The organism is Nocardioides abyssi, assembly GCF_030412915.1.
Taxonomy (GTDB): domain Bacteria; phylum Actinomycetota; class Actinomycetes; order Propionibacteriales; family Nocardioidaceae; genus Nocardioides; species Nocardioides abyssi.
In genome coordinates this window covers 568,116-624,393 of the sequence record NZ_JAUHJR010000002.1, presented here as the reverse complement: position 1 = coordinate 624,393, position 56,278 = coordinate 568,116, and the positions used below count along the sequence as shown (strand labels likewise).

56 protein-coding genes and 3 tRNA genes (2 of these 59 only partly in view) are annotated in these 56,278 nt (G+C 74.0%); 25 read left to right on the top strand and 34 right to left on the bottom strand.

What is annotated here, in order from left to right; translation table 11 throughout:
• The 6 genes from QWY29_RS08095 to QWY29_RS08070 all read right to left on the bottom strand — a co-directional run.
• Positions 1-643 carry the 5' portion of an ABC transporter permease gene (locus QWY29_RS08095; protein ID WP_300960205.1) on the bottom strand. 416 nt of this gene lie to the left of the window's left edge, so only the first 643 of its 1,059 coding nucleotides appear in the window; the start codon lies at positions 641-643; the stop codon falls past the left edge of the window.
• Positions 640-1,872: a quaternary amine ABC transporter ATP-binding protein gene (locus QWY29_RS08090; protein ID WP_300960204.1), complete on the bottom strand. Its 1,233-nt coding sequence runs from the start codon at positions 1,870-1,872 to the stop codon at positions 640-642. Before QWY29_RS08090 ends, QWY29_RS08095 begins: the two co-directional genes overlap by 4 nt.
• Positions 1,873-2,142: 270 nt before the next feature.
• Positions 2,143-3,693: an alpha/beta hydrolase family protein gene (locus QWY29_RS08085; protein ID WP_300960203.1), complete on the bottom strand. Its 1,551-nt coding sequence runs from the start codon at positions 3,691-3,693 to the stop codon at positions 2,143-2,145.
• Between the two features lie 34 nt (positions 3,694-3,727).
• Complete coding sequence (locus tag QWY29_RS08080; RefSeq protein WP_300960202.1) at positions 3,728-4,246, bottom strand: cupin domain-containing protein; 519 nt, start codon at positions 4,244-4,246, stop codon at positions 3,728-3,730.
• Positions 4,247-4,319: 73 nt separating this feature from the next.
• A complete protein-coding gene (locus QWY29_RS08075) occupies positions 4,320-4,997 on the bottom strand; it encodes a LamG-like jellyroll fold domain-containing protein (protein WP_300960201.1) in 678 nt (225 codons plus the stop codon).
• 239 nt (positions 4,998-5,236) lie between these two features.
• Positions 5,237-5,309: transfer RNA gene (locus QWY29_RS08070), tRNA-Arg, on the bottom strand.
• A gap of 332 nt (positions 5,310-5,641) precedes the next feature.
• On the opposite strand from QWY29_RS08070, the gene QWY29_RS08065 reads away from it, so the two are divergent.
• Both QWY29_RS08065 and QWY29_RS08060 read left to right on the top strand, forming a co-directional pair.
• Positions 5,642-7,450: a phosphoenolpyruvate carboxykinase (GTP) gene (locus QWY29_RS08065; protein WP_300960200.1), complete on the top strand. Its 1,809-nt coding sequence runs from the start codon at positions 5,642-5,644 to the stop codon at positions 7,448-7,450.
• 144 nt (positions 7,451-7,594) lie between these two features.
• Positions 7,595-8,584: a phospholipase D-like domain-containing protein gene (locus QWY29_RS08060; RefSeq protein ID WP_300960199.1), complete on the top strand. Its 990-nt coding sequence runs from the start codon at positions 7,595-7,597 to the stop codon at positions 8,582-8,584.
• Between the two features lie 152 nt (positions 8,585-8,736).
• Here QWY29_RS08060 and QWY29_RS08055 read toward each other — a convergent pair whose 3' ends face one another.
• The 3 genes from QWY29_RS08055 to QWY29_RS08045 form a co-directional block, all read right to left on the bottom strand.
• Positions 8,737-8,871: a hypothetical protein gene (locus QWY29_RS08055; RefSeq protein ID WP_300960198.1), complete on the bottom strand. Its 135-nt coding sequence runs from the start codon at positions 8,869-8,871 to the stop codon at positions 8,737-8,739.
• 243 nt (positions 8,872-9,114) lie between these two features.
• Positions 9,115-9,208, bottom strand: a tRNA-Ser gene (locus QWY29_RS08050).
• A gap of 82 nt (positions 9,209-9,290) precedes the next feature.
• Positions 9,291-9,755 carry a hypothetical protein gene (locus tag QWY29_RS08045; RefSeq protein WP_300960197.1) on the bottom strand — a complete coding sequence of 155 codons (465 nt, stop codon included), beginning with the start codon at positions 9,753-9,755 and terminating at the stop codon, positions 9,291-9,293.
• Positions 9,756-9,859: 104 nt separating this feature from the next.
• Between QWY29_RS08045 and QWY29_RS08040 the strand changes: the two genes are divergently transcribed.
• Positions 9,860-9,947: transfer RNA gene (locus QWY29_RS08040), tRNA-Ser, on the top strand.
• 111 nt (positions 9,948-10,058) lie between these two features.
• A complete protein-coding gene (locus QWY29_RS08035; protein ID WP_300960196.1) occupies positions 10,059-10,289 on the top strand; it encodes a biotin/lipoyl-binding carrier protein in 231 nt (76 codons plus the stop codon).
• Here the strand turns inward: QWY29_RS08035 and QWY29_RS08030 are convergent.
• Together QWY29_RS08030 and QWY29_RS08025 are read right to left on the bottom strand one after the other, a co-directional pair.
• The gene (locus tag QWY29_RS08030; protein ID WP_300960195.1) at positions 10,286-11,335 is read right to left on the bottom strand and encodes a hypothetical protein; all 1,050 of its coding nucleotides are present in this window, start codon (positions 11,333-11,335) and stop codon (positions 10,286-10,288) included. The genes QWY29_RS08035 and QWY29_RS08030 overlap by 4 nt on opposite strands.
• Positions 11,336-11,346: 11 nt before the next feature.
• Complete coding sequence (locus tag QWY29_RS08025; RefSeq protein WP_300960194.1) at positions 11,347-12,114, bottom strand: carbon-nitrogen hydrolase family protein; 768 nt, start codon at positions 12,112-12,114, stop codon at positions 11,347-11,349.
• 58 nt (positions 12,115-12,172) lie between these two features.
• On the opposite strand from QWY29_RS08025, the gene mobA reads away from it, so the two are divergent.
• The 4 genes from mobA to QWY29_RS08005 are packed head-to-tail and all read left to right on the top strand — an operon-like array spanning position 12,173 to position 14,749.
• On the top strand, positions 12,173-12,727 hold the full coding sequence (gene mobA, locus QWY29_RS08020) for a molybdenum cofactor guanylyltransferase (RefSeq protein WP_300960193.1): 555 nt from the start codon (positions 12,173-12,175) through the stop codon (positions 12,725-12,727).
• Between the two features lie 55 nt (positions 12,728-12,782).
• On the top strand, positions 12,783-13,103 hold the full coding sequence (locus tag QWY29_RS08015; RefSeq protein ID WP_300960192.1) for a DUF6457 domain-containing protein: 321 nt from the start codon (positions 12,783-12,785) through the stop codon (positions 13,101-13,103).
• Between the two features lie 31 nt (positions 13,104-13,134).
• Complete coding sequence (locus QWY29_RS08010; protein ID WP_300960191.1) at positions 13,135-14,112, top strand: NAD(P)H-quinone oxidoreductase; 978 nt, start codon at positions 13,135-13,137, stop codon at positions 14,110-14,112.
• A gap of 31 nt (positions 14,113-14,143) precedes the next feature.
• Entirely contained in the window at positions 14,144-14,749 is a 606-nt protein-coding gene (locus QWY29_RS08005; RefSeq protein WP_300960190.1) for a bacterial proteasome activator family protein, read from the top strand.
• Between the two features lie 159 nt (positions 14,750-14,908).
• On the opposite strand, the gene QWY29_RS08000 is transcribed toward QWY29_RS08005, so the two are convergent.
• Genes QWY29_RS08000 through serS form a run of 5 tightly spaced genes read right to left on the bottom strand, consistent with a single transcriptional unit; the run spans position 14,909 to position 18,946 of the window.
• A complete protein-coding gene (locus QWY29_RS08000) occupies positions 14,909-15,523 on the bottom strand; it encodes a hypothetical protein (protein ID WP_300960189.1) in 615 nt (204 codons plus the stop codon).
• Positions 15,524-15,565: 42 nt separating this feature from the next.
• On the bottom strand, positions 15,566-16,360 hold the full coding sequence (locus QWY29_RS07995; protein WP_300960188.1) for an HAD family hydrolase: 795 nt from the start codon (positions 16,358-16,360) through the stop codon (positions 15,566-15,568).
• Positions 16,357-16,842: a GNAT family N-acetyltransferase gene (locus QWY29_RS07990; protein WP_300960187.1), complete on the bottom strand. Its 486-nt coding sequence runs from the start codon at positions 16,840-16,842 to the stop codon at positions 16,357-16,359. Before QWY29_RS07990 ends, QWY29_RS07995 begins: the two co-directional genes overlap by 4 nt.
• Positions 16,839-17,672 (bottom strand): HAD family hydrolase, encoded by an 834-nt coding sequence (locus QWY29_RS07985; protein ID WP_300960186.1) that lies wholly within the window; start codon positions 17,670-17,672, stop codon positions 16,839-16,841. The genes QWY29_RS07990 and QWY29_RS07985 overlap by 4 nt, the downstream gene beginning before the upstream one ends.
• Complete coding sequence (serS, locus tag QWY29_RS07980) at positions 17,669-18,946, bottom strand: serine--tRNA ligase (protein WP_300960185.1); 1,278 nt, start codon at positions 18,944-18,946, stop codon at positions 17,669-17,671. Before serS ends, QWY29_RS07985 begins: the two co-directional genes overlap by 4 nt.
• A 79-nt stretch (positions 18,947-19,025) precedes the next feature.
• On the opposite strand from serS, the gene QWY29_RS07975 reads away from it, so the two are divergent.
• Positions 19,026-20,603 (top strand): bifunctional phosphatase PAP2/diacylglycerol kinase family protein, encoded by a 1,578-nt coding sequence (locus QWY29_RS07975; RefSeq protein ID WP_300960184.1) that lies wholly within the window; start codon positions 19,026-19,028, stop codon positions 20,601-20,603.
• Between the two features lie 176 nt (positions 20,604-20,779).
• Here the strand turns inward: QWY29_RS07975 and QWY29_RS07970 are convergent, their stop codons facing one another.
• Positions 20,780-21,187, bottom strand: coding sequence for a DUF4446 family protein (locus QWY29_RS07970; RefSeq protein ID WP_300960183.1), 408 nt, complete (start codon positions 21,185-21,187; stop codon positions 20,780-20,782).
• A gap of 24 nt (positions 21,188-21,211) precedes the next feature.
• Here QWY29_RS07970 and QWY29_RS07965 point away from each other — a divergent pair, with 24 nt between their 5' ends.
• From QWY29_RS07965 to QWY29_RS07945, 5 genes are all read left to right on the top strand, one after another.
• Positions 21,212-22,066 carry a prephenate dehydratase gene (locus QWY29_RS07965; protein WP_300960182.1) on the top strand — a complete coding sequence of 285 codons (855 nt, stop codon included), beginning with the start codon at positions 21,212-21,214 and terminating at the stop codon, positions 22,064-22,066.
• An 80-nt stretch (positions 22,067-22,146) separates the two neighbouring features.
• Positions 22,147-22,749 (top strand): TMEM165/GDT1 family protein, encoded by a 603-nt coding sequence (locus tag QWY29_RS07960; RefSeq protein WP_300960181.1) that lies wholly within the window; start codon positions 22,147-22,149, stop codon positions 22,747-22,749.
• A gap of 19 nt (positions 22,750-22,768) precedes the next feature.
• Positions 22,769-24,040: an arginine deiminase gene (locus QWY29_RS07955; protein WP_300960180.1), complete on the top strand. Its 1,272-nt coding sequence runs from the start codon at positions 22,769-22,771 to the stop codon at positions 24,038-24,040.
• A 202-nt stretch (positions 24,041-24,242) separates the two neighbouring features.
• Positions 24,243-24,605: a Crp/Fnr family transcriptional regulator gene (locus tag QWY29_RS07950; protein WP_300960179.1), complete on the top strand. Its 363-nt coding sequence runs from the start codon at positions 24,243-24,245 to the stop codon at positions 24,603-24,605.
• Between the two features lie 2 nt (positions 24,606-24,607).
• On the top strand, positions 24,608-25,684 hold the full coding sequence (locus tag QWY29_RS07945; RefSeq protein WP_300960178.1) for an adenylate/guanylate cyclase domain-containing protein: 1,077 nt from the start codon (positions 24,608-24,610) through the stop codon (positions 25,682-25,684).
• A gap of 39 nt (positions 25,685-25,723) precedes the next feature.
• On the opposite strand, the gene QWY29_RS07940 is transcribed toward QWY29_RS07945, so the two are convergent.
• From QWY29_RS07940 to QWY29_RS07925, 4 genes are all read right to left on the bottom strand, one after another.
• A complete protein-coding gene (locus QWY29_RS07940) occupies positions 25,724-26,662 on the bottom strand; it encodes a DUF5926 family protein (RefSeq protein ID WP_300960177.1) in 939 nt (312 codons plus the stop codon).
• A gap of 10 nt (positions 26,663-26,672) precedes the next feature.
• A complete protein-coding gene (locus QWY29_RS07935; RefSeq protein ID WP_300960176.1) occupies positions 26,673-27,476 on the bottom strand; it encodes a glycerophosphodiester phosphodiesterase family protein in 804 nt (267 codons plus the stop codon).
• 22 nt (positions 27,477-27,498) lie between these two features.
• Positions 27,499-28,683 (bottom strand): ATP-binding protein, encoded by a 1,185-nt coding sequence (locus QWY29_RS07930; RefSeq protein ID WP_300960175.1) that lies wholly within the window; start codon positions 28,681-28,683, stop codon positions 27,499-27,501.
• Positions 28,684-28,883: 200 nt separating this feature from the next.
• Positions 28,884-29,132: a hypothetical protein gene (locus QWY29_RS07925; protein WP_300960174.1), complete on the bottom strand. Its 249-nt coding sequence runs from the start codon at positions 29,130-29,132 to the stop codon at positions 28,884-28,886.
• A gap of 65 nt (positions 29,133-29,197) precedes the next feature.
• Between QWY29_RS07925 and QWY29_RS07920 the strand changes: the two genes are divergently transcribed.
• From QWY29_RS07920 to QWY29_RS07910, 3 genes are all read left to right on the top strand, one after another.
• Positions 29,198-29,614 carry a DUF4385 family protein gene (locus QWY29_RS07920; RefSeq protein ID WP_300960173.1) on the top strand — a complete coding sequence of 139 codons (417 nt, stop codon included), beginning with the start codon at positions 29,198-29,200 and terminating at the stop codon, positions 29,612-29,614.
• A gap of 54 nt (positions 29,615-29,668) precedes the next feature.
• Complete coding sequence (locus tag QWY29_RS07915) at positions 29,669-30,535, top strand: Fpg/Nei family DNA glycosylase (RefSeq protein WP_300960172.1); 867 nt, start codon at positions 29,669-29,671, stop codon at positions 30,533-30,535.
• Positions 30,536-30,719: 184 nt separating this feature from the next.
• A complete protein-coding gene (locus QWY29_RS07910) occupies positions 30,720-31,055 on the top strand; it encodes a rhodanese-like domain-containing protein (RefSeq protein ID WP_300960171.1) in 336 nt (111 codons plus the stop codon).
• Between the two features lie 31 nt (positions 31,056-31,086).
• Here the strand turns inward: QWY29_RS07910 and QWY29_RS07905 are convergent, their stop codons facing one another.
• Positions 31,087-31,623, bottom strand: coding sequence for a hypothetical protein (locus QWY29_RS07905; protein ID WP_300960170.1), 537 nt, complete (start codon positions 31,621-31,623; stop codon positions 31,087-31,089).
• Between the two features lie 86 nt (positions 31,624-31,709).
• On the bottom strand, positions 31,710-32,432 hold the full coding sequence (gene aat, locus QWY29_RS07900; RefSeq protein ID WP_336621833.1) for a leucyl/phenylalanyl-tRNA--protein transferase: 723 nt from the start codon (positions 32,430-32,432) through the stop codon (positions 31,710-31,712).
• Between the two features lie 36 nt (positions 32,433-32,468).
• Between aat and QWY29_RS07895 the strand changes: the two genes are divergently transcribed.
• A complete protein-coding gene (locus QWY29_RS07895) occupies positions 32,469-33,173 on the top strand; it encodes an EcsC family protein (protein ID WP_300960169.1) in 705 nt (234 codons plus the stop codon).
• Here the strand turns inward: QWY29_RS07895 and QWY29_RS07890 are convergent.
• The 6 genes from QWY29_RS07890 to QWY29_RS07865 are packed head-to-tail and all read right to left on the bottom strand — an operon-like array spanning position 33,134 to position 41,044.
• On the bottom strand, positions 33,134-34,348 hold the full coding sequence (locus tag QWY29_RS07890) for a hypothetical protein (protein WP_300960168.1): 1,215 nt from the start codon (positions 34,346-34,348) through the stop codon (positions 33,134-33,136). The genes QWY29_RS07895 and QWY29_RS07890 overlap by 40 nt on opposite strands.
• Positions 34,345-35,481, bottom strand: coding sequence for a hypothetical protein (locus tag QWY29_RS07885; protein WP_300960167.1), 1,137 nt, complete (start codon positions 35,479-35,481; stop codon positions 34,345-34,347). Before QWY29_RS07885 ends, QWY29_RS07890 begins: the two co-directional genes overlap by 4 nt.
• Complete coding sequence (locus QWY29_RS07880) at positions 35,478-36,581, bottom strand: hypothetical protein (protein ID WP_300960166.1); 1,104 nt, start codon at positions 36,579-36,581, stop codon at positions 35,478-35,480. Before QWY29_RS07880 ends, QWY29_RS07885 begins: the two co-directional genes overlap by 4 nt.
• Entirely contained in the window at positions 36,578-37,549 is a 972-nt protein-coding gene (locus tag QWY29_RS07875; RefSeq protein ID WP_300960165.1) for a hydroxymethylglutaryl-CoA lyase, read from the bottom strand. The genes QWY29_RS07880 and QWY29_RS07875 overlap by 4 nt, the downstream gene beginning before the upstream one ends.
• Complete coding sequence (locus QWY29_RS07870; protein ID WP_300960164.1) at positions 37,546-39,468, bottom strand: ATP-binding protein; 1,923 nt, start codon at positions 39,466-39,468, stop codon at positions 37,546-37,548. Before QWY29_RS07870 ends, QWY29_RS07875 begins: the two co-directional genes overlap by 4 nt.
• Before the next feature lie 4 nt (positions 39,469-39,472).
• Complete coding sequence (locus tag QWY29_RS07865; protein WP_300960163.1) at positions 39,473-41,044, bottom strand: carboxyl transferase domain-containing protein; 1,572 nt, start codon at positions 41,042-41,044, stop codon at positions 39,473-39,475.
• 123 nt (positions 41,045-41,167) lie between these two features.
• On the opposite strand from QWY29_RS07865, the gene QWY29_RS07860 reads away from it, so the two are divergent.
• The 3 genes from QWY29_RS07860 to QWY29_RS07850 all read left to right on the top strand — a co-directional run bounded on the left by QWY29_RS07860 (position 41,168) and on the right by QWY29_RS07850 (position 44,324).
• Positions 41,168-42,454 (top strand): O-acetylhomoserine aminocarboxypropyltransferase/cysteine synthase family protein, encoded by a 1,287-nt coding sequence (locus QWY29_RS07860; RefSeq protein WP_300960162.1) that lies wholly within the window; start codon positions 41,168-41,170, stop codon positions 42,452-42,454.
• A 19-nt stretch (positions 42,455-42,473) separates the two neighbouring features.
• Complete coding sequence (gene metX, locus QWY29_RS07855; protein ID WP_300960161.1) at positions 42,474-43,586, top strand: homoserine O-acetyltransferase MetX; 1,113 nt, start codon at positions 42,474-42,476, stop codon at positions 43,584-43,586.
• Between the two features lie 186 nt (positions 43,587-43,772).
• Entirely contained in the window at positions 43,773-44,324 is a 552-nt protein-coding gene (locus tag QWY29_RS07850; RefSeq protein ID WP_300960160.1) for an SACE_7040 family transcriptional regulator, read from the top strand.
• Here the strand turns inward: QWY29_RS07850 and QWY29_RS07845 are convergent.
• A complete protein-coding gene (locus QWY29_RS07845; protein WP_300960159.1) occupies positions 44,314-45,024 on the bottom strand; it encodes a DUF6989 domain-containing protein in 711 nt (236 codons plus the stop codon). The two genes, QWY29_RS07850 and QWY29_RS07845, sit on opposite strands and share 11 nt — an antisense overlap.
• A 65-nt stretch (positions 45,025-45,089) precedes the next feature.
• Here QWY29_RS07845 and QWY29_RS07840 point away from each other — a divergent pair, with 65 nt between their 5' ends.
• Positions 45,090-45,821, top strand: a complete 732-nt coding sequence (locus QWY29_RS07840) for a hypothetical protein (RefSeq protein ID WP_300960158.1) — start codon at positions 45,090-45,092, stop codon at positions 45,819-45,821.
• 35 nt (positions 45,822-45,856) lie between these two features.
• Here QWY29_RS07840 and QWY29_RS07835 read toward each other — a convergent pair whose 3' ends face one another.
• Together QWY29_RS07835 and QWY29_RS07830 are read right to left on the bottom strand one after the other, a co-directional pair.
• Positions 45,857-46,564, bottom strand: coding sequence for an SWIM zinc finger family protein (locus QWY29_RS07835; protein ID WP_300960157.1), 708 nt, complete (start codon positions 46,562-46,564; stop codon positions 45,857-45,859).
• A complete protein-coding gene (locus QWY29_RS07830; protein WP_300960156.1) occupies positions 46,561-49,353 on the bottom strand; it encodes a DEAD/DEAH box helicase in 2,793 nt (930 codons plus the stop codon). Before QWY29_RS07830 ends, QWY29_RS07835 begins: the two co-directional genes overlap by 4 nt.
• A 48-nt stretch (positions 49,354-49,401) precedes the next feature.
• Here QWY29_RS07830 and QWY29_RS07825 point away from each other — a divergent pair, with 48 nt between their 5' ends.
• Positions 49,402-49,899, top strand: a complete 498-nt coding sequence (locus QWY29_RS07825) for a glutathione peroxidase (RefSeq protein ID WP_300960155.1) — start codon at positions 49,402-49,404, stop codon at positions 49,897-49,899.
• A gap of 86 nt (positions 49,900-49,985) precedes the next feature.
• Positions 49,986-51,491 (top strand): DHA2 family efflux MFS transporter permease subunit, encoded by a 1,506-nt coding sequence (locus tag QWY29_RS07820; protein ID WP_300960154.1) that lies wholly within the window; start codon positions 49,986-49,988, stop codon positions 51,489-51,491.
• Between the two features lie 109 nt (positions 51,492-51,600).
• Here QWY29_RS07820 and QWY29_RS07815 read toward each other — a convergent pair whose 3' ends face one another.
• Complete coding sequence (locus QWY29_RS07815) at positions 51,601-53,718, bottom strand: RecQ family ATP-dependent DNA helicase (protein WP_300960153.1); 2,118 nt, start codon at positions 53,716-53,718, stop codon at positions 51,601-51,603.
• Between the two features lie 230 nt (positions 53,719-53,948).
• Between QWY29_RS07815 and QWY29_RS07810 the strand changes: the two genes are divergently transcribed.
• Positions 53,949-55,331, top strand: coding sequence for an MFS transporter (locus tag QWY29_RS07810; RefSeq protein ID WP_300960152.1), 1,383 nt, complete (start codon positions 53,949-53,951; stop codon positions 55,329-55,331).
• A gap of 173 nt (positions 55,332-55,504) precedes the next feature.
• Here the strand turns inward: QWY29_RS07810 and QWY29_RS07805 are convergent, their stop codons facing one another.
• On the bottom strand, positions 55,505-56,278 hold the end of the coding sequence (locus tag QWY29_RS07805) for a M13 family metallopeptidase (RefSeq protein WP_300960151.1). The gene runs 1,170 nt beyond the window's last position; 774 of the gene's 1,944 nt are visible here — the last part of the coding sequence; the start codon falls outside the window, past its right edge; its stop codon occupies positions 55,505-55,507.

Genomic DNA, 56,278 nt, shown 5'->3' with positions numbered 1-56,278 from the left:
GGAGGATCTGACCGGGGGTCGCGCCGAACGCGTGCCCGGCCTCGACGACCTCGGCGTCGACCTGGCGGATGCCGAGCTCGGTGAGCCGCACCGCCGGGGGCAGCGCGAAGATCACCGTCGCGACCAGCGCGGGCGGCGAGCCGATGCTGAAGAGCATGACCACCGGGACGAGCCAGACGAACGCCGGCATCGTCTGCATCAGGTCCATGACGGGCCGCACGATCCGGCTGAACCGGTCCGAGCGGGCGGCAAGCACCCCCAGCGGGATGCCGATCACCAGGGCGACGAGCGTCGCGACCAGGACGAGCGACAGGGTCGCCATCGCGTTGGTCCACTGCTCGACGCCGATGACGCCGGCCAGCCCGACGAACGAGCCGAGGCCGAGCTTCCAGTCCTTGGCGAGCCAGGCCACGAGCGCCAGCACCGCGGCGGTGACCAGCGGCGCCGGCCCGTCGAGCAGGTCGGTGAGCCCGTCGACGGTGGTCTCGGTGAGGTCGGCGACCGCGTCGATCGCGCCGCCGAGGTGGTCCTGGACCCACTCGAAGCCCTCGAGGATCCAGTCACCGAGGGGGATGCGCGGGACGCCGTCGACGCGCTCCCAGTCCTCCGCGGCGAGCGGTCGGACGTCGGTGGTCGCGCTCATGCGGGCGCCCCTTCCTCGATGAGCACCGGGTGCACGGCGTCGGCCGCCTCGGTCCCGGCGACGCTGCCCAGGGCGGCGAGCAGGGTGACCCGCGGGATCACCCCGAGCAGCCGGCCCCGCTCGTCGATGACGGCCAGCGCGGTCGCGCTGTCCGCGGACGCGGCGAAGAGGTCGGCGACGGAGGTGTCGGGTCCGACGGAGATCGCCGCCTCCATCACGCCCGTGAGGTCGTCGCGCCCGGCGCGGACCGCGTCGGCGGCGGCCGCCTCGGTGACCACGCCGCGCAGGCGACGGTCCCGGTCGACGACCATGACCGCGGCGAGCTGGTGCTCGCGGATGACCTTGTGCGCGGCGCGCGGGCCCTGGCTCGCGCCGATGACCGCGACGGGCGGCTCCATGACCGACGAGGCGGTCAGCACGCGGGTGCGGTCGACGTCCTGGACGAACTGGGCCACGTAGTCGTTGGCGGGGTCGTTGAGGATCTGCTCGGCGGTGCCCTGCTGGACGATGCGGCCGTCGCGCATCATCGCGATCCGGTCGCCGAGACGCATCGCCTCGTTGAGGTCGTGGGTGATGAAGAGGATCGTCTTGCCCAGCTCGTGCTGCAGCTCGACGAGCTGGTCCTGCATCTCGCGCCGGATCAGCGGGTCGAGCGCGCTGAACGCCTCGTCCATGAGCATCACGTCGGTCTCGGCCGCGAGCGCGCGGGCCAGGCCCACGCGCTGCCGCATGCCGCCGGACAGCTCACCGGGCAGCGAGCCGCCCCAGCCGCCGAGGCCGACCAGCTCCAGGGCGCGCTCGGCGCGGCGCTCGCGGTCGGCGCGGTTGACCCCCCGCACCTTGAGGCCGTACGCCGCGTTCTGGCCGACGGTGCGGTGCGGCAGCAGCGCGAAGTGCTGGAAGACCATGCTCACCCGCTCGCGGCGCACCCGTCGCAGCCCGCGGGCGTCGAGCGAGGTCAGGTCGTCGCCGCCCACGCGGATCGTGCCCGACGTCGGGGGCAGCAGGCCGTTGACGGTGCGGATGAGGGTGGACTTGCCGGAGCCGCTCAGGCCCATGACCACGAAGATCTCGCCCTCGGCGACCTCGAAGGAGGCGTCGATGACCGCGGCCGTCCAGCCCTCCTCGCGCAGATCCTCGCGGGTGGCGCCGGACCGCAGGCGCTCGACGGCACGTTCGGGTCGGCGACCGAAGACCTTGAAGACCTCGTGCGCCTCGATGACTGGCACTTGGGTGCAGCTCCTCCACCGTGGGCGCCGACCTGTCGTCGGCACCGCTGACCTGCGGCCGGACGACGCACACCACGACACCACACGGACACGCGTCGCGCGTCCGGGGCGGATCGCGGGCCACGAAGTGGAGGACGCCCGAATCGTCCCACCGGTCTCGAGCCGCACCGGCAACCTAGCGGGGGGTCACCTCTTCGTCCAAGAAAAGGTGACGGTTCGGTAACAAGGCCGCGCCACGCCTCCCGGACTGCTACTGCGCACCGTCCGCGATCAGCATCCGACGCCGGTGACGTCGCCGTCGGAGAGCCGGTCCCGGCCGCGGCCGAGGTCGTGGGCCGAGCAGTAGTAGAAGCTCAGCAGCGGGTCCCGCTGCAGCCGCACCGATTGGCGGCCGCCCCCCGCGGTCGGCTCGAGGTAGCGGAACGACGTGCGCAGCAGCGCCTCCGGCCCGCCACGGTGCTTGAGGTAGCGGTCGAGCCAGCGCTGGACGTAGGCGCTGGTGAGCGCCTGGCCGTGCCGGCTCGCCGGCAGCACCAGGGGGATGTCGGTGTAGTCGAGGTGGGTCGAGGCGCGCGGGACGACGAGCATCGCGTCGTGCCGCGAGCGCGCCCACCGGTCGTAGCCGGCCTTCCGCTCGCGCCGCGGGTCCGGCCCGTCGAGGGAGGGCGAGGGCACCAGCGAGGTGCCGGCCGAGAGCAGGTACGGCGCGACGGTGAACCCGTACTCCGACTGCACCGCGAGCGCCGGCACCCGCGGCACGGTCTCGTTGGCCGGCACCGTCGGGACCGTCCCGCCGTCGGTGCCGGCGAAGAGCTTGTCGAGCGCGACGACCGTCGCCACCCGGTCGTCGGTGCCCTGCACCTCCGAGACCGCGCGGGCGCCCAGCGAGTGCCCGATGATCGCGAGCCGCGTGGTGCGGCCCGGCGTCGCCGTGCGCCGGTCGGGGCTGCGGTCGAAGAGCCGCCAGAACGGGTTGAACCGGTCCGGGCTCGCGCCCGCCGACGCGGGGTTGGCGTAGGGCTTCGCGGGGGTCGAGACGAAGAAGTCGATGGCGTCCTCGGTGCCGACCACGAAGTTGGCGAGCTGCTGGAACGGCACGCCCGGGCAGCCGAGCATCTCGCGGTCGCGCGGGGGCGCGAACGGGTTGCAGAACGGCAGCGCGGAGAGCTGGTCGCCCGCCCCGGGCACCGGCTCGTGGGGCAGGGTCTCGCTGCGGCCCTGGCCCTGCACGTCGTAGGTCAGCACGACGTACCCGCGCTCGGCGAGGTCCTGAGCGAGCCAGCGGTACATCCCCTCGGACCCCTGCACCGAGCCGGGGGTGACGACCACGCCCGGGAACGGTCCGCGCAGCCGCTTGCCCGTGTAGGGGTCCTTCGCGCCCGGGAGCGGGCGGTGGACCGTGCCGCGCAGCAGCGCGCCGTAGCGGTTGGTGAAGGACACGTCGCGGGTCCGCCCGCGGGTGCCGTCCCAGCCGGCGCGCAGCGGGTTGCCGACGTTCCAGCCGGGCACGACCTGGCCGGCGGTCAGCGCGAGCCGGCTCGGGCTCGCCGCCTGCGCGACCAGCTGGGCGACCGAGGTGGCACCGACCTGCTGCACCAGCGCCGGGAGGTACGCCGGGTCGCGCAGCTGCCCGCCGGGCCCGGTGATCCGTCCGTAGGCGTCGGCGATGTTCTGCAGGTCGCGGGCGACGTACACCGGCGAGTGCACGGCCGGGCCGTCGTCGGCCCGCACCGCGGACCCGGGTGGCGCGACGGCGACCGTCGCACCGAGCAGGGCGGTGGTCAGCAGGGCCAGGGCGCGGGCGGTCCGGGGTCGTCGCACGGCCGACCAACGACCGCCCGCGCGCCGGGTTACCTCAGACGAAGTGGTTGTCGTGGCGCGCGCAGAACGCGACGTACTCCTCCTGGCTCACCTCGCGGCCCGACGTGAACATCGCGACCAGGCCCTCGAAGTAGGCCTCCCGCGGCGCGCCCGGCGCGAAGAGGATGAGCATCGAGGCCGCCTCCCCCGACTCGTTGCGGAAGGCGTGGACCGACCCCTCGGGCACGAAGCAGAAGTCGCCCGGCCCCGCGTCGGTCCAGCCGCGCCCGTCGTGCAGCCGGACCGTGCCGGACAGCACGAAAAACGCCTCGGACATCGTGCGGTGGAAGTGGGGCGCCGGCCCGCCGGGCTGCGGACCCATGTCCCAGCGGTACAGCCCGTAGCGACCGTCCGTCGAGGCGCCGGTGGCCAGGTAGTGGGCGAACCCGCCCAGGGTGTCGAGGTCGGCCGGCGCGTCGGCCCGCCGGAGCGTCGCCGCCGTGGCCGGCTCCGCCGCGGCGTACCGCTCGGGCGGGTAGGCGGCTGCCGCGCCCCAGGGCTCGGGGTAGGTCATGGACCGACGGTCGCACCTCGAGGGACGCCGTCGCACCCCCTCGGCCGGACCGGCCGGCCGTGCCGGGACACGCTCAGCCGACCGCGCCGACGCTGATGGTGACGTCGTCGAGCGCGGCGCGGTACTGGTCGTTGTCGCTGGAGGTGACGTCCTTGCCGCCGATGCGCACCGGCGCGGTGTTCGCGACGGACCCGGCCGGGGAGGCCCTGCGCGCCCGGGCGACCCCGTCGACCAGCACGACGACCTCGGTCGCGGTGCGGGAGCACGCCACCTCGTGCCAGGCGCCGTCCGCCACGTTGGCGGACGAGGCCGAGGCCACCACGACCACCCGGCCACGGGAGCTGTTGACCACGCAGCTCGGCCGGCCGTTGTCGACCTGGAGCTTGTACTGCCCGCCGGCCTGGGAGTAGTAGCCCTTCTGCACGACGTTCATCGAGCGCGCGCTCTCCGTCCGGGTCATCCGGACGTCCGCGGTGATCGTGAAGGGTGCGGTCCCGGGATCGAGGACGGTGCTGTCGGCCACCTCGACGAGAGCACGGCCGCAGGTCGGGCAGGGGTAGCGGACGCCCCGGCCGGTGCTCCCCTCGACCACGGTCAGCGCGCCGCGGTTGGTGACCACGACGCCGCGGGCGACGCCGCTCGCGTCGTGCACGACCGACCCGGGAGCGAGGGCGTCCTGCTCGAAGTCCAGGTGCAGCACCACGGTCGGGGTCGTCGCGGCCCCCGCGCCCGGGCCCACGGCGAGCGGCACCACCAACGAGGCCGCGCACGCAGCCAGCACCGCTGCGCCCGGGCGCCGCCGTCGCGACCGTCCCTCGTCCCGCCGACCCGTCATGGCACGCCTCCAGGTAGCGCCCGTGCCGGTGCACGGAGCACGCGCCTCACGCTGCCACGGGCCTCGCCGCCGCGCGTCCCCCGATCGCGGTATCGCCCGGTCGCCCGGGAACGACGAAGCGGCCCCCACCGCCGGTGGGAGCCGCTCACGTCCTGCGCGCCTGTAGGGATTCGAACCCCAAACCTTCTGATCCGTAGTCAGATGCTCTATCCGTTGAGCTACAGGCGCCCGTCCACCTCGCGGCGGACAAGGGAAGACCTTAGCCGACAGGGGCGAGGATGCCGAAATCTCGACCCCGGATCCGCCCCGGTGTGACCTGGCCCACGGACCGTTGAACGATCCAATACTCGGCCCCGGAGGGCGGGGGTACATTCAGCGGACCCGGAGGGACCGGTACGCATTGTGCCGCCCACCGGACTCGTCACAAAAGTCGCCGACAACGAGGCCGCGCGATCCACATCAGCTCCACGACACACCGTCGATACGCTCGACGGCCGGCGTCGCCCCGGACCACCCGGGCGGCGTCCGCGAATGCGCGAGAGGGAACGGAACCCAAGGTTATGACCGCCGAGACCCAGGCACCGACCACCCACCGAGGCATCGCCGACTTCGTCGAGAAGTGGGCGGCGATCATGCAGCCGGACAGCATCCACTGGTGCACCGGTGACGACGCCGAGTGGGAGGAGCTGACCCGGGCGCTGGAGTCCACCGGCACCTTCACGCGGCTCAACCCCGAGCTCAAGCCGAACTCCTTCTACGCCGCCTCCGACCCCATCGACGTCGCGCGCGTCGAGGACCGCACCTACATCTGCTCCGTGGACGAGAAGGACGCCGGGCCCACCAACAACTGGATGGCGCCCGACGAGATGAAGTCCCTCATGAACGGCCTCTACGAGGGCTGCATGAAGGGCCGCACGATGTACGTCATCCCCTTCGTGATGGGCCACCTCGAGGCCGAGCGCCCGATGTTCGGCATCGAGATCACCGACTCGGCGTACGTCACCGCCTCCATGCGCGTCATGGCCCGCATGGGCACCAACGTCCTGCGCCGGATGGAGGAGCTCGACGCCGACTTCGTCGAGGCCGTCCACTCCGTCGGCCACCCCCTCGCCGAGGGCGAGAAGGACGTCAAGTGGCCCTGCAACGACACCAAGTACATCGTGCAGTTCCCCGAGGAGCGCGCGATCTGGTCCTTCGGCTCCGGCTACGGCGGCAACGCGCTGCTCGGCAAGAAGTGCTACGCCCTGCGCATCGCCAGCGTCATGGCGCGCGACGAGGGCTGGCTGGCCGAGCACATGCTCATCCTCAAGCTCACCAGCCCCGCGGGCGTCGTGAAGTACATCGCCGCGGCCTTCCCGAGCGCCTGCGGCAAGACCAACCTCGCCATGCTCGAGCCGACCATCCCCGGCTGGAAGGTCGAGACCCTCGGCGACGACATCGCCTGGATGCGCGTCGGCGAGGACGGGCGCCTGTGGGCGGTCAACCCCGAGTACGGCTTCTTCGGCGTCGCGCCGGGCACGAACTACCACACGAACCCGAACGCGATGAAGACCATCGAGAAGGGCAACTCGGTCTTCACCAACGTCGCGCTCACCGAGGACGGCGACGTCTGGTGGGAGGGCCTGGAGAACCCGCCGGCCAAGGCGACCTCCTGGAAGGGCGAGCCCTGGACCCCCGAGTCCGAGGAGCTCTCCAGCCACCCCAACAGCCGCTACTGCACCCCGATCAAGCAGTGCGACATCCTCGCGGAGGAGTACGACGACCCGCGCGGCGTCCCGATCGACGCGATCCTCTTCGGCGGCCGCCGCAAGACGACCGTCCCGCTGGTCTTCGAGGCCCGCGACTGGACCCACGGCACCTTCCTCGGCGCGACGCTCTCCTCGGAGACCACCGCCGCCGCGGTCGGCGCGGTCGGCGTCGTGCGCCGCGACCCGATGGCGATGCTGCCGTTCATCGGCTACAACGCCGGTGACTACTTCAACCACTGGATCACCGTCGGCAAGGACAACGACGCGGCGAAGCTGCCGAAGATCTTCTACGTCAACTGGTTCCGCCGCGACGACGAGGGCGGCTTCCTGTGGCCGGGCTTCGGTGAGAACAGCCGCGTGCTGAAGTGGATCGTGGAGCGCATCGACGGCCAGGCCGCAGCCGAGGAGACCGCGGTCGGCCACGTGCCGGCGCCCGGCGCGCTCGACGTCGACGGGCTCGACATGTCCGAGGACGCGCTGCGCGCCGCCCTCGCGGTCGACCCGGAGGAGTGGAAGGCCGAGATCCCGCAGATCCAGGAGTGGTTCGAGAAGTTCGGCGACGACCTGCCGGCCGTGCTCTGGACCGAGCTCGACGGCCTGAAGGCCCGCCTGGGCGTCTGAGCCGCCCGCAGCACCCCGCACCACCCGAAGCACGGCCCGAGGGCCCCGTCCGCACCCGGACGGGGCCCTCGGTGCGTGTGGGACCATGGCCCGGTCTCGGGAGGACGGCACGCATCGCACGTGCAGGGGAGCAAGGGGAGGTCCGTGGCCGAGCAGCACGCGCGCGACCGGCAGCTGTTCGAGACGGTGGCCGCACCGCTCTACGAGGACATGCTGGCCGAGGCCGGCCTCGCCGAGGACGACCCGCGGGTCGCCGACGGCGGCGAGCTGCGCCCCGCCCTCGACCAGCTCCTCGACCTCGGGCTGGTGCGGCTGGACCGCGAGGCCGGCCGCTGGCTGCCCGAGGACCCCACCGGCACGGTCGCCCGCGTCGTCTCCCCGCTGGGACGCGAGGGCGCGCGGCTGCTCGACGAGTCCGCCGCGTGGTCCTCGACGCTCGCCACGCTCGGGCAGGCGTGGCGGCGTACGCCCCAGGCCGCGGAGACCGGCCCCTTCACCTACCTGCGCGCCGAGGCGATCGAGCCCTTCCTGGCGGCGCTGGTCGCGGAGTGCCAGGAGGAGGCGCTGACCGCGCAGCCGCAGACCGGGCGGGACCCCAAGCTGCTCGCGGTCGGCATGCAGCGCGACACGGCCCTGCTGGAGCGCGGGGCGCGCATCCGCACGCTCTACCAGCACAGCGCCCGGCGCAGCGGCGCCACGAGGGACTACGTCGCCGAGGTGACTGCCCGGGGCGCGGAGGTGCGGACGCTGGACGAGTTCTTCAACCGGATGATCGTCATCGACCGGCGCGTGGCGGTGATCCCGAGCGGCGACGACCTGAGCACGGCGCTCGCCGTGCGCGAGCCGTCGGTGGTGGCCTACCTCGTCGACGTCTTCGAGCGCTCCTGGGAGCGCGGTCGGCCCTTCACCAGCCGCAGCGCGACCATGCTCAAGGACATCGCCGCCGAGCAGCGGGCGATGACGCTGCGGATGCTCATCGAGGGCCACCCGGACCCGGTGTCGGCCAAGCGGCTCGGCGTCAGCCCACGGACGTACGCCGGCTACGTGGCCGACCTCAAGGGCGAGTTCGACGCCGAGACGCGCTTCCAGCTCGGCTACACGATCGGCCGGCAGGGCATCTCCGGGGAGGAGTGAGGCGCACGGCGCCAGGACGTGCTCGAGGCCAGCGACGAGGGGGGACGTCGCTGGCCTCGAGCGCCGGCTCGGGGCCGCCCGTCGTGGGGGGCCGGACGGCGGTGCTGCCACCGGGGGGAGGTGGCAACGGACCCGAGCGGGTCAGGTGCGGGCTACTTGCCCGAGGACGGGGCCACCCGGTAGCCCCACGTGGTGTCGGCGTGGGCGGCCGGGGCCGTGGCCCCGAGGAGCCCGACGGTGACGGCTGCGGCCGCGATCGTGATGCCCACCTTGCGAACGATGTCCATGAGTCCCACCTCTGAGTCGGTCGTGCTGTGTCGCGCAGCGCTCCCTGCTGGGTCGCGCCGCGTCGTTCCGGGTGCTGCTGGGTGCTGCTGAGGTCTAGCTGGGTGTCCCCGACGTCCGTGTCCGACGTCGGAACCCCAGTCTGACCTGCGCAGACGCCGCGCACGCCGCAGTTGCTGGCTCAGAAAGTTGCATTGCAGGAACGTGCAAGGCCCCCGTGCGGGTGATCCGCACGGGGGCCGGGCTGGCGGAGGCGGAGGGATTTGAACCCTCGATGGGGTTGTAGCCCCAAACCCGCTTAGCAGGCGGGCGCCATAGACCGGACTAGGCGACGCCTCCTCGACAGCGCGCACAGGCTACAAGGCGCCGCGCCGGTGCGGCCAATCAGGGCCGCCCGCGGGCGCGGCTGCGCGTCCTCCGCTCAGAACGGGCGGAGGCCCTCGCCGCGGCGCAGGCGCACCTGCAGCTCGCGGACGAGCTCGTCGCCGTCGACGGCGAGCACGTCGACGGGGACGGTCGTGGTGCGGCCGTCGAGCAGGCGCAGGACCACGCACCGGATGCCGCGGGGCGAGGCCGTGGCGGCCTCCTGCACCTCGGCCCACCGGGCGCGGTCGGTGCCGACGCCGCGGACGGCGCGGACCCGGTAGCCCTCCTCGTCGAGGTGCAGCACCGGGACGGTCCGCAGCCACCAGGTGAGGCCGAGCAGGGCCAGCAGGCCGACGCCCGCGACCGCGACGACCAGCCCGGCGGGGACGTCGGTCAGCGCGGCGACCGCGGTCGCGACGAGGACCAGCAGGGCCAGCACGACGGTCGCGAGCCCGGCGGAGCGGACGACGACCGCCCGGGCGAAGCGGTGGTCGGTGGGGCCGGGTGCTGCGTCGGGCATGGGTCCGATCCTCCCCCACGCCGGGCGGTCCCTGCCGCACGGGTCGGGGCGGGTGCCGTCTCCTAGACTCCTCCCGTCGGTCGGGCGCGAGCGCCGGCCGGCACGGAGGGGTGCCGGAGTGGCCGATCGGAACCGCCTTGAAAGCGGTCGTAGGGAGACCTACCGCGGGTTCGAATCCCGCCCCCTCTGCCAGGACACGTCCGCGCGGCGCGACCTAGAGCACGACCAGAGCACCACCGGGGCACGGACCGGGGCGGGCGAGGGATGGCGGGGTACCCCCCGGTAACGGCTAGCGTCGCCGACATGCCCCGGGAGCAGGTCAGCGAGGTCGTCGCCGAGATGGTCGCCAACGTCGTGGCGGTGACGGTGGAGCCCGGGACCCCGGTGGCCCCCGGCGACACCGTGGCGCTGCTGGAGTCGATGAAGATGGAGATCCCCGTCGTCGTCGAGCTCGCCGGGACGGTGCGCGCGGTCAAGGTCGCGCCGGGCGACGTCGTCCAGGAGGGCGACGTGCTCGTGGAGATCGTCCTCTAGAGCAGCGCCTCGGCACGGCGCGGCTCGGGACGGCCCGCCGCGGCCTCCTCGGCCCGCCGCGACCGCCGGCCCCGCGGGCCGGTCAGCGCGAGGTCCGCCCGGATGACGACGTACCCCAGGAACAGGCCGACGGCCGCGCCGTAGACCACCGACAGCCCGCACTCCAGCAGCGAGATCGCGGGATTGGCCAGCGAGTTGGCGACCGCAGCGGTCGCGCAGACGCCGAAGGCGCAGACCCACCAGCCCTGGCGGCGGCGCGCGCGCATGTGGCAGCCCCACACCAGGGCGGGCACCCCGAGCACGGCCTCGATCGGCCGGGGGAACGCCCCCAGCGTGTCGCGGCTCCACCGCACCGTGTCGAGCAGCGAGGTGACCAGTCCGGCGGTGCCGTAGCGGCGGAGCAGCTCGGCGTAGGCCAGGGTCACCGCCAGCAGCACGCTGCCGACGAGCACGGCCGCCACCCCGCGCCGGCCCAGGCCGTGGAGGCCGGCACCGAGGCGGTGGACGAGCAGGAACGCCGCGACCAGGGCGAGGCCGAGGGTGAGGTACTCGAAGCGGACGACCGCGACCCGTGGCTCGAACCCGACGGTGGCCAGCGCGCCCACCGCGGCGACGACGAGCGCGAAGCCGCACTCGCGCGCCGCCTCGCGGAACCGGCGGGCCGGCACCGTCGCCATCACCGCCAGCACGGCGCTGACCACGCAGGTGAGCACGGCCGCGCCCGAGCGCAGCAGGTCCTCGTCGAGGGCGAGCGCGAGGACGCCGAGCAGCAGGGCCAGCCCGGCGAAGACCTGGGGGCGGCCGCCGGTGCGGGCGGCGAGCGCCCAGGTGTACGTCGTCGCCACCGCGACCGCGCCGACGCCGGAGAGCCAGTCCGGCCCGACCGGCACCATCGCGGCGACCAGCGCCGCGAGCGCGAGCGCGACGACCGCCCAGGCGATCGTCACCTTGGTGCGCCCGGCCGGCTGCGGGAGCCGGAGCGAGACGGCACCGCGCTCCGGACGCGGCGGTGGCTCGGCGCGACGACGGGGGGCGGTGCGGGGCACGGCGCGCAACGTTACAGACGCCGGTTGGCCAGCGACGGGTTGGTGCGGCGGGCCCGGTCCAGCACCTCGGGGTGCAGCTCGGCGGTGAGCAGGGCGGCGTCGTCGCCGGCCTCGGCGAGCACGTCGCCGAGCGGGTCGACCACCAGCGAGTGGCCGCTGTAGCGCGGGCCGGGCTGGCCGCAGGCGACGACGTACGTCGTGTTCTCGATCGCCCGGGCGCGCACCAGCGTGCGCCAGTGGTCGACCTTCCGCTCCCCCGCGACCCAGGCCGCCGGGACGACGAGCACCTCGGCCCCCTGGTCGACCAGCAGCCGGGCCAGCTCGGGGAAGCGCAGGTCGTAGCAGGTCATCAGGCCCACCCGGGTGCCGGCGACCTCGACGACGACCGGCGCGGGGTCGCCGGCGGTGAGCCGGTCGGACTCGCGGTAGCCGAAGGAGTCGTAGAGGTGCACCTTGCGGTACGCCGCCTCGTCGCCGCCCCGGACGACCAGGGTGTTGTAGGGCCGCTCGGCCTCCGGCCCCACCTCGAACATCCCTGCGACGACGGTCGTGCCGCGCTCGGCCGCGACCCGGGCGACCTCGGTGGCGAAGGGGCCGTCGACCCGCTCGGCGTACGCGCTGACGTCGGAGCCGGCCTCGCCGAAGTCCCGGGCGAACGCCTCGGGCAGCACGACCAGGTCCGTGTCGCCGGGCACCAGGCCGGCGAGGCGGGCGCGGTTGGTCTCCGGGTCGAGGCCGGAGGCCTCCTGGACGAGGGCCACACGCAGGGAGGTACGCACGGAGCCAGGGTGCCACCGCCCGGGGGACGGGCGCGGGTCGGTGCGGGAGGATGGGCGGGTGCTCGAGAGCTTCTGCGCGGTCGTGCTGGCCGGTGGCCGCGCCGCGCGCCTCGGCGGGGTCGACAAGGCCTCGGTCGAGGTCGGCGGGCGCACGCTGCTCGCGCACGCCCTCGACGCGGTCGTCGACGCGGCGGAGGTCGTGGTCGTGGGCGACCCGGTGCCGACCGAGCGGCCGGTGACGTTCGTGCGCGAGGACCCGCGCCACGGTGGACCGGTCGCGGCGCTGCTCACCGGGCGCGACGCGCTGCTGCAGCGCACGCCCACCCTGGTGGTGCTGGCCGTCGACATGCCGCACGTGACCCCGTGGACGCTGCGCCGGCTGCACGAGGCGGCGGCCGGCCGCGACGGCGCCGCGCTGCACGACCCCGACGGCCGCCGCCAGCTGGCGCTGGTGCTCGACGTCGCCCGGCTCGACGCCGTGCGACCCGGCCACGAGGAGCAGCACGGCGCCGCGCTCCACCGGCTCCTGGCCCCGCTCGACCTCGCGGCCGTCCCGGCCGAGGGCCGCGAGCACCGCGACCTCGACTCCTGGGCCGACCTGCGCGACCTCTGAGCGGCGCGCGGGCCCGTCCTTGCGGGTCCCCCGCGGCTCGGCCATCGTGGGGACCGTGAACCTGCACGACTGGATCGACGAGCTCAGCGACGTCCTCGGCGTCGACGAGGAGATGGACGAGGGGCTCGTCCTCGACCTGGCGCGCGTCGTCGCGCACGCGGTCGAGCGGCCGGCGGCACCCGTGACGTCCTACCTCCTGGGGTACGCCGCCGGCGCGGCCGGAGCGGACGCCGAGGAGGTCGAGCGGCTGGCCGCGCGGGCCCAGCGGCTCGCGGAGTCGTGGGACAAGCCGGCGGGCGCGCCGGACCCCGACGACGTCGACGACCCGGTCCCCGACGACCGGGCGGTCGACCACACCGGCGACACGCTGGACTGACCGCGACCCGGCCCCTCCTAGGGTGGGCGGCATGCGAGCCGTGATCGCCGACGGGGCCGGAGGGCCGGAGGTCCTCAGCGTGCAGGAGGTGCCCGACGTCGAGCCCGGGCCCGGGGAGGTCGCGATCGCCGTCGCGGCGACCGCGGTCAACCGCGCCGACCTCCTGCAGCGGCAGGGGTTCTACCCGCCGCCCGCGGGCGCCTCGGAGGTCATCGGCCTGGAGTGCAGCGGCATCGTGGCGGCGGTCGGCGAGGGCGTCGAGCAGTGGTCGGTCGGCGACGAGGTGTGCGCGCTGCTGGCCGGCGGGGGCTACGCCTCCCGCGTCGTCGTCCCCGCCGGCCAGGTGATGCCGGTCCCGGACGGGATGGACCTGGTCACCGCGGCCGCCGTGCCAGAGGTCGCCTGCACCGTGTGGTCGAACCTGTTCATGGTCGCCGGCCTGCGGCCCGACGAGACGCTGCTGGTGCACGGCGGGGCCGGCGGGATCGGCACGTTCGCGATCCAGCTCGCCAAGGCCACCGGCGCGCGGGTGCTGACGACGAGCGGCACGGCCGAGAAGCTGGCGTACTGCCGCGACCTCGGCGCGGACGTGGCCATCAGCTACCGCGACGAGGACTTCGTGGAGGCCGTCCGCGCCGCCACCGACGGGGTGGGCGCCGACGTGGTCCTCGACAACATGGGCGCGAAGTACCTCGACCGCAACGTCGACGCGCTCGCCCCCGAGGGCCGGCTCGTCGTCATCGGCATGCAGGGCGGCACGAAGGCCGAGCTCGACCTCGGCAAGCTGCTCGGCAAGCGGGGCGCCGTCATCGCGACCTCGCTGCGCTCCCGGCCGGTCGAGGGCAAGTCCGCGATCTGCGCCTCGGTCGTCGAGCACGTCTGGCCGCTGCTGGCCGACGGCACCGTGCGCGTCGTCGTGCACGACACCATGCCGCTGGAGGACGTCGCGCGCGCCCACGAGCTGATGACCTCCGGCGAGCACAGCGGGAAGATCGTCCTCACCGTCTGAGCCGTTGCGACCGGTCGATATGTTCGGGTCCATGAGCGGTCCCGAGGAGCAGGAGCAGCACATCGTCGTCATCGGCCCCGACGGGCAGCCGATGGGGTCCGTGCCGGCGTCGGCGTTGCAGCAGCAGGCCGACGGGGGCGAGGAGAGCGCCGAGGACGACGAGCAGCGCTCGGTCACCGACCTCGTCGAGCAGCCCGCGAAGGTCATGCGGATCGGCGGGATGATCCGCCAGCTGCTCGAGGAGGTGAAGGCCGCCCCGCTCGACGAGGCCAGCCGCAACCGCCTCAAGGAGATCCACGCCGCCTCCATCAAGGAGCTCGAGGCCGGGCTCGCGCCCGAGCTGGTCGAGGAGCTCAGCCGGCTCGCGCTGCCCTTCACCGAGGACGTCACCCCCTCCGAGGGCGAGCTGCGCATCGCCCAGGCCCAGCTCGTCGGCTGGCTCGAGGGGCTCTTCCACGGCATCCAGACCGCGATCTACGCCCAGCAGATCTCCGCCCGGGCCCAGCTCGAGCAGATCCGCCGTGCCCTCCCGCCCGGCGCCGTCCCCGGCGCCCAGGGCGGCCTGCCCTCCATGGGCCAGCAGCCCCGCCAGGACCCCGGCCCCACCCCCGGCGACTCCGGCGGGATGTACCTCTAGCCGGTCCTCGGCCTCGCTCGGCGGCGGGCCTCGGCGGCTGCAGGGGTCACCGGTTAACCGGTGACCCCTGCACATATCGGGGCAGATCTCCCCCGATATGTGCAGGACTCCCCTGAGATGTCGGGGGTCGGGGGGCGTGGGCCGGGCGGTGGCGCAGGATCAGCGGCGGCCGAGGCCGCGCACGACGGCGAGGCCCAGCAGCCCGACGATGATCATCGCCAGGCCGGGGGCCGCGGTGCGGGAGAACGCCGCCGGGACGTCGTCGGCGACGCGGGTGAACTCGGCAGACTCCGGCGCGGCGGGCACGGGCGCCTTGCCCGAGCCCAGCAGCCGGGTGACCTGGGCGAGCAGCTGGTCGTCGAGCGGCTCGGTGCGGCTGCCCGATCCGGCGAGCCAGGCCGAGGCGCGGCGGTCGACGAAGAACAGGTACTCCGCGCCGACCTCGAGCTCCCCGAGGCCGCGGGCGCAGGCGCGCGTGCCGAACCGGGGCTTGGCCTCGGTGCGGACGACGACCTCCTCGGTGGAGATCCCGCCCTTCCAGACCCGGCCCACCACGACGTCGTGGTCGAAGCGGTCGGCGGAGGCCGCCCCGTCCACGGGCGCGACGGCCTCGACGGTGCCGCGGAAGACCGCGTCGGCCTGCCGGGTCGCGTCCTGGACCGTGACGGCCGGGCACCGCGGCGGAGCAGCGGCCGCGACGGGGCTCGCAGCGGCCGGGGCGGCGCCGAGGACGGCCGGCGTGGCGACGTACGTCCCCAGGACCGCAGCGGTCACGAGGGTTCGTCGGAGGCCGGGCACGGGGAGCATCAGAACAGATCAGAGCCCGAAGACACCAGCCAGGACGCGGGCGACGCCGTCCTCGTCGTGACCGGGCGCCACGTGGCTCGCGGCGGCGGTGACGGTGGGGTGCGCGTCGGCCATGGCGTACGCCGTGCCGGCCCAGGTCAGCATGGGGAGGTCGTTGGGCATGTCCCCGAAGGCGATGACGTCCTGCGCCTCGACGCCGAGGTCGCGGGCCAGCAGCTCGAGCGTGGTCGCCTTGGTGACACCGGGCCCGCTGACCTCGAGCAGCGTGGTCGAGGAGGACCAGGTGAAGGTCAGCCGGCCGGCGTTGACCTCCTCGGCGCGGTCCCAGAAGTCCTGCGGCGCGAGCTCCTCGTGGCGCACCAGCAGCTTGAGCGGCGGGCGGGCCAGCAGGTCCTCGACCGGCGCGCGGCGGGCGCCGTCGGGCATCGGGTAGCGCTCCATGAAGTGCGGCTCGAGCCCGATGCCGTCCAGGTCCTCCACGGCGTACGCCGTGCCGGGCACGGCCGCGCGCAGGTCGCGGCAGACCTCCATCGCGAGCCCGGAGGGGATCGGCCGCTCGAGGTGCACGCGGCTGCGGGCGACGTCCCAGACGAGCGCGCCGTTGGAGATGATCGCCAGCCCGTGCTCGCCGACGTGCTCGAAGACGTCCTCGGCCCAGCGCAGCGGCCGACCGGTCACGAAGACGACCGGGACGCCGAGCGCCTCGACCTTCGCGAGCACGTCCGCGGTGTAGTCCGAGACGGTGCCGTCGGAGCGCACGAGCGTCCCGTCGAGGTCGGTGGCGACCAGCCGGGGGCGGGTCACGCCGACACCGGGCGGGCCATGACGAGCTCGCCGTCCTCGTTGGCGCCGCGCAGCTCGGTGAAGCCGCACGTCGCGAGCACCCGGACGCTGGCGGCGTTGGTCGGCTCCACGCTGGCGCGGACCCGCACGCCCTGACGGTCGGTCTCGGCCAGCAGGCCGGTGAGCGCCTCGCTGGCGAACCCGTATCCGCGCGCCTCCGCGACCAGGCCGTAGCCGACCTCGACCTCGAGGACGCCGTCACCGGCTGGCTCGGGCGGGCCGAAGAAGCCGATCGACCCGAGCGCGGTCACGCCGCGGACCACGTGCCGCGGGCCCCAGGGGTCGCCGTCGCGCCACAGCGCCAGCGCGTCGAGGTCGTCGCGGCGCGGGTAGTCGGCGTGCCAGCCCGGACGGCGCGCACCGCTGCGGAAGGCGGCCACGTCGTCGGCCGTCCACAGCGGCAGCCGCAGCCGCTCGGTGGCGATCACGGCGGGCAGGGTCACGCCGGGAACCAGCGGGAGATCTCCTGGGCCGCGCCGTCCTCGTAGACGTCGGCGGTCACGTCGTCGGCCGCCGCCCGGACGACCTCGATCGCCTGGCCCATCGCCACGCCGCGGCCGGCCCACTCCAGCATCTCGATGTCGTTGCGCCCGTCGCCGATCGCCAGCACGTCGGCCGCGGTGCAGCCGAGCTCGGCGCAGACCCGCTCGAGGCCGGAGGCCTTGGAGACGCCGACCGGCGCGATGTCGAGCCAGGCGGTCCAGCCGACGATGTAGTTGGTGCCGTGCAGGCCCAGCTCCTCGGCCAGCGCGACGAACTCGTCGGCGGTCGCCTCCGGGTCGCGGATGATCACGCGACTGACCGGGCCGGCCACCAGGTCGTCGAGCTCGGTGACGATCATGTCGCCGGACAGCTCGCCCTCCGGGAAGTGCGAGGTGACGCGGTAGCCGACGCCGCGCTCCTCGACGGCCACCAGCGCGTTGGGGTGCCGCTCCAGCACGGCCTGGACCGCCGGGCCGGCGTCGAAGAGCTCCTCGTGGACGACCTCGAGCGGCGGGTAGCGGAAGACCACCGCGCCGTTGGAGGCCACCACCCACAGCAGGTCGTCCGCGGTGTGCTCGCCGGGGTGCAGGTCGAGCAGGTCCGCGACGGCGGTCATGCCGTGCGGCGACCGGCCCGAGGCGAGCACGACGTGGCCGCCGGCCTCGCGGACGCGGCGCACGGCGTCGTACACCGCCGGCGAGACCTCCTCGTGGGTCGACCCCGCGCCCTCGACCCACTTCAGCAGCGTGCCGTCGATGTCGAGCGCGACGACCTTGGGGACCCAGCTCACGGCTGCACCGGCGCGAGGACCTCGAGCCCGCCCATGTGGGGCTGGAGCGCCTTCGGCACGCGCACCGAGCCGTCGGCCTGCTGGTGGGTCTCGAGGATCGCGACGATCGTGCGGGGGATCGCGCACAGCGTGCCGTTGAGGGTCGCGAGCGGGCGCGTGCCGTCCTCGAAGCGGCCGCGGATGTCGAGGCGGCGCGACTGGAACTCGGTGCAGTTCGAGGTCGAGGTGAGCTCGCGGTACTTGCCCTGGGTGGGGATCCACGCCTCGCAGTCGAACTTCCGGATCGCCGAGAGGCCGAGGTCGCCGGTCGCCACGTCGATGACGCGGTAGGACAGCTCGAGCTTGTCGAGGAACTGCTTCTCCCAGGCCAGCAGCCGCTCGTGCTCGGCGTAGGACTCCTCCAGCGTCGAGTAGACGAACATCTCGACCTTGTCGAACCAGTGCACCCGGATGATGCCCTTGGTGTCCTTGCCGTGCGAGCCGGCCTCCTTGCGGAAGCACGGGCTGAACGCGGCGTACCGCAGCGGCAGCGACGCACCGTCGAGGATCTCGTCGGAGTGGTACGCCGCCATCGGCACCTCGGAGGTGCCCACCAGGTAGAGGTCCTCGCCCTCGATCCGGTAGACGTCGTCGGCGGCCTGGCCGAGGAAGCCGGTGCCCTCCATGGCCCGCGGGCGCACCAGGGACGGCGCGACGACCTGGGTGAAGCCGGCCTCGCGGGCCTGCTCCATCGCCAGGTTGACCAGCGCCAGCTCCAGCTGCGCGCCCACGCCGGTCAGGAAGTAGAAGCGCGAGCCGGACACCTTCGCGCCCCGCTCCAGGTCGATCGCACCGAGCATCCGCCCCAGCTCGACGTGGTCGCGCGGCTCGAAGCCCTCCGCGGCGAAGTCGCGCGGCGTGCCGACCTCCTCGAGCACGACGAAGTCGTCCTCGCCGCCCTCGGGGGCCTCCGGCGCGGCGAGGTTCGGCATCGACATCAGCGCCGCCTGCCACTCCTCCTCGGCGACGGCCTGCGCGGCCTCGGCCTCCTTCACCTCGGCGGCGAGCGCCTTCGTGCGGGCCAGCAGCTCGGTCTTCTCGTCCCCCTGGGCCTGCGGGATCTGCTTGCCGAGCTGCTTCTGCTCGGCTCGGCGCGACTCGAAGGTGCTGATCGCGGCCCGGCGGGCGGCGTCGGCGGAGAGCGCACGGTCGACCACCTCGTCGGACAGACCGCGCTTGGCCTGGGCGGCGCGCACGCGGTCGGGGTCGTCGCGGAGGATGCGGGGGTCGATCATGGTCGCAAGGCTATCCGGGGCTCTGCGCGCCCCTCACGCGAGTTCCGGGCGGGCGCTCACCCACGGTCATACTGTCGAGGTGCTGGACCGTCCCCGCGTCGCCCCACTGAGCTGGGCCGCCGTCTGCCTCGTCCTCCTCGCGCTGCTCGGCGTGGGCGTCGTGCAGGGCTGGGGCCCCCTGGCCACCTTCGACGGGCGCGGCGACCCGGCCCAGCAGTGGGCCGTCGACGCCGGCTGGCTCTCCGGCCCGCTGCGGTGGGTCGAGGTCGCCTTCGCCACCGTCGGCATGACCGTCCTGACGGTCGTGCTGGCCGCCGGGCTCTTCTGGAAGAAGCACGTCCGCGCCGCGGCGTACGTCGTCGCCGTGATGGTGCTGACCTCGCTGGCGACCACCGGCATCAAGCTGTGGGTCGGCCGCGAGCGGCCCGAGTGGCAGCTCGGCGACGCGCTGCTGAGCACCAAGTCGTTCCCGTCCGGCCACGCCTCGTCGGTCACCGCCTTCGCCGGCGTGCTGGTCGTGGTGGTCGCGATGCTGGTGCGGCGCTCGAGCGCCCGTCGCACGGCGTACGCCGCCATCGGGCTGCTGGTGGTGCTCGTGTGCCTGGACCGGGTGCTGCTGGGGCGGCACTTCCCCTCCGACGTGGTCGGCGGCGCGCTGCTCGGCCTCGGCGTGGTGCTGCTGGTGCTCGCCGTGCTCGACCCGCAGCCGCGCAGCATCGCGGTCCGCTCCGACCCGCTGCCGGAGGTCTTCACCTCCGCCCACCGGCTGGCGGTCATCGTCAACCCGATCAAGGTGGAGGACCTCGACGCGTTCCGCGCGATCGTCACGACGATGGCGCTCGAGGCCGGCTGGTCGGAGCCGACCTGGCACTACACGTCCATCGAGGACCCGGGCACCGGCATGGCCGAGCAGGCCTCGGTCGACGGCTCGGACCTGGTGCTCGTCTGCGGCGGCGACGGCACCGTGCGCGAGGTCTGCGCCGAGCTCGCCGGCACCGGCATCCCGGTCGGCATCATCCCCGCCGGCACCGGCAACCTGCTGGCCCGCAACCTCGGGATCCCGCTCTACCTGCGCTCGGCCATCGACATCGGCCTCAACGGCCAGGACCGCGCGATCGACCTGGTCAAGGTCGAGGGCGACGGCGTCGCGCCGGACACCCACTTCATGGTGATGGCCGGGATGGGCTTCGACGCCGCGATCATGGAGGGCGTCAACGAGGACCTGAAGAAGAAGGTCGGCTGGGTCGCCTACGTCGTCTCCGGCCTGAAGTCGCTGATGTTCCCGGCCGTGAAGGTGGAGATCTCCGTCGACGGCGGGGAGTTCACCAAGCACCGCGCCCGCACCGTGGTCGTCGGCAACGTCGGCTTCCTGCAGGCCGGCATGCCGCTGCTGCCCGACGCCGCGATCGACGACGGCACGCTCGACGTGGTGATCCTGCACCCGCGCAACTTCCTCGCCTGGATCCCGCTCGCCTGGCGGGTGATGCTCAAGCGGCCGCACACCGACGAGCTGGTCGACCGCAAGACCGGCGCCACCGTCGTCGTCCGCGCCGAGAAGGACACCCCCCGCCAGCTCGACGGCGACTCCGTCGGCCCCGGCCGCGAGCTGCGGATGGAGTGCATCCACGGGCGGCTGCTCGTGCGCGTGCCGCGCTGACGCACCGCTCCGTTGGGCGAGCCGGCGAGCCGCTGGGCGAGCCGTGTCGAAACCTGGTGACCCGGGCTGAGGCCCTGCGTCTCTCACCGGGTTTCGACACGCTCGGCGCTGGGGCGCCTCACGGCTCAACCAGCGGGTGGGGTTTCGACACGCTCGGCGCTGGCGCGCCTCACGGCTCAACCAGCGGTGGGGCGGGCGGCGGAGACCGCCTCCTCCTCCTCGGGGGAGAGCTGCTGCTCGCAGGTCCAGCCGGCGACGTTCTTGGCGTAGGTGCGCGAGTCGCTGCGGCCGTGGATCGAGGTCAGCACGACGCCGTTGCCGCCGTCGTCGAGCAGGGCCAGCGACCACGAGAGGTGGCCGCCCATGTCGCCGAACGCGTCGTACCGGACCACCGCGAGGTGCCGCAGCGCGTCGCTGGCCTCGGCCCGCAGGGCTGCGACCTCCTGGCGCAGGCCGTGCACGTCCTCGGGCAGCGCGTCGCCGGGCGCCGACCGAGGTGCCGCGGCGGTGCGCCGGAGCGCGACCACGGCGAAGACCACCGCCACGAGGGCGACCAGCAAGGAGAGCACCGCGAGGACGACCACGGCGCCGACCATAGACTCACGACCGTGCCCGACGCCCGCCGCATCGCCTACCAGGGCGAACCCGGAGCCAACTCCCACATCGTGTGCGCCCAGCACTACCCCGACTGGGAGGCCGTGCCGTGCGCGTCGTTCGAGGACGTCTTCGCCGCCGTCGCGGCCGGCCCAGGAGTCGAACCCAGCGCCGAGCTGGCGATGATCCCGATCGACAACTCCATCGCCGGTCGCGTCGCCGACATCCACCACTTCCTGCCCGGCTCGGGGCTGCACATCATCGGCGAGCACTTCCTGCGGATCCGCTTCCACCTGATGGGAGTGCCGGGCGCGTCGCTGGACTCGATCCGCACGGTGCACAGCCACGTCCACGCGCTCGGCCAGTGCCGCCGGATCATCCGCGAGCACGGGCTGACCCCGGTGATCTCCGGCGACACCGCCGGCGCCGCCCGCGAGGTCGCCGAGGCCGGCGACCCGAGCCAGGCCGCGATCTCGCCGCCGCTGGCCGCCGACATCTACGGCCTGGAGGTGCTGGCCGAGGACGTCGAGGACGAGGACCACAACACGACCCGCTTCGTGGTCCTCTCCCCCGAGCCGGTCCGTGCCGCCCACGGCACCGGACCGTGCGTCACCAGCTTCATCTTCAACGTCCGCAACCTGCCGGCCGCGCTCTACAAGGCGCTCGGCGGCTTCGCCACCAACGGCGTGAACATGACCAAGCTGGAGAGCTACATGGTGGGCGGGGAGTTCACCGCCACCCAGTTCCTCTGCGAGGTCGACGGCCATCCCGACGACCCGGGGCTCGCCCGGGCGCTGGAGGAGCTGACCTTCTTCACCACCGACATCAAGGTGCTCGGGGTCTACCCCGCCGACCCGTTCCGGTCCTGAGCCTGGCCGGCGCGGCCCACGGGGCGGCGGCTTAGGCTGCGGGGTCGGTCTCCGCCCCCGCACGTGAAAGCAGCACCCACATGGACCTCGCCGTGATGGCGATCGCCTTCGGCACGATCTTCCTCGTCGAGCTGCCGGACAAGACGTTCCTGGCCACGCTCGTCCTCTCCACCCGCTACCGCCCGCTGCTGGTGTGGATCGGCGTGGGGCTGGCCTTCGCCGTGCAGACGAGCATCGCGGTGCTGCTGGGCCACGCCGCGTCGTTCCTGCCCGAGGAGGTCGTCAAGGTCGCGGCCGCCGTGCTGTTCCTCATCGGGGCGGTCGTGCTGCTGCGCGAGGCGCGGTCCCACCAGCGCGAGGCCGACGCCGACGAGGGCGAGGAGTTCGCCGAGAAGGCCAAGCCGGCGACCGGCTGGCGCGCGGTGCTGGCCTCCTTCCTCGTGCTGCTCGCCGCGGAGTGGGGCGACCTCAGCCAGCTGCTGACCATCTCGCTGGTCGCGCGCTACGAGTCGCCGTTCGAGGTCTTCGTCGGCGCCCTCGCCGCGCTGCTCGCGGTCAGCGGTCTGGCGGTCATCGTCGGGCGGGCGCTGATGAAGTGGGTGCCGATGCACGTGCTGTTCTACGCCGGCGCCGGCGTCTGCCTGCTGCTGGAGGGATTCTTGATCTGGGAGCTCGTGCGCTGAGCGGCCTACAGTTCCGGCCATGACCGAGCCAGTCGCCGACCCCGCAGCCCCGCCCGCCGCGACCTACGGCGCCGACAGCGAGGTGGGGCGCCTGCGCACCGTCGTGCTGCACCGGCCCGGCCCCGAGCTCAAGCGACTGACGCCCCGCAACAACGACAAGCTGCTCTTCGACGGCATCCCGTGGGTCGCCCGCGCCCAGGAGGAGCACGACGCCTTCGCCGAGGCGCTGCGCGACCGCGACGTCGAGGTGCTCTACCTGACCCAGCTGCTCACCGAGACCCTCGAGCAGGAGTCCGCGCGCAACCACGCGATCAACGCCGCGCTGACCGGGCTGCACCTCGGCGACACGATGCGCGGCTACCTCGCCGGCTTCCTGCGTGACGCCTCGCCGGCCGAGCTGACGGAGTACCTCACCGCCGGCATCCGCAACGACGAGGTCCGTGGCGGCTTCGGCCTGGTCACCTCGTTGCTGGCCAGCGACGACTTCCTCGTCGACCCGCTGCCCAACCTGCTGTTCACCCGCGACTCCAGCGTCTGGGTCCGCGACCGCGTCGCGATCACCTCGCTGTCGATGCCGGCGCGCAAGCGGGAGACCCAGCTGACCGAGCTGATCTACACCGAGCACCCGCGCTTCCGCGGCACCCGGCGCATCCACGGCTGGCACAGCGAGCACGTCGAGGGCGGCGACGTCCTGCTGCTGGCGCCCGGCGTGATCGCCGTCGGCGTCGGCGAGCGCACCACGCCGGCGGGCGTGGAGCGGTTCGCCCGGCAGGTCTTCCACGCCGACCTGGCCCACACCGTGCTCGCGGTCCCGATCGCCCAGGAGCGGGCGACGATGCACCTCGACACGGTCTGCACGATGGTCGACGTCGACAAGATCGTGATGTACCCCAACGTCGCCGACTCCCTGACGGCGTACGCCGTCACGCTGGACGACGCGGGCACCTCCCGCACCGAGCGGGGCGACGCCGGCGACCTGTCGCTGCGCGTGGCCGAGGCCGAGCCGTTCCTCGCGGCGGCCGCGCGGGCGATGGGCATCGACGCGCTGCACCAGATCGACACCGGCCTGGACCCGGTGACCGCCGAGCGCGAGCAGTGGGACGACGGCAACAACACCCTGGCGCTGGCGCCGCGGGTCGCCGTGGCCTACGAGCGCAACGTCGAGACCAACGACCGGCTCGAGGCCGCCGGCATCGAGGTCGTCCGGATCGCGGGCTCCGAGCTGGGCTCGGGCCGCGGCGGACCGCGGTGCATGAGCTGTCCCGTCACGCGGGACCCGCTGCCGGTCTGATCGTTCGTCGGGCTGGCGGGTGTGGCTGGGGCCCTGCGGATCTCACGGGGTCTCGACACCGGTCGGGCCTGGCGGCCCTCCCTGCTCGACCAGCGGGGTGGGATGTGGTGGCCGTCTCCTTCCCAGGTCAGGGGGCGTCTGTCAGGATCGGCGCCGGGAGGGGACCCACCGTCGCACCGTTCGCGGTGAGGAAGGAAGGCACATGAGCGTCTCGTTCTTCGAGAGCTTCACCCCGCAGGAGGTCGCCCGGATCAGTGCCGCGGGCACCCGCGTGCACCTGCCCGAGGGCTGGTCGCCGATCTCGGAGCGGACCCCTGCCGACAAGGCGTACATCCTGCTCGACGGCCGGGTGTCGGTGCGTCGCGGCAAGGAGGAGATCGCCCAGCTCGGCCCCGGCGACATCATGGGCGAGAAGGCCATCGTGGGCCACTCGCTGCGCACGGCCTCGATCGTCGCGCTGACCCCGCTGGACCTGATCCACCTGACGGCCGACGCGGTGGAGCGGCTGTGCGAGGAGATGCCGTCGTTCCGCGAGGCGCTGAACGCCGTGGTCGAGTCCCGCTAGCCGTGGCCGACGGCGCCGGCGGCGACCGGCTCGACCTGACCGGCGCCGTCGAGGCCGTCGAGCGGTTCCTGCTCGAGGAGGCCCCGAGCCTCACCCGCGACGACGTGCTCGCGCAGGCCGGCGTCGACGAGGCGGTGGCCGTGGAGCTGTGGCGCTGGCTGGGCTTCCCCCAGGCCGACCACGACGACGTCGCCTTCACCCCGCTGGACGTCGCATCGCTGCGCCAGGCCGTCGAGCTCGTCGAGCTCGGGGTGCTGACCGACGAGCGGCAGGCGGCGCTGGTGCGCACCTGGGGCCGCAGCTTCGCCCGCCTGGCGGAGTGGCAGACCACGCTGCTGGCCGACGTCGCGCTCGAGGAGGGCGTCGACGACCCGGTCGCCCGGGTCGCGGAGCTGGCCACCGAGGTGCTGCCGCGGGTCGAGGCGCTCCAGTCCTACGTGTGGCGGCGGCACCTGGTCAGCGCGGCCGGTCGGCTGCTCGCCGTCGACAGCCCCGGCTCGCCCGCCGCCCGGCTGGCCGTGGTGTTCGTCGACATCGTCGGCTACACCTCGCGCAGCAAGTCCCTCGACCAGGCCGGCCTGGTGGGCTGGCTGGAGGGCTTCGAGTCGGTGTGCACCGACATCGCGGTCGAGCACGGCGGCCGGGTCATCAAGAACATCGGGGACGAGGTCCTGCTGGTCGCCGACGACGCGGAGGCAGCGGCGGCGATCGCGCTGGAGATGGTCGACCGGGGCGCGGACGACGACGACCCGTTCCCGCAGGTGCGCGCCGGGATGGCGTACGGCGAGGTGGTCAGCCGGCTCGGCGACGTCTTCGGCCCGACGGTCAACATCGCGGCGCGGCTGACCTCGCTGGCGCGGCCGTCCACGGTGCTGGTCGACCGGGGGGCCTTCGAGGCGCTGTCCGGCCGCAGCGGGACCGACGACCCCGAGGACGGGGACGGCGGGGACGACCGGGACGCCCGGGACGCCGGGGCCAGCGGCGACGCCGACGAGGCGGCGTACCGCTTCCGGCGCGTGCGGCGCACCTCGGTCAAGGGCTACTCGCGGCTGCAGCCCTGGGTGCTGCGTCGGCGCTGATGACGAGAGGGGCACAGCGTGTGCCCCTCTCGCCAGCAGTCAGCGGATCGTCACCTGGCGCCCGGCGAGGCCCGAGCGGGCCGAGCGCTCCTCGGAGGTGAGGTCGGAGGTGTCGGCGAGCGCCTCGGCGAGGGCGGAGGCGAAGGCGTCGGCCGGCTCCTCGAGCGCCTCGGCACCGGTGCCGAGCGGCAGGTCCCACACCGGGGCGAGCAGCCCGTGGGCACGGAACATGCCGACGAAGCGGGAGTCCGGCACCAGCACGTCGCGCCCGGCGACGTGCAGCCGCGCGAGCGCGGTGAGCAGCTCGTCCTCGGGCTGGGGCATCACCCAGCGCAGGTGCTCCTTGGTGCCGACGTTGGTCCAGTACGCCGCCTCGACACCGGTCAGCCGGGCGGTCGGCGTCGCGGCGCCGTTGGCCTGCTCGAGCGCGGCCTCCATGCCGCTGGTGTCCTCGAGGTCGGCGACCCAGAACTCGAAGCCGTCGTGCACGGTCACGTCGAGCTGGTCGCCCGTGACCAGGTCCTGCAGGCGCGGGCCGTCGGCGGGCGGCTCGATCATGCCCACGATGCCGGGCTGCTCGGCCGCGAGCGCCTCCTGCAGCGCTGCCGCGAGGTCGCGCGAGGGGTCGCCGAACGAGTGCTGGACCTGCAGGCCCAGCCAGGTCTGGCCGCTCTCGCGGGACATCGCCGGGGCGGCCATCGGCAGCAGCGAGGCCAGCACGACGGTGCGGTCGGGGTCGTCCTTGAGCGTGAGCTGCGCGGTGGCCGCCGGGACCAGCTCACGCATCGCGACGATGTCGCACTCCGAGGGCAGGCCCTCGAACGGGCGGACGATGTAGGGCGCAGCGGCGCCACCCGGGGCGCCGTGGCAGGCCTTGTACCGCTTGCCCGAGCCGCACGGGCAGGGCTGGCGCGGGCCGACCTCGCCCTCGGCGAGCGGCGCTGCGGGGCGGGACTTCGTGCGGGACTTCTTGGCCATGGGCCGAAGACTAGGCGCCGAGCTGGTCCAGGACGTACGCCGGGCGGTCGGTGATGACCGCCTTCACGCCGAGCTCGAGGCACAGGTCGAGGTGGTCGCGGCTGTTGACGGTCCACACGTGCATGTCGTGCCCGGCCCGGGCGATGCGGGGACCGAGCCACGGGTGGTCCTCGAGCTCCTCGACGCCGGGGCCCACCAGCCAGTCCTTGCCGATGACGCGCCGCAGGGCCGGCCAGTACTGCGCGCGCTCCATCAGCATCACCAGCGGCACGTCCGGGGCGAGCCGCTCGACCCGCTGGAGCGCCGTGAAGCTGAAGCTCATCACCCGCGCGGGCGTCCCGGCCCGGTCCCAGCCGAAGTCGCGGAGCACCTCGACGACCCGCTTCTCCACCAGCCCGCTGTAGCGCGTGGGGTGCTTGGTCTCGATCGCCAGCTCGATGCGCCGGTCGTAGTCGGCGGCCACCTCGCACAGCTTGCGCAGGGTGAGCACCCGGTCGTGCTCCTCGTCCCGCTCGGGCGCCTCGTCGTCGAGGTCGGCCCACGGGTTCTTCCACGAGGCGAAGTCGAGCTCGGCCAGCTCGGCGAGCTCCATGGTGGAGACGACGCCGCGGCGGCTGGCGGTGCGCCGGACGTTGCGGTCGTGGACGCAGACCAGGTGGCCGTCGGCGGTCAGCCGGACGTCGCACTCCAGCGCGTCGGCGCCGGCGTCCAGCGCGGCGACGTACGCCCCGAGCGTGTGCTCGGCCCGCTCCTCGCTCGCGCCCCGGTGGGCGACGACCTGGGGACGGCTCGCCGGGCGGGGGTCGGGGCGCACGGGACCATCGTCCACCACCGGGTCAGCGCGCACGCAGGAAGCGCCCGAAGTGGGGCACGGTGAAGGCCACCGAGCCCCGCTCGCCGGAGTAGACCAGGCCCTTCTTGATCAGCCCGTCCCGCGCCGGCGAGAGCGACTGGGGCTTGCGCTCGAGGTGCCGGGCGACCTCGGCGGTGGCCACCGGCCCGTCGCCCTCGGCGCCCAGGTCGGCCATCGCGGTCATGTAGTCGCGCTCGGCCGGGGTCGCGCGCTCGTAGCGCGCGCCGAAGAACCCGATCGCCAGCTCCGCCTCCGCCAGCGGCGCCGCCTCGGCCACGTCGTCGAGGCCGATCGGCGACCCGACCGCGGCGTCCCAGACGACCTTGCCGTAGGCCTGCACGAAGTAGGGGTAGCCGTCGGTGAGCCGGTAGAGCTCGTCGAGGGCCTCCTGCTCGAAGTCGACGCCCTCGTCGGACGCCGGCACCCGCCAGGCCCGGTCGGCCATCTCGCGGGGCAGCCGGTCCACCGAGACGAAGCGGAAGAGCCGCTCGGAGTAGGAGCGCGACGCGGCCAGCGCGACCGGCAGGTGCGGCAGCCCCGCGCCGACGACCACCAGCGGCGCGCCCTGCTGGCTGATCTCGTGGCACGCCCCGCACAACGCGGCGAGCTCGCCGGCCTCGATGTCCTGCATCTCGTCGACGAAGACCGCGATGCCGACCCCCAGGTCGCCGGCCAGGCTCGCGACGTCGGTGAACAGCTCGAGCAGGTCGAGCTCCAGGTCGCCGGAGTCCGCGCGGCCCTTGGTGGCCGGTACGTCGAGCGGCGGCACCCACCCGAGCCCCTTGCGGTCGGCGAGCGTGGTGCGCAGGGCGTAGGCCTTGAGCACACCCGCGACCTGGTCGACCCGGTCGGGGTCGCGATGGCGGTGGGCCACCTCGCGCACCGCCGCGTGCACCGCCTGGGCCACCGGAACGCGGATGCTGCGGTCGGGCCGGGCCTCGATCTTGCCGGTCCCCCACGCCCGCTTCACGGCCTGGCTGCGCAGCGCGTTGAGCAGCACCGTCTTGCCGACCCCGCGGAGACCGGAGAGCACCATGCTCCGCTCGGGCCTGCCCGCCGCCACCCGCTCGAGGGTGATCTCGAACTGCTCCAGCTCGCGGTCGCGACCGGCCAGCTCGGGCGGGCGCTGCCCCGCGCCGGGCGCGTAGGGGTTGCGGATCGGGTCCATGCGCCGACGGTATCCGCGATATCCCGGTGTCTAGCGGAACCGCTAGACGCGTGTCGACAGCGATAGCGGACGCCGCCAGTCCGCGGCGGGTCTCGAGACAGTTCCTAGCGGAACTTCCTCGACCAACCGAGCAACCCGGCTGGTTGAGGAGCGCGCGCTGGCGCGCGTCTCGAAACCCGCCGGGTGGGCGCGCGAACCGGTCAGCCGGCCGGGTCGAGACGACGCCCGAGCGCGAGGTCGTACTGCTGGTCGAGACCGGCGCGCAGCGCGTCGATCAGCGTCGGGACCTCGTCGACGGGCAGCCGGAACGACCCGGAGCAGACGTTGCCGTGCCACAGCGAGAGCACGACCAGGCCGGACTCGTGGTGCCAGGAGACCCGGAGCGCGCGGTCGCCGCCTCGGGCGTCGAGGTGGATGGAGCCCGAGACCGGGAGCGGGCGCGCGGTCATCGACCCATGGTGCCCCCGAGGAGTGGTGCCTGTCACGGGGTCGGGCGAACGGGTACACCTCACCCGTGCGCGGATTCGACTACTCCCTCGACTACGCCTCGCTCGACCTGCGTGCCCACCCGGAGCTCTACGCCGTCGGCCGCGGCGAGCAGGGCGTCTTCCACGTCGAGCCCTACAAGTCCGAGCTGCTGCCGCTGTGGGAGTTCGCGACGGTCGAGAAGGCGGAGCGGTCCAGCGTGGCGATCACCGAGCGGTTCCGCGGCTACCTCGACGACGGGGACTTCGTGGGGGCCGACATGGCGCGCAAGTACCTCCAGATGGGCTACACCCGCGCCCGCCGCTACGCCAACCGGCAGGAGGGCGAGAAGGCGCAGGTCAAGGCCGAGGCCGCGGCGGTGTTCAAGGCCGCGTGGGACGCGGCGGCCGGCGACGCGACGTACCGCCGGCTGCGCGAGGAGCACCGCACGGCGTACGACGCCTGACCCGGCTCCCTCCGACCCCTGTCCGGGCCTGGCCGCGCTGCCTAGACTCGCGGCGTGCCCGAGCTGCCGGAGGTGGAAGCGCTGGCCCTCGACCTCAGGGGCCGGCTCGACGGACGCGCGATCGTGAAGGTGCACGTCGCGGCGTTCAGCGCGCTGAAGACCTTCGACCCGCCGCTGTCGGCGCTCGAGGGCACGCTGGTCGACGACGTGACCCGGCACGGCAAGTTCCTCGACCTCGACTGCTCCGGCACCCACCTGGTGCTGCACCTGGCGCGCGCGGGGTGGGTGCGGTGGCGCGACGAGGTGCCGACGATCCCGCCGAAGCCGAGCACGAAGTCGACGCTCGCCGTGCGGATCGTGCTCGACGACGGCTCCGGCCTCGACGTCACCGAGGCGGGCACGCGCAAGAGCCTGGCGATGTACGTCGTCCGCGACCCCGCCGACGTGCCCGGCATCGCCTCGCTCGGCCCGGACCCGCTGACCGACGACTTCACCGCCGAGCGGCTCGGCGAGATCCTCCAGCGCGAGGGACGCAAGCAGATCAAGGGCGTGCTGCGCCACCAGGGCACGATCGCCGGGATCGGCAACGCCTACTCCGACGAGATCCTGCACGCGGCACGCATGTCGCCGTACAAGCCGGCGAGCTCCATCGAGGGCGAGGAGCTGCAGAGCCTGTACGACGCGTTGCGCTCCACCATCGGCGCGGCCGTCGACCGCTCCCGCGGCCTCGCGGCGAGCGAGCTGAAGGGCGAGAAGAAGTCGAACCTCGCCGTCCACGGGCGCACCGGCCAGCCCTGCCCGGTCTGCGGGGACGTCGTGCGCGAGGTGTCGTTCGCCGACTCCAGCCTGCAGTACTGCCCGACCTGCCAGACCGGCGGCAAGCCGCTCGCCGACCGGCGGATGTCGAAGCTGCTCAAGTAGTCGCCACACTGCCCCGCTGGTCGAGCAGGGAGGGCCGCCAGGCCCGACCGGTGACGAGACCCCGCGAGGGGCGCAGGGCGGTGGGCACGGTCACCGGGTCTCGTCGACGCTCGCTTGCGCTCGCTGCTCGACCAGCGGTGCCTCCCGCTGGTCGGCCGTCGGAGCCGCGAGCGACACTGGACCCATGAACGCGATCCCGACGGTGACCATCGACGGCGTGCCCGACCCGCTCCCCGAGGGGCTGGCGGTGCTCGACGTGCGCGAGCCGGTCGAGTGGGCGCACGGCCACATCGAGGGCGCGGTCCACGTCCCGCTGATGGACCTGCCCCAGCGGCTCGCCGAGCTGCCCACCGAGCAGACGCTGGTGGTGTGCAAGGCGGGCGGGCGCTCGGCGCAGGCCGTGGGCTACCTCGCCCAGCAGGGGTACGACGTCGTCAACCTCGACGGCGGGATGCTCGACTGGCAGGCGGCCGGCCGGCCGATGGTCAGCGAGACCGGCCAGCCGCCCCAGGTCGTCTGAGCCTGTCGCTGAGCCCGGGCGGTGCCGGCCGCTACTCGACCGACTCGGTGCTGCTCGGCTCCGAGGGCACCTCGCCGGAGCCCTCGCCGCCGCTGCCGCCGAGGCCGGGCATGGAACCGCCGCAGTTCTTGGTGATCCAGGTGTTGAGCGCCTCGGCCTGCTTCTGCTCGTCGGCGTCGTAGTCCTGGGAGTCCTGCAGGTCGTCGAGGTCGCTGACGTCGTCGATGTCGGAGGCCTCCTCGAGGACCAGCTCGAAGCCCTGGCGGGCGTCGTCCGGCAGGTCCTCGGGGGTGCCGACGTCGCGCATCCGCTTGCTCCAGTCCTTCAGCGCGTCGACGGCCGCCTTCTCCTGGTCAGCCTGCGAGGAGTCGCTGGGGGCGGCGAGCAGCGAGTCGAAGATGCTCGTGTAGGCCTCGCAGAACTCGTCCGACGAGGCGTCCTGCGGCGCCGAGCTGGCCTCGTCGTCGTCCCCCCCGCACGCGGCGGCGAAGGGCGCGAGCAGGAGGAGGGAGGAGGTGGCGACGGCGCGGCGCAGCGTCCGCGTGCGGGTCTTCGGCTGGTTCAGCATCGGGGTCCTCACGGTTCGGGGAACGGGGCGGCGGCGGTCCGGGACGGTCCGACGGCGCCGGCACACCTTGCCCAGCCTGGCACGGTTCAGTCCTGCGGCCCGGGTGGGGTCCGGACCAGCCCGGAGGGCGCGGGCAGCGCCAGCGCGCGACGCAGCCGCGCCAGGTAGGTCGCGCGCGGCACCTCGACGACGCCCAGGGACGCCAGGTGCGGTGTCGACCACTGCACGTCGAGCAGCCGGTCGTGGGCGTGGTCGTCGCGCAGCCGGTCGACGAGCCCGACGAGCGCGACCTTCGAGGCGTCGCGCACCCGGTGGAACATCGACTCGCCCGCGAAGAGCCCGCCGATCGCGACGCCGTACAACCCGCCCACCAGCTCGCCGTCGCGCCACGTCTCGACCGAGTGGGCCCAGCCCAGCTCGTGGAGGCGGAGGTACGCCGCGCGGACGTCGGCGTCGATCCAGCCCTGCGGGCGATCGGGGTCGCCACAGGCGTCGAGCACGTCGGCGAACGCGGTGTCCACCCGGACCTCGAGGTCGCGGCAGGAGCGGCGCAGCGACCGGGAGACGACGAGCCCGTCGAGCGGGAGCACGCCGCGGCGCACGGGGCTGAACCAGTACATCGGGTCGCCGGGCGTGCCCGACGGCATCGGGAACAGCCCGTGGCGGTAGGCGGCCAGCAGGGTGCCCGGCTCGAGGTCGGCACCGATCGCGACGAGGTCGTCGAGCGCGTCGTACGCCGTGGGGTCGCCGAACGCCCACGCCGTCGGGGGCGGCTCCACGGGCTGGCCGTCGGGCGGGGGTGCGGACACGCGCCGACGTTAGCGACCCCTCCCTACGATGGGGACATGAGCGGCAGGCGCACCATCGCGGGCACGGTCACGGGTCACCTCGGGCGGCAGCTGGCGCCCAGGATCGCGCAGCTGGCACCCGGCCTGACCACCACGTTCGTCCGCGAGGCGCTGCACCGCGCGATCCACGGCGTGGGCCCGCTCCCGCCGGCCGCGGAGGCCGCCGACAAGCAGCTGGCCGAGCAGCGCGGCAACGTCGAGAAGGCCGTGCACGAGGTGATCGAGAACCACGTGCGCTACTCCGGCGCGAGCGGCTTCACCACCAACGTCGGCGGCATGGTCACCGCGGCGCTGACGATCCCGGCCAACATCACCGGCCAGGCGCTCATCCAGTGCCGGATGATCGCCGGGATCGCGCACCTGCGCGGCTACGACCTCGACGACCCGCGGGTGCGCAACGCGGTGCTGGTGACCCTGCTCGGGGAGGACAAGGTCGACGAGCTGGTCAAGCAGCGCAAGCTGCCCGCTCCCCCGATGGCCCTCGCGACGGCGCCCGCGCACGACCCGGACCTCGATGCGATCGTGTCGGCGGAGGTCGCCACCGAGCTGATCACGAAGGTCGCGGGCAAGCGGATCGCGACGACCGTGGGCCGGCGAGTGCCCGTGGTCGGCGGGCTGGTCGGCATGGGTGCCGACGGCTACGCGACGTGGCGGGTCGGCCGCTACGCCGACCGCGAGCTCCTGCCGCGCACGCGGCGGTAGACCCGCAGGGCACCGCGGCCGGCGGCGCCGGACTGCAGGCGGCGCACGACCTTCTCCCGCAGCCGGTACGACGGCCGCAGGTAGGACCGGTCGAGGGCACGTCGGGTCTCGGCGAGCTCCTCGTGCAGGCGGGCCTCCTCCTCGCGGAGGCGGACGTTCTCCAGCAGCAGCGCCTTGACCGCCTCCACGCCGGCGCCGGCCACCTGCCGCTCGGCGGGGCGGTCGGGGTCGGACCAGCGCGAGAGCGGCGGGGCACCGACCAGGTCGGCGAGGTCGCCGACGACGTCGTACCCGCGGCGGGCGACCTCCTGCGACCAGGCGGCCGCGAGCTGCTGGGCCCACGGGTGCACGTCCGGCGGCAGCGCGAGCCGCGGCGAGCGGGTGCGCCGCGACAGGGTCTGGTGGGCGAGCAGCTCGCGGACGAGCGGCCGGTAGTGCGCCGGCTCGACCACGGCGTTGACGGCGCGGTTGACCCGGCGCAGCAGCGCGGTCTCCGGGACGCCGAGGGAGGGGTTGGCGCGCTCGGCGTGCAGGTCGAGGTCGATGCCGTCGAGGCCGAAGGTGCGGCTGAACCGCTGCCACAGCACCTCGGGCGCCCCGCCCGGCGGCGGCACGGTCACCAGGTGCACCCGCTCCGGCGGCAGGTCGTGGCCCCAGCGGTCGAGGATGTCGGGGATCTCCTGGACGCCCCAGAACCACGTCGCGATCCGGCTCTCCCGCGCCGGGTCGCGGACCTGCTCGAGGAACGCGGCGTAGCTCAGGGTGCTGCGGTGCTTGACGTTCTCCTGCCACTCCGCCGGGATCTGGCGCACCAGGTCGCGCACCGAGAGCACGAGGTGCACCTCGGTCCCGCTGCCGTGCCCGAGCGACTCGAGCGCGCGGCCGACCTGCGAGCGCGACGCGGTCGCGAGGATCTCGTGGCTGACCACGGCCGTGCCGCGGTGCTCGCGCACCCGGGCGGCGAGCCGGTCCCAGGCACCGACGGCCTCGGCCTCCAGCCCGCCCCACGGCAGCCGCATCAGGTCGAGCGCGGCGAGGAAGTGCGCGTCGAAGCGGTCGGCCGGGTAGAGGATGCCGTGCTGCGCGAGCACCCGCTGGTTGCGGAAGAGCACGTCCTGGAGGTAGGAGGTGCCGGTCTTCGGGGTGCCGACGTGGAGGAGCACCTTGGCGCTCATCGGTGGTCCTCCGTCCGGGTGGGGGTGTCGCGGCCGTCGCCCGCGAGCAGCAGGCGCACGGCGAGGTCGAGGACGCCGGCGTCCGAGGGCTCCCGGGCACCCTCGCGGAGCCGGGGCAGCAGCCGGTCGACGTCGCCGACGACAGGGTAGCCAGCGGCGAGCACCTCCTCGCGCACCCGCTCCGCGCGGCCGCGGACCCACCCCGCCAGCTCGGGAGGTACGCCGAGGGGCGGGCCGCCGAGGGCGGCCAGCCGCGGGAGGAACGCCTCGCGGAGCAGCCGGGCGCGACGCTCGGGCAGCGCCAGCAGGCCGAGCACCGGGGCGGTCCGTCGCGCCAGCTCGGCACCGTCGGCGGAGAGGACCGGGGCCGGGGGCAGCGGGGTGCGGGTGCCGGTGAGCCGGGGCAGCGCGGCGGGGTCGAGCACGAGCCGCACGCGGTCGCGGCCGGCGCGGCCCGACCAGGTGTCGAGCGCCCGCGCCACGTCGACCCGGGGCGGCACCCGGTCGCGGGAGACCGTGTCGGCGAGCCAGTCTCGCCACGGTGGGGCGCCCTCGGTGAGCACGCGGTGGCGCCAGGCGTCGGCGAGCATGGCGCCCAGGTCGTCGGCGAGCACCAGCACCCTCGCGCCGCGCCCGCCCGGGGCCCGGCCACGCTCCACCAGCGCCCGCCGGGCCGCGTCGGCGAGCCACGGGTCGCCGACCAGCCGGAAGCGGTGCCGCCACGGCGGCCGCCGCGGCACGGCGGCGGGGTCGGGGAGCGCGGCGGCGGCGAGGTCGTCGGCCAGCACCGAGGTGGCCACACGGACCAGCTCGTCGTCGGGCAGGTCGGCGGGGTCGACCGGCCGCGGGCCGAACGGGCCCGGGTCGACGGCCCCCACCAGCTCCAGGTCGGGGCGGCCCCGGCCGGGCGCGGACGCCTCCAGCACGCGGCGTACCAGCTCGGGGGTGGGGTGGCCGGCCTCGTTGAGCCGGCGCAGCAGCTCCAGCTGCTGCGCGCCGGGCAGCACCCGACCGCGCGCCTCGCCCTCGCCGGACCAGGCGGCCCACGGCGTGGTGCCGCCCTCGCGCAGGGACGCGACCCAGCCCCAGGCGCGCCGCTCCCCGGGCTCGCCCGCGGTCACGGGCGCGGTCACGGCCGGCGCAGCCGCTCGAGCTGCGTGCGGGCGCGGCGCCACAGCGCCTGTTCGGGGTCGTCGCGCCGCGCGGCCTCGCGGGTCATCGCCGCGAGCGCGTCGAGGGCGACGTCGAGCTGGCGCTTGGGCGGGACCCGGTCGGGGTCGCGCCACGGCTCCAGCGGCGGCAGGCCGGGGCGCAGCTCCTCGAGGTCGCCGACGACGTGGATGCCGGAGCCCCGGGCCCAGGTGATCCAGCGGTCGGCCTGCTCCTCGGCCCAGGGGTACATGTCGGGTGGCAGCAGCACGGGCGTCGAGCGCCGGCCGACCAGTGCCTCCTGCGCGAGCATCTCGCGGATCAGCTCGTCGTACGACGCCTCGCGGCGGGTGGCCCGGTCCATCCGCCGGTTCAACCGGCGCACGACCTGGGTCTCGGCGATGCCGAGCGACTGGTTGGCGCGGTCGCTCTCGCGCGGCGCCCACGCCGGGTCGATGCCGAGCGCGGTGCAGAAGCGCAGCCACAGCACGTCGGAGCGCTCCTGGACGACCCGCTTCGGCGGGACGGTGACCAGGTGGATCCGCTCGGGCGGCAGGTCGGCGCCCCACCGCTCGAGCACGGTCGGCAGGTCGAAGGCGCGGGAGAACCACGGCCGGCCCTCGCGGGTGCGGGCGAGGTAGCGCCGGTAGCTCCACTTGCGGCCCTGCTTGATGCTCTCCTGCCACGCGGCCGGCACCTGGCGGGCGAGGTCGCGGGCGCTGTAGACCACGTGCAGCTCGGTGCCGTCGCCGCCGAGGTCGCGCTTGGCGCGGGCCACCTGCGCCGCGGAGGCGGGGGCGAGGATCTCGTGGCTGACCACCACGGTCCCCGACAGCTTGTCGACCTTGCGGACCAGCGCGTCCCACGCGCCGACGGCGTGCCCGGGCGCGCCGCCCCAGTCCTGCTCGAGCAGGTCCAGCGCCGCGCGGAAGTGGAACAGCGCGGGCGTCACCAGCGCCGAGCCGGTCGGCACGTGCACGCCGTGCCGCGCGAGCAGGCGGGCGTTGCGGGTGAGCCGGTCCTGGACGTACGTCGTGCCGGTCTTGGGCGCCCCGACGTGGAGGTAGACGCGGCGGGTGGTCACGACCCCGATCCTGCCAGGGCGCGGACCACCGCCGACGGGCTGGGCCGCCCGAGCTGCCGCGCCATCCACGCGCTGGTCGCGACGACCGCGTCGAGGTCCACCCCGGTCCCGCTGCCGATCCCGCTGCCTGCCTCGCCGGCGGTCGAGATGCCCAGGCCGCGCAGCAGCCACAGCAGGTCCTCGGTCGCGAGGTTGCCGGTGGCGCTCTTGGCGTAGGGGCAGCCGCCGAGCCCGCCGGCGCTCGCGTCGAAGGTGGTGATGCCCGCCTGCAGGGCGGCGTAGGTGTTGGCGAGCGCCTGGCCGTAGGTGTCGTGGAAGTGCATCGCGAGCCGGTCGGTGCCGACGCCGGCCGCGCCGAACGCCGCCACCAGCTCGCCGACCTGGCCGGCGGTGCCGACGCCGATCGTGTCGCCGAGGCTGAGCTCGCTCGCCCCGAGGTCGAGCAGCCGCCGGCCCGCCGTCACGACCTGCTCGACGGGCACGGCGCCCTCCCACGGGTCGCCGAAGCACATCGAGAGGTAGCCGCGCACCCGCATGCCGGCCTCGCGGGCGCGGCGCACGGTCGGCTCGAACATCGCGAACTGCTCCTCGTAGGAGCGGTTGAGGTTGCGCTGGGCGAAGGTCTCGGTGGCCGAGCCGAAGACGGCGACGTGGCGGCAGCCGAGCTCGAGCGCGCGGTCGAGTCCGCGGTCGTTGGGGACCAGCACCGGCAGGTCCCGCGCCCGGTCGCCGATCCGCTCCTCGAGCAGCCCGAGCAGCTCCGCAGCGTCGGCGAGCTGCGGCACCCAGCGGGGGTGGACGAAGCTCGTCGCCTCCACGACCGGCAGGCCGGCAGCCAGGAGCCGCTCGACGAACTCGACCTTGACCTCGGTCGGCACCTGGCCGGCCTCGTTCTGCAGGCCGTCGCGGGGGCCGACCTCGTAGACGGTGACGCTGGTCGGGAGCGTCGGTGCGGGAGCGGTGGTCATGCCTGGTCGGTACCCGTCACCTCGAACAGGCGCGCCCCCAGCGCCACCTGCCGGCCCGCCACCGCCTCGACGGCGGTGACCACGCTGTCGTACGGCGCGGTGAGCGCGAACTCCATCTTCATCGCCTCCATCGCACCGAGCAGCTCGCCCGCGGTGACCTGCTGGCCCTCGGCGACCCGCACGTCGAGCACGGTGCCGGGCATGGGCGCGACCACGGTGCCGTCGCCGGCGGCCGGCCCGGTGTCGGCGGCGACGTCGGGCTTGGTGAAGACGTGGCGCTGGCCGTCGAGGACGACCTCGACCGTGTGCGCCTGCACGTCGACCACCGCGCGGCGACGCCGGCCCTCGAGCTCGAGGACGACCTCGTGACCGGGCCGCAGGTCGGCCGCGGCCACCGCCGTGACCGGCATCTCGTCGACGGTGCCGGGCACGCCGAGCCGCGCGTGCTCGACCACGACCGGGCGGTCGAGCTCGACGACGACCGGCGCGGGCGGGCCGGCGAGCCGCCAGCCGTCGGCCTGGAAGGGGTGCGGGTCGGAGCCGACGCCGGGGGTGAGGAGGTACGCCGCCGTCCAGGCCGCGAAGAGGCGCGCCTCGTCCGGGCCCGGCGCCGCCACCTCGTGGCGGTCCAGCCACGCGGTGTCGATCGTCGCGTCGCGGAACTCGTCGCTCGCCACCAGCGCACGGAGGAAGCCGGTGTTGGTGGTCAGCCCGGTGACCGCGGTGCCCTCGAGCGCGCGCAGCAGCGCCTGCCGCGCGGACTCGCGGTCGGGGCCGTGGGCGATCACCTTGCCGAGCATCGGGTCGTAGGAGGTGGAGACGACCTGACCGCTCTCCAGCGCGTGGTCGACCCGGATCCCCGAGCCGCTGGGCCACCGGACGAGGTCGGCCCGCCCGGCCTGCGGCAGGAACCCGCCGAACGCGTCCTCGGCGTACACCCGGGCCTCGATGGCGTGGCCGGTGATGGCGAGCTCCTCCTGGGTGCGGGACAGCGGCTCGCCCGCCGCGACCCGCAGCTGCTCCTCGACCAGGTCGAGGCCCGTGATCGCCTCGGTGACCGGGTGCTCGACCTGGAGCCGGGTGTTCATCTCCAGGAAGTAGAAGTCGCCGGTGTCGGCGTCGAGGAGGAACTCCACGGTGCCCGCGCCGACGTACCCGACCTGCCGGGCGAGCGCGACCGCCGCCGCGGTCATCCGGTGCCGCAGGTCGGCGTCGACGGTGGGTCCGGGCGCCTCCTCCAGCACCTTCTGGTGGCGGCGCTGGGTCGAGCAGTCGCGCTCGAAGAGGTGCACGACGTTGCCGTGGCTGTCCCCCATGACCTGCACCTCGAGGTGGCGGCCGCGCTCGACGTACTTCTCGATGAGCAGCGTCTCGTCGCCGAACGCGCTCGCCGCCTCGCGCGCCGCGGCGGCCCGGGCCTCGGGCAGCTCGCCGGCCGAGCGGACCACGCGCATGCCCTTGCCGCCGCCGCCCGCCGCGGCCTTGACCAGCACCGGGTAGGCGAAGGTCGACGGGTCGTCGTCGAGGGCGTACGCCGGCACGACCGGCACGCCCGCGGCCACCGCGATGTCGCGGGCGAGGTCCTTGCGGCCCATCTGCTCCATGACCTGCGCGCTCGGGCCGACCAGGGTGACCCCGGCCGCCTCCAGCGCGGCCGCGAAGGCCGACCGCTCCGAGAGGAAGCCGTAGCCGGGGTGGACCGCGTCGGCGCCGACCGCCACCGCGGCGGCGACGACCTCGTCGACGTCGAGGTAGCTGCCCACCCGGACCGCGTCGTCGGCCGCGCGCACGTGCGGCGCCGTGGCGTCGAGGTCGGTGTGGATCGCCACCGTGCGGATGCCGAGGCGCGCCGCGGTGCGGAAGACGCGCAGCGCGATCTCGCCGCGGTTGGCGACCAGGAGAGTGTGGATCGAGGGCATCCCGTTACATCCTGAAGATTCCGTAGGAGGGGCTGGGGACCGGGGCGTGGGCGGCGGCCGCGAGGCCCATGCCGAGCACGCGACGGGTGTCGGCGGGGTCGATCACGCCGTCGTCCCAGAGCCGGGCGGTGGCGTAGTAGGGCGACCCCTGGGTCTCGTACTGCTCGCGGATCGGGGCCTTGAACTCCTCGTCCTCCGGCTTCCCGGCGACCGTCGCCAGCACGGACGCGGCCTGCTCGCCGCCCATCACCGAGATCCGGGCGTTGGGCCACATCCACAGGAAGCGCGGGTCGTAGGCACGCCCGCACATGCCGTAGTTGCCGGCGCCGAACGAGCCGCCGATGACGACGGTGAACTTCGGGACCACCGAGCAGGCGACCGCGGTGACCAGCTTCGCGCCGTCGCGGGCGATGCCCTTGTTCTCGTACTCCCGGCCGACCATGAAGCCGGAGATGTTCTGCAGGAAGACCAGCGGGATGCCGCGCTGGTTGCACAGCTCGATGAAGTGCGCGCCCTTGAGCGCGGACTCCCCGAAGAGGATCCCGTTGTTGGCCACGATGCCGACCGGGTGGCCCCAGACGTGCGCGAAGCCGGTCACCAGCGTCTCGCCGTAGAGCTTCTTGAACTCCTGGAACCGGCTGCCGTCGACGACGCGGCGGATGACCTCGCGCACGTCGTACGGCGTGCGGGTGTCGGCCGGGACGACGTCGTACAACGTCTCGGGGTCCTCCAGCGGCTCCTCGACCTCGCGCACCTCCCACGCCCGGCTGGTTGAGGAAGGCGCCCTGGCGCCTGTCTCGAAACCCGCCGAGGCAGGGAACGTAGCCACGATCGAGCGCACGATCGCGAGCGCGTGGGCGTCGTCCTCGGCGAGGTGGTCGACCACGCCGGAGGTGCGCGCGTGGACGTCGCCGCCGCCCAGCTCCTCGGCGGTGACGACCTCACCGGTCGCGGCCTTCACCAGCGGCGGGCCGCCGAGGAAGATCGTGCCCTGCTCCTTGACGATGACGGTCTCGTCCGACATCGCCGGCACGTAGGCGCCGCCCGCGGTGCACGACCCCATCACCGAGGCGACCTGCGGGATGCCGCGCGCCGACAGGTTGGCCTGGTTGAAGAAGATCCGGCCGAAGTGCTCCCGGTCGGGGAAGACCTCGTCCTGCAGCGGCAGGAACGCACCCCCGGAGTCGACGAGGTAGACGCACGGCAGGTGGTTGTCGGCGGCGACCTGCTGGGCGCGCAGGTGCTTCTTGACCGTCACCGGGTAGTAGGTGCCGCCCTTGACGGTGGCGTCGTTGGCGACCACCAGGCACTCGCGGCCGCTGATCCGGCCGATGCCGGTGACGATGCCGGCGGCCGGGACGGGCGTCTCACCGGGAGCGCCGTACATCCCCGTGGCGGCCAGCGGGCTGAGCTCGAGGAACGCGCTCCCGGGGTCGAGCAGCCGGTCGACGCGCTCGCGCACCAGCATCTTGCCGCGGGCGGTGTGCTTGTCCCGCGCCCTCTCCGAGCCGCCGAGCCGGGTGGTGGCGAGGCGCTCGCGCAGGTCCTCGACGAGCGATCTCAGGTCCTGGGTCACCCCGGCAGGTTAGCGATCATTAACCAGGCCCGTCGAGCGCCCCGGCGTCCGGTCCTCGGACACTAATTGTCGAGTCCTTCACTTGACTTTAGGCTGGGAGAGCCACCCATCCAGGAGGAACACGTGACGCACAGCCCCGAGACCCTCGCCGTCCACGCCGGCCAGGAGCAGGCCGACCCCGCCACCAACGCGCGGGCGGTGCCGATCTACCAGACGACGTCCTACGTCTTCAACGACACCGAGCACGCCGCCAACCTCTTCGCGCTGGCCGAGCCGGGCAACATCTACACGCGGATCATGAACCCGACGCAGTCGGTGTTCGAGGACCGGATCAACCAGCTCGAGGGCGGCGTCGGTGCGCTCGCGACCGCGAGCGGGTCCGCCGCGACGACGTACGCCGTGCTCAACCTCTGCTACGCCGGCGACAACATCGTCGCGCTCTCCACGCTCTACGGCGGCACCTACGCGCTGTTCGCCCACACGCTGCCCCAGTTCGGCATCGAGGTCCGCTTCGTCGACCCCGAGAAGCCCGAGGAGCTGGCCCAGCACGTCGACGAGAAGACCAAGATGGTCTTCGGCGAGACCGTCGGCAACCCCAAGATCAACGTCATCGACATCCCCGCCTGGTCGGAGGCCGCGCACGCCCAGGGCCTGCCGCTGGTCATCGACAACACCACGCCGTCGCCCTACCTGGTCCGCGCGATCGAGCAGGGCGCGGACGTCGTCGTGCACGCCGCGACGAAGTACATCGGCGGCCACGGCACCTCCATCGGCGGCGTGATCGTCGACTCCGGCACGTTCGACTGGGCCGCGCACTCCGAGCGCTTCCCCGGCCTGACCAAGCCCGACCCGGCCTACCACGGCGCGGTGTGGACCGAGGCCGCCGGCCCGGCGGCGTACATCATCCGCGCCCGCACGGTGCTGCTGCGCAACACCGGTGCCGCGATCACCCCGATGAACTCCTGGCTGTTCCTCCAGGGCCTGGAGACCCTCCACCTGCGCATGGAGCGGCACAGCGAGAACGCGCTGGCGGTCGCAAAGTACCTCGAGGGCCACGACGCCGTGTCGTGGGTCAGCTACCCCGGCCTGGAGTCCAGCAAGTACAAGTCCGTCGCCGACCGCACCTTCACCGGCAAGGGGTACGGCGGCCTCGTGAGCTTCGGCCTCAAGGCCGGCCGCGACGGCGGGCGGACCTTCATCGAGTCGCTGCAGCTGTTCAGCCACCTGGCCAACATCGGCGACGCGAAGTCGCTGGCGATCCACAACGCCACGACGACGCACTCCCAGCTCACCCCCGAGGAGCTCGAGGCCGCCGGTGTCCCCGAGGACATGGTGCGGCTCTCGATCGGCATCGAGCACGTGGACGACATCATCGCCGACCTCGAGCAGGCGCTGACCGCCACCAAGTGACGATCCCGAGCACCCACCTGTGACCGGACCGCTCGGCTACGTCGAGACCCAGCGGGTCGTCCTCTTCACCCAGGACGACCCGCTGGTCCTGCGTGGCGGCGGGCGGCTCGACCACGTCGAGGTCGCCTACGAGACCTACGGCGAGCTCTCCCCCGAGCGCGACAACGCGGTCTTCGTCTGCCACGCGCTCACCGGCGACGCGCACGCCGCCGGGCTGCACATCGGCGCCAAGAAGCGTGGCTGGTGGGACAACCTGATCGGCCCCGGCAAGCCGGTCGACACCGACCGGTTCTTCGTCGTCTCGGCCAACCTGCTGGGCGGCTGCTCGGGCACCACCGGACCGCTCTCGACCGACCCGGCCACCGGCGCGGCGTACGGCCTGGACTTCCCGATGCTGCACATGAGCGACCTCGTCGCCGTGCACCGCCGACTGCTGGCCTCGCTGGGGATCTCCCGGCTGCACGCCGCCGTCGGCGGCTCGCTCGGCGGGATGCAGGTGCTCCAGTGGGCCATCGACGCCCCCGACGAGATCGACCGCGCCGTCGTCGTGGCCGCCTCCTCGCGGCTGACGCCGGAGAACATCGCCTTCTCCTCCGTCGCCCGCGAGGCGATCATGAGCGACCCGGACTTCCACGACGGGCGGTACGCCGAGAAGGGCGTCCAGCCCCGCCTGGGCCAGAAGGTCGCGCGGATGATGGCCCACATCACCTACGTCTCCGCGGCCTCGCTCGAGGCGAAGTTCGGCCACCGCCGCACCGGCACCGGCGACGACTGGCGGATGGGGCCCGACTTCGAGGTCGAGCACTACCTCCAGCACCAGGGCGAGGTGTTCCTCGACCGCTTCGACGCGCTGTCCTATCTCTACCTGACCCGCCTGCTCGACTACTACGACCCCTTCGCCGACCCCTGGACCGCCGACCGGCTCCGGACCACTGCCACCCGCTTCCAGCTCACCTCCTTCGACTCCGACTGGCGCTTCGACACCGCCCAGTCCGAGCGGATGGCCCGCGAGCTCGCCGCCTGCGGCGTCGACGTCGACCACGCCGAGCTCCCCTCCCCCTGGGGCCACGACTCGTTCCTGCTCGAGCCGCCCGGCTACCACGCCCGGTTGCGGGCGTTCCTCGTCGACTGAGTCCTGCTGTCGACGGGTCGACGTGTGCGGAGGTCCAGAAGGTCCGGCGTACCACCTATAGGTGGTACGCCCACGCTGATGGGCCTCCACGACACCTTCTGGGCCGATGCAACGGCCCAGAAGGTCAGGCGTACCACCAATTGGTGGTACGCCTGCACCCGGTTAACAACCGCTAACCTGACGCCCGTGACCCGGCGCGCACAGATCCTGGCGACGGCGGCGGAGCTGTTCGCGGCGCGGGGGTTCCACGGGGTGTCGGTGGCCGACCTGGGGGCGGCGTGCGGGATCAGCGGGCCGGCGCTCTACAAGCACTTCCCGTCCAAGGACGCGATGCTCGCCGAGATGCTGGTCTCCATCAGCGAGGAGCTGCTCGCGGTCGGGCGGCAGCGGGTGGCGGCCGCGGACGGACCGGTGGCGGCGCTGGCCGCGCTGGTCGACTGGCACGCGTCGTTCGCCCTGGGCCAGCGGGCGCTGATCGTCGTCCAGGACCGCGACTGGGAGTCGCTGCCGGCGACGGCGCGCGAGCGGGTCCGCGCCCTGCAGCGGGAGTACGTCGACCTGTGGGCCGAGCAGCTGCGGCTGGTGCACGACGGGCTGGCGGCCGACACCGCACGGGCCCGGGCGCACGCGACGTTCGGCCTGCTCAACTCCACCCCGCACAGCGGGCTGCTCCCCGACGGCCCGATGCACCAGCTGCTGGTGGAGATGGCGCTGGGGGCGCTGGGCGTCAGGCGGTGATCCGCCAGCCGGCGACGTCGACGACGAAGTGGGCCAGCACCAGCGCCCCGAGGTAGAAGGTCGAGACGGCGAGCGCCGCGCCGACCCGAGCCGGGAGGGGCCGGTGCCGCACCAGCGCGAAGGCGGTCGCGGCGGCCCAGCCGAGGGCGGCCTCGGCGGGGACGACGTACACCGCGACGCCGAGCAGGCGGTGGGTGTCGCCGACCGGCTCCCAGAGGCCGAGCGTGGGGGCGAGCACCTCGGCACCGAGGAAGACCAGCGCGGACAGCAGCGCCGCCCGCCCGGGGCGGCCGCCGGCGAGCGCGACCGCGACGAAGAGCGGCGCCACCCACATCGCGACCATCGCGAGCGGGATCACGTCGTCCACGCGCGGCCCGCCGGTGTCGGGGAACCGCAGCGTGCCGACCAGGTCGGCGAGCACCCAGTCGGGCAGCAGCTGGAAGACCGAGACCACCGCGAGGAACCCGGCGAGCGCCAGCAGGTCGTCGCGCCCGGCGGCGCGGCAGACGGCCAGGAGCGCGGCGACGTAGGCCACCACACACACCAGCACCCCCCAGCCCTGGGCCGGCGCGTCCAGCGAGAGCGCCACGGCGCCGCCCGCCAGCAGCGCCGCGTGGACGGCGACCAGCGCGCCCAGCCCGTCGCGGGAGGTCGGAGCCGGCGGGGTGTCGGTGCCCGAGGGCGGCAGGGTCGCGGTCACGGCGACACCGTAGTGACGCGCGCCGCCCCGCGCCGGGAGTCCGCCGGACGCCTAGGCTCGGCAGCGTGCGCAGCCGGCTGGTGGTCCTGGCGCTCGCTGCGGTCCTGGGGGCCGGCGGCGGGGTGGCCGCGGGCGTCCTCGACCGGCCCGACGAGCCGGGCCGGGCCGGCACGAACGACGCCGCCCGCACGCCCCGCGGCGACGACCCGCTCCGCCTCGGCGTCGAGCACGTCGACCTCGGCTGCACCGGCCAGGCCGTCCTCGTGGTCGCCACCGGCGACACCCCGACCGCGCTGCGCGGGGCGGTGGCCGACCACGGCGACGCGGTGCGGTACCTCCGCACGGCCGACTCCTGCGAGACCCGGTGGACCGCCGACGAGGACGGCGCCACGCCGACCTGGGCGGCGTACCTCGGCCCCCACGACGACCTCGTCGAGCCCTGCACCGACCGGATGACGCTCGACCACAAGGGCGACGTGCTCACCGTGCTGACCGCCGGCACGACCGACCTGGTGCGCTGCGTGTGCGTGCTGCCGACGGCCGGCATGCCCGAGCTGCGGCTGGGGATGGCGGTCGACCCCGAGCTCGGGATCTGGATCCGCGCGCTCCAGGGGATGCTCGTCGACATCGACCCGGCGCGGTTCGCCGAGGAGCAGGTGACCGGCCGCTACGACGAGGCGACGGCCGCCCGGATGGAGCCGCTGCAGGCCTTCCACGACATCGAGCCCGGCAGCCCCGTCGACGAGTCGTCGTGGCGCGCGGTGCGCGACCGGGTCTGCGGGTCCTACGACTTCTGACCCACGAGGTCCGCGACCCCGCGGCCCCGACCGGCTCACAGCAGGTGGTCGATCCCCTGGCCGTCGGCGAGCAGGTCGAGCGCCCGGGCTGCGCGGAGGGCGGCGTCGTACGCCGTGTCGTCGTCGGTGGCGAGCGGGTCCTCCTCGACCGGGTCGGCCCGGGCGTGCAGCCGGGCGAGCAGGTCCTCGCGCGGCAGCCCCCGCAGCTGCAGCAGCACGAACGGGTCGCCGTCGACCAGCCACCCGACCTGGGTCAGCACCGCCAGCGCGTGCACGCACGGGTCGGTCCACGACTCGCAGGTGCACGTCGCGCCCAGCTCGCCGCCGTAGGGCAGCAGCTCCGCGCCCGCGTCCTCCGCGTGCTCGACCAGCGTGTGCGGCAGGTCGCCGGCCATCAGCGCCGCCACCCGCCCGGCCTCGGCCGCGACGGTCTCGACGAACGCGTCCCGCGCGGCGTCGTCGAGCACCGGCACCGTGCCCGACGTGGTCCACAGGCCTCCGTCGTCCTCGACGGCCGCGACGAACGACCCGCGGTCGACGATGATCCCGCCGATGCGGCCCGAGCGGGCCAGGCGCCGGGCGGCGACCAGGTCGGCCTCGTCGTACGCCGCCTCCTCGACCGCCCGCAACCAGGCCCGCCCCCACCAGGTCGCCGCGCGGGCCCCGCCCCGCCGGGCCGGCAGCCGGGGGTGGACGACGCGGCTCGGCGTGCCGGTCCGCCCGCCGGCCTCGGTCACGGTCACGCCTCCGGCCGCAGGGTGACCAGGTCGCGCAGCTCGTCGTCGGAGAGCTCGGTCAGCGCGGCCTCCCCGCCGGCGAGGACCGAGTCGGCCAGCGCGCGCTTGCGGGTGAGCAGCTCGGCGACCCGCTCCTCGATGGTGCCGCGGGTGGTCATCCGGTGCACCTGCACCGGCTTGGTCTGCCCGATCCGGTAAGCCCGGTCGGTCGCCTGCTCCTCCACCGCGGGGTTCCACCAGCGGTCGAGGTGGATGACGTGGTCGGCGCGGGTGAGGTTGAGCCCGGTGCCGCCGGCCTTGAGGGAGAGGAGGAAGACCGGCACCGACCCCGGGTCGTCCGGCCCGGCCTGGAAGCGGGCCACCATCGCCTCGCGCTCGCGCACCGGCGTGCCGCCGTGGAGCAGCTGGTGACCGACGCCGAGCCGGGTCAGGTGCGCCTCGACCAGACGGGCCATGGCGACGTACTGGGTGAACACCAGCGCCGCCCCGCCCTCGGCGACCACGGTGGCGAGCAGCTCCTCGAGCAGGTCGAGCTTCTGCGACCGGCCGGACAGTCGGGCCGCCCCGGACTGCTTGAGGAACTGCGCGGGGTGGTTGCAGATCTGCTTGAGCCCGGTGAGCAGCGCCAGCACCAGCCCGCGGCGGGTGTCGGTGTCGGCGCGCTCGATGCGCTCCATCGTGTCGCGGACGAACGCCTCGTAGAGCACGGTCTGCTCGCGGGTCAGCCGCAGCGGGTGGTCGGTCTCGGTCTTCGCCGGCAGCTCGGGCGCGATGCCGGTGTCGGACTTGCGGCGGCGCAGCAGGAACGGCTCCACCAGGTCGGCGAACTGCCGCGCCTTGGTGGGCTCCAGCCCGGACTCGATCGGCGCGGCCCACACCTTGCGGAAGGCGTTGCGGCTCCCGAGCAGGCCCGGGGTGGCCCAGTCGAGCACCGACCAGAGCTCGGTGAGGTCGTTCTCGATCGGGGTCCCGGTCAGCGCCACCCGCGCCCGGGACGGGATCGTGCGCAGCGCGCGGGCGGTGGCGGTGCGGGCGTTCTTGACGTGCTGGGCCTCGTCGGCGACCACGAGGTCCCAGCCGACGTCCGCGAGGGCGGCGGCGTCGCGGCGGGCAGTCCCGTAGGTCGTCAGCACGAAGCCCGCGTCGGTGCCGGGCAGCCCGTCCTCCAGGCCGGCGAGGTCGCGGCCCGAGCCGTGGAAGCGGCGCACCGGCGTGCCGGGCGCGAACCGCGCGACCTCCGCCTCCCAGTTGCCGAGCAGGCTGGTCGGGCAGACCACCAGCGTGGGGCCGGTCGCGCCGCCCTCGCGGCGGTGGAGGTGCAACGCGATGAGCGTGATCGTCTTGCCCAGGCCCATGTCGTCGGCCAGGCAGGCGCCGAGCCCGAGCGAGGTCAGCTCAGCGAGCCAGGTCAGCCCGTGGCGCTGGTAGTCGCGCAGGTCGGCCCGCAGCGCCGCGGGCTGCTCGACCGGCTCGCGGGTCGCTGCGGTCCGCAGCTGCTCGCGCACCCGCTCGAGGCTGGCGCCGACGACGACCTGCTCCTCGGCGTCCTCGACCCGGACCGTGCCGGTGAGCGCGGCGGCCACCGCCTGCGCCGGGGTGGCGGTGCGCACCAGCCGCTTGCGAGCGCGCCGCGCCACGGCGGGGTCGACGACGGTCCAGCTGCCGCGGAGCTTCAGCACCGGCGAGGCGGCGCTCGCGAGCTGGTCCATCTCCTCCTCGGTGAGCGGCTCGCCGTGCAGCGCGACCTGCCAGCGGAAGGCGAAGAGGTCCTCGGTGCCGAGCACCGGCTTGTCCAGCGGCGCCTCGCGCACCCCGCCCGCGCCGGGGGCGGTGCCGCCGGCCGGGGCGCTGTCGAGCACCGTGCGGGTGGTGAGGTCGCGGCCCAGGCTGCGGGGCCACAGGACGTCGATCCCGCGCTCGCGCAGCGCCCCGACCCCGTGCTCGAGCAGGCCGACGATCTCGTCGGTGTCGAGGGTGAGCTGGTCGGGGACGCGCAGCTCGAGCATCCGCTCCAGCACCGGCCAGGCGTCCGCGGCCCCGCGGAGCGCGATCGTGGCGTGCGTGCGCGCCCGGTCGCCGAAGCCGTGGCTCGCGTCCGGGCCGGTCTCGGTCCACAGCAGGGCCGCGTCGCAGACGTGCAGCGGGTCCTGCTCGTCGTGGACCTGGAGCACCACCCGCACCGCCCCGGCGACCAGCTCCTCCTCGTCGGCCTCGACCCGCAGCGAGAGCCCCACCAGCTGCGGCAGCCCCCCGGCCCGGCTCGCCCGGGTGCGGTGCCGGTCGATCCGCGCCTGCAGCCGGGCGGCGAACGCCGGGTCGGCCGGGCGGGGAACGGCGGGCCGCTGCGGAGCGGCGGGCGTGGCGCGGCGACGGCCTGTCGTCGGGCCGGGCGCGGTGCGGGGCACGGCGTCGGCGACCGCGTCGAGCACCTGTCGCACGAGCGCCTGCGCGGCCGCGACGTCCACGCCGTCGTACGCCCGCGAGTGCGCGAGCATCTCCACCCGGTCGGCGTCGGAGGCGTCCAGCGCCGCGATCCGCCACGACGGCGGCCCGTCACCGTCGGCCGGCTCCAGCCGCCCGGCGGCCACCAGCCGCAGCCCCAGCAGCGCGGCCCCGGAGAGCAGCCCCACGCTCGGGTGCAGGTCGTCGCGGGCGTGCGCCTTGGTGAGCACCGGCAGCGCCGCGCGGACCGGCAGGCTGACCGTCCGCCGGTCGTCGCTGAACTCCACCACGCCCTCGCGCGGCGGCTCCCCGGCGCGGAAGGTGGCCGGTCCGGTGACGGGCACGAAGCTCACCTGCAGGACCGTAACCGCTGGTGCCGACAGGCCCGGTACGGTCGCGGCATGAGCATCCTCGACCTGCCGATCAGCCGCCTCGACGGGACGCCCGCGACCCTCGGCGAGATCACCGGCGGCAAGCCGGCGCTGCTGGTCAACGTCGCCAGCAAGTGCGGCCTGACCCCGCAGTACGCCGGCCTCGAGGCGCTCCACGAGGAGCTCGCCGGCTCCGGGTTCACCGTCGTCGGGGTGCCGTGCAACCAGTTCATGGGCCAGGAGCCCGGCACGGCCGAGGAGATCGAGGAGTTCTGCTCCGCGACCTACGGCGTCACCTTCCCGATGACCGAGAAGATCGAGGTCAACGGCGAGGGCCGGCACCCGATCTACGACCAGCTCGTCCGCACGCCCGACGAGAAGGGCGAGGCCGGCGACGTGCAGTGGAACTTCGAGAAGTTCCTCGTCGACGGCACCGGCCACGTCGTCGCCCGCTTCCGCCCCGGCGTGGAGCCCGACGACGCCATGCTCCGCGACGCCGCCCGGGCGCTCGCCTCCAGCGCCGGCTGACCTGCACCGGCCGGGTGACCAAGCCCACGGTCGTCGGGGGGCTCGCGGACAGGACGCCTGCTCCGCCCCGCCCCTAACCTTCCGCGGTGAGCACCGACCTCTCCACCACCCCGCCCGGCACGCCCGGCGCCCCTGGCACCCCTGGCGCCTCCGACAAGCTCGACCGCGAGGTCCTCGTCGTGGCCGGCGTCGTCGTGCTCGGCGCGATCATGTCGATCCTCGACATCACCGTCGTCTCGGTGGCGCTGGAGACCTTCCAGCGCGAGTTCGACGCGACGACCGCCCAGGTCGCCTGGACCATGACGGCGTACACCCTGGCCCTGGCCAGCGTCATCCCGCTGACCGGCTGGGCCTCGGACCGCTTCGGCACCAAGCGGCTCTACCTGATCGCGATCGTGCTCTTCGCCGCCGGCTCCGCGCTCTGCGCCGCCGCGACGTCGCTGGAGATGCTGGTCGCCTTCCGCGTGCTGCAGGGCCTCGGCGGCGGCATGCTCGTGCCGCTGGGCATGACGATCCTGACCCGTGCCGCCGGCCCGGAGCGGATCGGCCGCGTCATGGCCGTCATGGGCATCCCGATGCTGCTCGGGCCGATCTTCGGCCCCATCATCGGCGGCGCGCTGATCGAGAACGCCAGCTGGCACTGGATCTTCCTCATCAACGTCCCGATCGGTGCCGCCGCGATCGTGTACGCCGCCAAGGTGCTGCCGAAGGACTCCGTCGAGCCGTCGGAGACCTTCGACTGGCTCGGCATGGTGCTGCTCTCCCCCGGCCTCGCTGCCTTCCTGTACGGCGTCTCGACCATCCCCGAGACCGGCACCGTCCTGGACGCCGAGGTGCTCCTGCCGGCGATCATCGGCCTGCTGCTGATCGTCGCGTTCGTGCCGTGGGCGCTCGCCCGCTCCAACAAGCACCCGCTCGTCGATCTGCGCCTGTTCACCAACGGCACGATGACCGTCGCCGTCATCGCGATGTCGCTCTTCGCGATCGCGTTCTTCGGCGCCAGCCTGCTCTTCCCGCTCTACTTCCAGCAGGTCCGCGACGAGGGCGCGCTCTCCGCCGGCCTGCTGCTCGCCCCGCAGGGCGTCGGCGCCATGCTCGTCATGCCGGTCGCCGGCGTGCTGTCGGACCGGATCGGCCCCGGCAAGATCGTCCTCGCCGGCATCGCGGTGATCACCATCGGCATGGGCATGTTCGCCACGCTCGACGCCACCACGTCCTACACGTTCCTCATGGGCGCGCTCTTCGTCATGGGCCTGGGCATGGGCGCCACGATGATGCCGATCATGTCCGCGGCGCTGCAGACGCTGCGCGGCCACACCGTCGCCCGCGGCTCGACCCTGCTCAACATCGTCCAGCAGGTCGCCGCCTCGATCGGCACCGCGATCTTCTCGGTGCTGCTCACCAACGGCGTCAAGAACGACGTCCGTCCCTCGAAGGACCCCGTCCAGGTGCTCGACGACCTGGCCGGCGTCTTCAGCAGCACCTTCTGGGTCGCGGCGGTCATGGTGGCCGTCGTGCTCGTGCCGGCGTTCTTCCTGCCGCGCAAGCCCCCCGCCGAGCCGGTCGACCAGACCGCGCTCATGGGGCACTGACCCGCTCCGCACCCACCCTCGTGCTGTCCAGCGTGCGCTCCGGCGCACGCTGGGCAGCACGAGGCGGTTTCCGGGCCGGACCAGCGGCCGGCCCGGAGCGTTCCTCGGGTCAGCCGGTGACGGCGAGGACGAGCGGCAGCACCTCGGCCGCTCCGGCCCCGCGCAGCGCCCGGGCCGCGAGGGTCAGGCTCCAGCCGGTGTCGGTGCGGTCGTCGACGAGCAGCACGCGCGCACCGTCGGGGACGTCGGCGTGCAGGGCGGAGCGGCGGCCCACCGCGGCGACCCGCTGGGCGGAGTTCATCGCGCCCTGGCCCGGCGCGACGTCGGGGTCGACGACCGCCCAGGTGCCGACCACCGGGATCCCGAGGTAGCGGGACAGCCCGGCGGCCAGGTCGCTGGTCAGCGTCGGCCGGGTCGCGGACTCGGCGTGGACGATCACGTCGACCCCCGGGCGCCACTCCTGCAGCACCTCGACGACCGCGCGCACGAGCGGCACCGGCACCGGCCCGTCGGGCGTGCCGGGTGCGAACAGCTCGCGCAGCGCCTGCCCGTGGCCGAGGTCGGTCAGCCGGGCGACCGCGCGCCCCTCGGAGGCACCGTCCTTGATCTTGCCCTTGAGGTCGATGCCGAGGTTGGCCAGCGCGGTCGGCCACATCTTGCGCGGCTCCACGACGACGCCGGGACGCGACAGCCGGGCCCCGGCCTCCTCGAGCGCGGCCGACGAGACGTCCTCGGACAGGCTCAGCCCGCCGCAGTTGTCGCAGCGACCGCAGTCGGCCGCCTCGGGGTCGTCGAGCTGGTCGCGCAGGAACCGCATCCGGCACCGGTCGGTCGCGATGTAGTCGAGCATCGCCTGCTGCTCGCGCTCGCGCGCCTCGGTCACCCGGCGGTAGCGCTCCTCGTCGTAGCTCCACTCCCGGCCCGTCGACTCCCACCCGCCGCGGACCCGGCGCACGGCGCCGTCCACGTCGAGCACCTTGAGCATCGTCTCCAGCCGGGTGCGGTTGAGCTCGACCATCGTCTCGAGCGCGGCCGTGCTCATCGGCCGCCCCTCCTCGGCCAGCACCGCGAGGGTCTGGCGCACCAACTCCTCGCGGGGGAAGGCGAGCGAGGCGAAGTAGTTCCAGATGTCGCGGTCCTCGGTGGCCGGCAGCAGGACCACGACGGCCTCGTCGGTGCCGCGGCCGGCACGGCCGACCTGCTGGTAGTAGGCGACCGGTGAGGCCGGCGCGCCCATGTTGACCACGAAGCCCAGCGTCGCGTCGAAGCCCATGCCCAGCGCGCTCGTCGCGACGAGCGCCTTGACCCGCCCGGCGGCGAGGTCCTGCTCGAGGGCCTGGCGCTCGGTGGTGTCGGTCTGGCCGGAGTACGCCGCGACGTCGTGGGCCCGGGAACGGAGGTAGTCCGCGATCTCCTGGGTCGCGGCGACGGTGAGGCAGTAGACGATGCCGGACCCGGGCTGCTCGGCGAGGTGGTCGGCGAGCCAGGCCAGCCGCTGCTCGGCCGTCCGCAGCCGGACCACCCCCAACCGCAGCGACTCGCGGTCCAGCGAGCCCCGGAGCACCAGCACCTGCTGGCCCAGCGGGCCGAGCTGCTCGGCCACGTCGGCGGTGACCCGCTCGTTGGCGGTCGCGGTCGTCGCGAGCACCGGGATGCCGTCGGGCAGCTCGGCCAGCAGCGTGCGGATCCGCCGGTAGTCGGGCCGGAAGTCGTGGCCCCAGTCGGAGATGCAGTGCGCTTCGTCGACCACGAGCAGGCCGCAGGTCGCCGCGAGCTTCGGCAGCACCTCGTCGCGGAAGCCGGGGTTGTTGAGGCGCTCGGGGCTGACCAGCAGCACGTCGACCTCGCCGTCGCGGATGGCCTGGTGGGTCGGCTCCCAGTCCTCGATGTTGGTGGAGTTGATCGTCACCGCCCGGATGCCGGCCCGCTCGGCCGCGGCGATCTGGTTGCGCATCAGGGCCAGCAGCGGGGAGACGATCACGGTCGGCCCGGCGCCCTGGCCGCGCAGGAGCAGGGTGGCCACGAAGTAGACCGCCGACTTGCCCCAGCCGGTGCGCTGCACGACGAGCGCGCGCCGGCGATCGACGGCCAGCGCCTCGATCGCCGACCACTGGTCCTCGCGCAGGGCCGCGTCGTCCCGTCCGACCAGGGCCCGCAGGTGCTCCTCGGCCTGCCGGCGTACGTCGGTCGCGCTCGCGGGCGAGGTCGGGGCGGCGGGAGAGCTCATGCCGACCTGTCTACCAGCGGGCGGGGACGGTCGACGGGCGCCCTCCACAGGTCACGCCGCCGGCCCGCCGGCCGGCGGCGCCGATGCGGCCATCGGCAACGCCTGCCACCCCGCGAGACGCGCGACGCACCGCTGCGAGGCGACACCTTCTATGGTTAGTCGCGTTGTTCAGTGGACAAACCATGCACAGGCGTGTCCACAGGTGTGCATCCTCGGAACGGAGTCTCGGCATGGCAATCAGCACGAGCGCGACCCACGCGCCCCCGGCCTCCCAGCAGGGGGGTGCCGCCGACCCGCGCCGCGTCGCGATGGCCTCGGCCGTCGGCGCGACCATCGAGTGGTACGACTTCTTCCTCTACGGCACGGCCGCCGGCCTGGTCTTCGACAAGCTCTACTTCAACGGGCTCGACGGCCCCGCGGCGCAGTTCGCGGCGTTCGGCACGTTCGCCGTCGGCTTCCTGGCCCGCCCGGTCGGCGGGGTCGTCTTCGGGCACTTCGGCGACCGGATCGGTCGCAAGACCATGCTCATCTGGACGCTCATGATCATGGGGGTCGGCACTGCCGTGATCGGCCTGCTGCCGACGTACGACCAGATCGGCGTCTGGGCGCCCGTCCTGCTCGTCGTGCTGCGGGTGCTGCAGGGCATCGGGGTCGGTGGTGAGTACGGCGGCGCGGTGCTGCTGGCGGTGGAGTTCGCGCCCGCGCGGCGCCGCGGGTTCTTCGGCAGCTTCGCCCACATCGGGGTGCCCGGCGGCCTGTTCCTGGCCAGCGGCGCGTTCGCGATCGCCTCGCAGCTGCCCGACGAGGCGTTCCTCGCCTGGGGCTGGCGAGCGTGCTTCCTGCTCAGCATCGTGCTGCTCGCGATCGGCGCGTGGATCCGCCTGAGCGTCATGGAGACGCCGTCGTTCCAGCGCGTGCAGGAGGACAAGCAGGTCTCCGCGATGCCGGTGACCGAGCTCTTCGCCCGGCAGGGCCGCACGCTGTTCCTCGGCATGGGCACGCGGTTCATCGAGGGGTTCACGTTCAACCTGTTCTCGGTCTACCTGCTCGCCTACGCCGTCGACGAGGTCGGCGTCAGCAAGTCCACGGCGCTGAACTGCATCATGGTCGGCGCCCTGCTCGGCGTCGCGCTGGTGCTGGTCTCCGGTCGGCTCAGCGACCGCGTGGGCCGCCGCCCGGTGTTCGCCTCCGGCGCGGCCTTCGCGCTGGTCTTCGCCTTCCCGGCGGCGTGGATGATCCAGACCGGGTCGACGCTCGGCGTCCTCTGCACCTTCGTCGGCGGGCTCGGCGTCATCTACGGCTGGGTCTACGGCCCGCTCGCGGCGTTCTGGAGCGAGCTGTTCGACACCCGCTACCGCTACTCCGCGCTCAGCACGCTCTACCAGGTCTCCGGCGTCCTGGCCTCCGGCATGACCCCGCTCATCGCCGCCTGGCTGGTCACGAAGGGCGACGGCACGCTGTGGCTGGTCGCGACCTACAACGTCGTCGTCGCCGCGATCAGCCTGGTCTGCGCCCGGTTCCTGCCGGAGACCCGCGGCCGCGACCTCACCGAGGACCTCGCCCCCGTCGCGCAGCCCGCCCCCGCGCGGGTCGAGGAGCCGGTGGGGGTCTGACCGGCGATCCGGTGGGACTCGACCGACGAAACTCGCGCTCGACCGATGAAGGTTCGTCGGTCAAGCGCGAGTTCTCCCGGTCAAGTCGACGGATCCTCCGGTTGACCGGTGAATCCGTCCCTCCCCCGGACCGGCCGGACCGGACCGGACCGGACAGGTTCAGCGGACGGGGATCACCAGATCCGGACGCGCTTGTCGGGATCGAGCCAGAGCCCGTCGCCCTCGGCGGTGCCGAACACCTCGTGGAACTCGTCGAGGTTGCGCACGATGTTGGCCCGGAACTCCGGCGGGCTGTGCGGGTCGATGGTGAGGTACTGCTGCTCCTGCTGCTTGCGGCGCTTGGTGCGCCACACGTAGGCCCAGTTGAGGAACAGCCGCTTGCGGTCCTCCTCCGAGGCCGACCCGCCCTCAGAGATGAGGTAGGCCTTGTGGGCGATGGTCAGCCCGCCGAGGTCGCCGATGTTCTCGCCGACGGTGAGCGAGCCGTTGACGTGTTCACCCGGGAGGCTGCGCGGCTCGAACCCGTCGTACTGCTCGACGAGCGCCTTGGACTTGACCTCGAAGGCCGCCTTGTCGTCGGCGGTCCACCAGTCGTTGAGGTTGCCCTCGCCGTCGTACTGCGCGCCCTGGTCGTCGAAGCCGTGCCCGATCTCGTGGCCGATGACCGCGCCGATGCCGCCGTAGTTCTCCGCCGCGTGGGCCTCGGGGCTGAAGAACGGCTTCTGCAGGATGCCGGCGGGGAAGCAGATCTCGTTGGTGCCGGGGTTGTAGTAGGCGTTGACCGTCTGCGGCAGCATGAACCACTCGTCGCGGTCGACCGGCGCGCCGATCTTCGCCAGCTGCCGGTCGGTCTCGAACGCCGCCGCCGACGCGACGTTGCCGAGCAGGTCGTCGGCGGTCACGTGGAGCGCGGAGTAGTCGCGGAACTTCTCCGGGTAGCCGATCTT

Coding starts and splice junctions, on each gene's coding strand:
- QWY29_RS07925 (WP_300960174.1), bottom strand. CDS start 29,132: ATGACCGCGCGCCCGCTCCCGGTCTCGGGCTCCATCCACCTCGACGCC.
- QWY29_RS08035 (WP_300960196.1), top strand. CDS start 10,059: ATGCCCCGGGAGCAGGTCAGCGAGGTCGTCGCCGAGATGGTCGCCAAC.
- QWY29_RS07960 (WP_300960181.1), top strand. CDS start 22,147: ATGGACCTCGCCGTGATGGCGATCGCCTTCGGCACGATCTTCCTCGTC.
- QWY29_RS07870 (WP_300960164.1), bottom strand. CDS start 39,468: ATGCCCTCGATCCACACTCTCCTGGTCGCCAACCGCGGCGAGATCGCG.
- QWY29_RS07950 (WP_300960179.1), top strand. CDS start 24,243: ATGAGCGTCTCGTTCTTCGAGAGCTTCACCCCGCAGGAGGTCGCCCGG.
- QWY29_RS07955 (WP_300960180.1), top strand. CDS start 22,769: ATGACCGAGCCAGTCGCCGACCCCGCAGCCCCGCCCGCCGCGACCTAC.
- QWY29_RS07810 (WP_300960152.1), top strand. CDS start 53,949: ATGGCAATCAGCACGAGCGCGACCCACGCGCCCCCGGCCTCCCAGCAG.
- QWY29_RS08045 (WP_300960197.1), bottom strand. CDS start 9,755: ATGCCCGACGCAGCACCCGGCCCCACCGACCACCGCTTCGCCCGGGCG.
- QWY29_RS08080 (WP_300960202.1), bottom strand. CDS start 4,246: ATGACCTACCCCGAGCCCTGGGGCGCGGCAGCCGCCTACCCGCCCGAG.
- QWY29_RS07910 (WP_300960171.1), top strand. CDS start 30,720: ATGAACGCGATCCCGACGGTGACCATCGACGGCGTGCCCGACCCGCTC.
- serS (WP_300960185.1), bottom strand. CDS start 18,946: ATGATCGACCCCCGCATCCTCCGCGACGACCCCGACCGCGTGCGCGCC.
- QWY29_RS08065 (WP_300960200.1), top strand. CDS start 5,642: ATGACCGCCGAGACCCAGGCACCGACCACCCACCGAGGCATCGCCGAC.
- QWY29_RS07895 (WP_300960169.1), top strand. CDS start 32,469: ATGAGCGGCAGGCGCACCATCGCGGGCACGGTCACGGGTCACCTCGGG.
- QWY29_RS07940 (WP_300960177.1), bottom strand. CDS start 26,662: ATGGCCAAGAAGTCCCGCACGAAGTCCCGCCCCGCAGCGCCGCTCGCC.
- QWY29_RS07890 (WP_300960168.1), bottom strand. CDS start 34,348: ATGAGCGCCAAGGTGCTCCTCCACGTCGGCACCCCGAAGACCGGCACC.
- QWY29_RS07905 (WP_300960170.1), bottom strand. CDS start 31,623: ATGCTGAACCAGCCGAAGACCCGCACGCGGACGCTGCGCCGCGCCGTC.
- QWY29_RS07825 (WP_300960155.1), top strand. CDS start 49,402: ATGAGCATCCTCGACCTGCCGATCAGCCGCCTCGACGGGACGCCCGCG.
- QWY29_RS07815 (WP_300960153.1), bottom strand. CDS start 53,718: ATGAGCTCTCCCGCCGCCCCGACCTCGCCCGCGAGCGCGACCGACGTA.
- QWY29_RS08055 (WP_300960198.1), bottom strand. CDS start 8,871: ATGGACATCGTTCGCAAGGTGGGCATCACGATCGCGGCCGCAGCCGTC.
- QWY29_RS08010 (WP_300960191.1), top strand. CDS start 13,135: ATGCGAGCCGTGATCGCCGACGGGGCCGGAGGGCCGGAGGTCCTCAGC.
- QWY29_RS07930 (WP_300960175.1), bottom strand. CDS start 28,683: ATGGACCCGATCCGCAACCCCTACGCGCCCGGCGCGGGGCAGCGCCCG.
- QWY29_RS08005 (WP_300960190.1), top strand. CDS start 14,144: ATGAGCGGTCCCGAGGAGCAGGAGCAGCACATCGTCGTCATCGGCCCC.
- QWY29_RS07875 (WP_300960165.1), bottom strand. CDS start 37,549: ATGACCACCGCTCCCGCACCGACGCTCCCGACCAGCGTCACCGTCTAC.